General features: G+C 70.1%; 46 protein-coding genes. 29 read left to right on the forward strand and 17 right to left on the reverse strand.

Going from position 1 to position 57671, the window contains the following annotated elements; genetic code table 11:
• Nucleotides 1-23: 23 nt before the first annotated feature.
• The 3 genes from ACYVK3_RS00385 to ACYVK3_RS00395 form a co-directional block, all read right to left on the reverse strand.
• The gene (locus ACYVK3_RS00385; protein ID WP_460495255.1) at nt 24-713 is read right to left on the reverse strand and encodes a carbohydrate kinase family protein; all 690 of its coding nucleotides are present in this window, start codon (nt 711-713) and stop codon (nt 24-26) included.
• A 130-nt stretch (nt 714-843) separates the two neighbouring features.
• Entirely contained in the window at nt 844-1212 is a 369-nt protein-coding gene (gene erpA, locus ACYVK3_RS00390; protein WP_460495256.1) for a HesB/IscA family protein, read from the reverse strand.
• 144 nt (nt 1213-1356) lie between these two features.
• A complete protein-coding gene (locus tag ACYVK3_RS00395) occupies nt 1357-2457 on the reverse strand; it encodes a glycerate kinase family protein (protein ID WP_460495257.1) in 1101 nt (366 codons plus the stop codon).
• Between the two features lie 122 nt (nt 2458-2579).
• On the opposite strand from ACYVK3_RS00395, the gene nadA reads away from it, so the two are divergent.
• The 5 genes from nadA to ACYVK3_RS00420 all read left to right on the forward strand — a co-directional run bounded on the left by nadA (nt 2580) and on the right by ACYVK3_RS00420 (nt 8242).
• Nucleotides 2580-3746 (forward strand): quinolinate synthase, encoded by a 1167-nt coding sequence (gene nadA, locus ACYVK3_RS00400; RefSeq protein WP_460495258.1) that lies wholly within the window; start codon nt 2580-2582, stop codon nt 3744-3746.
• A 153-nt stretch (nt 3747-3899) separates the two neighbouring features.
• A complete protein-coding gene (gene murA / locus ACYVK3_RS00405) occupies nt 3900-5255 on the forward strand; it encodes a UDP-N-acetylglucosamine 1-carboxyvinyltransferase (RefSeq protein WP_460495589.1) in 1356 nt (451 codons plus the stop codon).
• Nucleotides 5256-5315: 60 nt separating this feature from the next.
• Nucleotides 5316-5969, forward strand: coding sequence for a DUF3043 domain-containing protein (locus ACYVK3_RS00410; RefSeq protein ID WP_460495259.1), 654 nt, complete (start codon nt 5316-5318; stop codon nt 5967-5969).
• Nucleotides 5970-6066: 97 nt separating this feature from the next.
• Nucleotides 6067-7170: a WG repeat-containing protein gene (locus ACYVK3_RS00415; RefSeq protein WP_460495260.1), complete on the forward strand. Its 1104-nt coding sequence runs from the start codon at nt 6067-6069 to the stop codon at nt 7168-7170.
• A 73-nt stretch (nt 7171-7243) separates the two neighbouring features.
• Nucleotides 7244-8242: an aldo/keto reductase family protein gene (locus ACYVK3_RS00420; RefSeq protein ID WP_460495261.1), complete on the forward strand. Its 999-nt coding sequence runs from the start codon at nt 7244-7246 to the stop codon at nt 8240-8242.
• Here the strand turns inward: ACYVK3_RS00420 and miaA are convergent.
• Entirely contained in the window at nt 8214-9155 is a 942-nt protein-coding gene (miaA, locus tag ACYVK3_RS00425; RefSeq protein WP_460495590.1) for a tRNA (adenosine(37)-N6)-dimethylallyltransferase MiaA, read from the reverse strand. The two genes, ACYVK3_RS00420 and miaA, sit on opposite strands and share 29 nt — an antisense overlap.
• 140 nt (nt 9156-9295) lie before the next feature.
• Between miaA and ACYVK3_RS00430 the strand changes: the two genes are divergently transcribed.
• The 7 genes from ACYVK3_RS00430 (at nt 9296) to ACYVK3_RS00460 (ending at nt 16612) form a co-directional block, all read left to right on the forward strand.
• Nucleotides 9296-10513 carry a DUF349 domain-containing protein gene (locus ACYVK3_RS00430; protein ID WP_460495262.1) on the forward strand — a complete coding sequence of 406 codons (1218 nt, stop codon included), beginning with the start codon at nt 9296-9298 and terminating at the stop codon, nt 10511-10513.
• Nucleotides 10514-10733: 220 nt separating this feature from the next.
• Nucleotides 10734-11477: a tyrosine-protein phosphatase gene (locus ACYVK3_RS00435; protein ID WP_460495263.1), complete on the forward strand. Its 744-nt coding sequence runs from the start codon at nt 10734-10736 to the stop codon at nt 11475-11477.
• Between the two features lie 150 nt (nt 11478-11627).
• On the forward strand, nt 11628-13346 hold the full coding sequence (locus ACYVK3_RS00440) for an ABC transporter ATP-binding protein (protein WP_460495264.1): 1719 nt from the start codon (nt 11628-11630) through the stop codon (nt 13344-13346).
• Nucleotides 13343-15202, forward strand: coding sequence for an ABC transporter ATP-binding protein (locus tag ACYVK3_RS00445; RefSeq protein ID WP_460495265.1), 1860 nt, complete (start codon nt 13343-13345; stop codon nt 15200-15202). The genes ACYVK3_RS00440 and ACYVK3_RS00445 overlap by 4 nt, the downstream gene beginning before the upstream one ends.
• A 98-nt stretch (nt 15203-15300) precedes the next feature.
• A complete protein-coding gene (locus tag ACYVK3_RS00450; protein WP_460495266.1) occupies nt 15301-15822 on the forward strand; it encodes a DUF1707 and DUF4190 domain-containing protein in 522 nt (173 codons plus the stop codon).
• 173 nt (nt 15823-15995) lie between these two features.
• Nucleotides 15996-16202, forward strand: a complete 207-nt coding sequence (locus tag ACYVK3_RS00455; protein WP_460495267.1) for a type II toxin-antitoxin system VapB family antitoxin — start codon at nt 15996-15998, stop codon at nt 16200-16202.
• Complete coding sequence (locus tag ACYVK3_RS00460) at nt 16193-16612, forward strand: PIN domain nuclease (protein WP_460495268.1); 420 nt, start codon at nt 16193-16195, stop codon at nt 16610-16612. Before ACYVK3_RS00455 ends, ACYVK3_RS00460 begins: the two co-directional genes overlap by 10 nt.
• A 78-nt stretch (nt 16613-16690) precedes the next feature.
• Here the strand turns inward: ACYVK3_RS00460 and ACYVK3_RS00465 are convergent, their stop codons facing one another.
• Together ACYVK3_RS00465 and miaB are read right to left on the reverse strand one after the other, a co-directional pair.
• Nucleotides 16691-17344, reverse strand: coding sequence for a class I SAM-dependent methyltransferase (locus ACYVK3_RS00465; protein ID WP_460495269.1), 654 nt, complete (start codon nt 17342-17344; stop codon nt 16691-16693).
• Between the two features lie 29 nt (nt 17345-17373).
• A complete protein-coding gene (gene miaB / locus ACYVK3_RS00470) occupies nt 17374-18861 on the reverse strand; it encodes a tRNA (N6-isopentenyl adenosine(37)-C2)-methylthiotransferase MiaB (protein WP_460495270.1) in 1488 nt (495 codons plus the stop codon).
• A 433-nt stretch (nt 18862-19294) separates the two neighbouring features.
• Here miaB and ACYVK3_RS00475 point away from each other — a divergent pair, with 433 nt between their 5' ends.
• The 7 genes from ACYVK3_RS00475 (at nt 19295) to ACYVK3_RS00505 (ending at nt 27546) form a co-directional block, all read left to right on the forward strand.
• Nucleotides 19295-20479: an ABC transporter substrate-binding protein gene (locus ACYVK3_RS00475; RefSeq protein ID WP_460495271.1), complete on the forward strand. Its 1185-nt coding sequence runs from the start codon at nt 19295-19297 to the stop codon at nt 20477-20479.
• A 40-nt stretch (nt 20480-20519) separates the two neighbouring features.
• Complete coding sequence (locus ACYVK3_RS00480; protein WP_460495272.1) at nt 20520-21398, forward strand: branched-chain amino acid ABC transporter permease; 879 nt, start codon at nt 20520-20522, stop codon at nt 21396-21398.
• Entirely contained in the window at nt 21398-23086 is a 1689-nt protein-coding gene (locus ACYVK3_RS00485; RefSeq protein WP_460495273.1) for a branched-chain amino acid ABC transporter ATP-binding protein/permease, read from the forward strand. Before ACYVK3_RS00480 ends, ACYVK3_RS00485 begins: the two co-directional genes overlap by 1 nt.
• Nucleotides 23079-23789, forward strand: coding sequence for an ABC transporter ATP-binding protein (locus tag ACYVK3_RS00490; protein WP_460495274.1), 711 nt, complete (start codon nt 23079-23081; stop codon nt 23787-23789). Before ACYVK3_RS00485 ends, ACYVK3_RS00490 begins: the two co-directional genes overlap by 8 nt.
• Nucleotides 23786-26311, forward strand: a complete 2526-nt coding sequence (locus ACYVK3_RS00495; RefSeq protein WP_460495275.1) for a sensor histidine kinase — start codon at nt 23786-23788, stop codon at nt 26309-26311. Before ACYVK3_RS00490 ends, ACYVK3_RS00495 begins: the two co-directional genes overlap by 4 nt.
• 14 nt (nt 26312-26325) lie before the next feature.
• Complete coding sequence (locus tag ACYVK3_RS00500; protein WP_460495276.1) at nt 26326-26730, forward strand: roadblock/LC7 domain-containing protein; 405 nt, start codon at nt 26326-26328, stop codon at nt 26728-26730.
• A 483-nt stretch (nt 26731-27213) separates the two neighbouring features.
• On the forward strand, nt 27214-27546 hold the full coding sequence (locus tag ACYVK3_RS00505; protein ID WP_460495591.1) for a YciI family protein: 333 nt from the start codon (nt 27214-27216) through the stop codon (nt 27544-27546).
• 210 nt (nt 27547-27756) lie between these two features.
• Here the strand turns inward: ACYVK3_RS00505 and ilvC are convergent, their stop codons facing one another.
• The 10 genes from ilvC to hemE all read right to left on the reverse strand — a co-directional run bounded on the left by ilvC (nt 27757) and on the right by hemE (nt 41391).
• A complete protein-coding gene (gene ilvC, locus ACYVK3_RS00510; RefSeq protein ID WP_460495277.1) occupies nt 27757-28767 on the reverse strand; it encodes an NADP-dependent ketol-acid reductoisomerase in 1011 nt (336 codons plus the stop codon).
• A 23-nt stretch (nt 28768-28790) separates the two neighbouring features.
• Nucleotides 28791-29309 carry an acetolactate synthase small subunit gene (gene ilvN / locus ACYVK3_RS00515; protein WP_460495278.1) on the reverse strand — a complete coding sequence of 173 codons (519 nt, stop codon included), beginning with the start codon at nt 29307-29309 and terminating at the stop codon, nt 28791-28793.
• Nucleotides 29309-31174 carry an acetolactate synthase large subunit gene (locus ACYVK3_RS00520; protein WP_460495279.1) on the reverse strand — a complete coding sequence of 622 codons (1866 nt, stop codon included), beginning with the start codon at nt 31172-31174 and terminating at the stop codon, nt 29309-29311. The genes ilvN and ACYVK3_RS00520 overlap by 1 nt, the downstream gene beginning before the upstream one ends.
• A 265-nt stretch (nt 31175-31439) precedes the next feature.
• Nucleotides 31440-34091: a putative bifunctional diguanylate cyclase/phosphodiesterase gene (locus tag ACYVK3_RS00525; RefSeq protein ID WP_460495280.1), complete on the reverse strand. Its 2652-nt coding sequence runs from the start codon at nt 34089-34091 to the stop codon at nt 31440-31442.
• Nucleotides 34092-34228: 137 nt separating this feature from the next.
• The gene (locus ACYVK3_RS00530; RefSeq protein ID WP_460495281.1) at nt 34229-35821 is read right to left on the reverse strand and encodes a hypothetical protein; all 1593 of its coding nucleotides are present in this window, start codon (nt 35819-35821) and stop codon (nt 34229-34231) included.
• A 107-nt stretch (nt 35822-35928) separates the two neighbouring features.
• The gene (gene ilvD / locus ACYVK3_RS00535) at nt 35929-37773 is read right to left on the reverse strand and encodes a dihydroxy-acid dehydratase (RefSeq protein WP_460495282.1); all 1845 of its coding nucleotides are present in this window, start codon (nt 37771-37773) and stop codon (nt 35929-35931) included.
• A gap of 66 nt (nt 37774-37839) precedes the next feature.
• Nucleotides 37840-38265, reverse strand: coding sequence for a S26 family signal peptidase (locus tag ACYVK3_RS00540; RefSeq protein ID WP_460495283.1), 426 nt, complete (start codon nt 38263-38265; stop codon nt 37840-37842).
• Between the two features lie 3 nt (nt 38266-38268).
• Nucleotides 38269-38982 (reverse strand): chlorite dismutase family protein, encoded by a 714-nt coding sequence (gene hemQ, locus ACYVK3_RS00545; protein WP_460495284.1) that lies wholly within the window; start codon nt 38980-38982, stop codon nt 38269-38271.
• Nucleotides 38983-38995: 13 nt separating this feature from the next.
• Nucleotides 38996-40354: a protoporphyrinogen/coproporphyrinogen oxidase gene (hemG, locus tag ACYVK3_RS00550; protein WP_460495285.1), complete on the reverse strand. Its 1359-nt coding sequence runs from the start codon at nt 40352-40354 to the stop codon at nt 38996-38998.
• Nucleotides 40351-41391: a uroporphyrinogen decarboxylase gene (gene hemE, locus ACYVK3_RS00555; RefSeq protein WP_460495286.1), complete on the reverse strand. Its 1041-nt coding sequence runs from the start codon at nt 41389-41391 to the stop codon at nt 40351-40353. Before hemE ends, hemG begins: the two co-directional genes overlap by 4 nt.
• A 256-nt stretch (nt 41392-41647) precedes the next feature.
• Between hemE and ACYVK3_RS00560 the strand changes: the two genes are divergently transcribed.
• The 8 genes from ACYVK3_RS00560 to ACYVK3_RS00595 all read left to right on the forward strand — a co-directional run bounded on the left by ACYVK3_RS00560 (nt 41648) and on the right by ACYVK3_RS00595 (nt 53484).
• Nucleotides 41648-42802: a ribonuclease D gene (locus ACYVK3_RS00560; protein WP_460495592.1), complete on the forward strand. Its 1155-nt coding sequence runs from the start codon at nt 41648-41650 to the stop codon at nt 42800-42802.
• Nucleotides 42803-43239: 437 nt separating this feature from the next.
• Nucleotides 43240-44355 carry a hypothetical protein gene (locus ACYVK3_RS00565; RefSeq protein WP_460495287.1) on the forward strand — a complete coding sequence of 372 codons (1116 nt, stop codon included), beginning with the start codon at nt 43240-43242 and terminating at the stop codon, nt 44353-44355.
• A complete protein-coding gene (locus ACYVK3_RS00570) occupies nt 44322-45311 on the forward strand; it encodes an HNH endonuclease signature motif containing protein (protein ID WP_460495593.1) in 990 nt (329 codons plus the stop codon). Before ACYVK3_RS00565 ends, ACYVK3_RS00570 begins: the two co-directional genes overlap by 34 nt.
• A gap of 100 nt (nt 45312-45411) precedes the next feature.
• Nucleotides 45412-45867 carry a GNAT family N-acetyltransferase gene (locus ACYVK3_RS00575; RefSeq protein WP_460495594.1) on the forward strand — a complete coding sequence of 152 codons (456 nt, stop codon included), beginning with the start codon at nt 45412-45414 and terminating at the stop codon, nt 45865-45867.
• A 246-nt stretch (nt 45868-46113) separates the two neighbouring features.
• The gene (locus ACYVK3_RS00580; protein ID WP_460495288.1) at nt 46114-47304 is read left to right on the forward strand and encodes a thiolase family protein; all 1191 of its coding nucleotides are present in this window, start codon (nt 46114-46116) and stop codon (nt 47302-47304) included.
• Nucleotides 47304-49388 (forward strand): fatty acid beta-oxidation multifunctional protein, encoded by a 2085-nt coding sequence (locus ACYVK3_RS00585; protein WP_460495289.1) that lies wholly within the window; start codon nt 47304-47306, stop codon nt 49386-49388. Before ACYVK3_RS00580 ends, ACYVK3_RS00585 begins: the two co-directional genes overlap by 1 nt.
• A 387-nt stretch (nt 49389-49775) precedes the next feature.
• Nucleotides 49776-50504: a hypothetical protein gene (locus ACYVK3_RS00590; protein WP_460495290.1), complete on the forward strand. Its 729-nt coding sequence runs from the start codon at nt 49776-49778 to the stop codon at nt 50502-50504.
• 439 nt (nt 50505-50943) lie between these two features.
• Nucleotides 50944-53484, forward strand: a complete 2541-nt coding sequence (locus ACYVK3_RS00595; RefSeq protein WP_460495291.1) for an SCO7613 C-terminal domain-containing membrane protein — start codon at nt 50944-50946, stop codon at nt 53482-53484.
• A gap of 85 nt (nt 53485-53569) precedes the next feature.
• Here ACYVK3_RS00595 and dxs read toward each other — a convergent pair whose 3' ends face one another.
• On the reverse strand, nt 53570-55480 hold the full coding sequence (gene dxs, locus ACYVK3_RS00600) for a 1-deoxy-D-xylulose-5-phosphate synthase (RefSeq protein ID WP_460495292.1): 1911 nt from the start codon (nt 55478-55480) through the stop codon (nt 53570-53572).
• Between the two features lie 164 nt (nt 55481-55644).
• On the opposite strand from dxs, the gene ACYVK3_RS00605 reads away from it, so the two are divergent.
• Together ACYVK3_RS00605 and ACYVK3_RS00610 are read left to right on the forward strand one after the other, a co-directional pair.
• Entirely contained in the window at nt 55645-56547 is a 903-nt protein-coding gene (locus ACYVK3_RS00605; RefSeq protein WP_460495293.1) for a hypothetical protein, read from the forward strand.
• A 57-nt stretch (nt 56548-56604) separates the two neighbouring features.
• Nucleotides 56605-57633 (forward strand): cation diffusion facilitator family transporter, encoded by a 1029-nt coding sequence (locus ACYVK3_RS00610; protein WP_460495294.1) that lies wholly within the window; start codon nt 56605-56607, stop codon nt 57631-57633.
• Nucleotides 57634-57671 lie beyond the last annotated feature (38 nt).

Genomic DNA, 57671 nt, shown 5'->3' on the forward strand with positions numbered 1-57671 from the left:
GGCGCGAGCGGATTGCTCCGGCGTCAGTCCGGGAGCAGGTAGGCCGAAGCCTCGGCGGCGCAGGCGGCGCCGTAGGACTCCTCCAGCCGGTGGACGAACTCGGCGGGGTTGACGGTGTAGCCGGTGGCGCCCACGGACTCGAAGGCGATCGCGGCGAGCTGGCTGCCGATCTCGGCGGCGCGGCGCAGCGGCATGCCCCAGCCGAGGCCGGCCAGGAGCCCGGCACGGAAGGCGTCGGAGACGCCCGAGGGGTCGATGACCTCGCGGGCACGGGCGAGCGGCACCCGCTGGCGGTCCATGTCATGGCCGACGATCTCGACGCCCTCGGCGTCGACGGTGGTCACCCTGACCCGCACGCGCTCGAGGATCTCGTCGTCGGCCAGCCCGGTGGTGCCCTGGAGGAACTGGTAGCCGTCCTCGCTGGTCACCAGGAACTTAGCGCCGGTGACGAACTCGGCGGCGTCGGCACCGTCAAGGGCGCCGGGATCGGCGCTGTACTCCAGTCCCAGATCGCGGCACTGCTCGGCGTAGGACAGCATGACCTTGGGGTCGTCGGCGCCGATGTGGATCAGGCCGAGCGTGCCCGAGCGCTCCATGACTTCGATGAGGTCGAATTCCGCGCTGCTGGGATCGAGGACGACGGACGGTTGGCCGAGCTGGCTCATCCCGTGGCCGATGACGGCAGCGGTGGAGCCGGTGACGGCGGTCTTCATGGAAGGACCTCGTTCGGTCGGAGGCGACCGGCGGTGCCGGCGCGGAATCGGAGGCGAACACGGCGAAGCCCGGCCGAGGGACACGCTATGGGGCGGTTTCGACCGGGCTGTCGGAGTCTCGCCAGAGACTTTAGTGGAACGAGTCGCCGCAGGCGCAAGAACCCTGGGCGTTCGGGTTGTCGATGGTGAAGCCCTGGGCGTCGATGCGGTCGGCGAAGTCGATGCTGGCACCGACGAGGTAGGGGACGCTCATGCGGTCCACGACGACCTCGAAGCCATCGTAGGTCTGCACGACGTCGCCATCGCGGTTGTCGGTGTCGAAGTACAGGCCATAGCGCAGGCCAGAGCAGCCGCCGGGGCTGACCTCGACGCGCAGGCGCAGGCCTTCTTCGCCTTCCTGCTCGATCAGGGCTTTGACCTTGGAGGCGGCGGCGTCGGTGAGCTTCACACCGGTGGCGGTGCTCTCCTTGACGTCCTCGGCCTGCTGAGTAGCGCTCACTTTGTGGCTCCCTCTGCTGTGTTGGGATCAACTGCTGCTGTGTTGGGATCAACTGCGTCGATCGGGTCTTCGACTGTTCAGCCGATCAGGTCCTCGACTGTTCAACAGTACCTAACGGCACTCGGCGATTCACTATTCCCGAGGTTACCCCCAGGCACGAGCCACCGACTCCGCCAGCGCGCGCAGGCCCTCCGCGGGCGCCTTCATGGCGTCCTCGACGCCGCCGAGCAGGTCGGCGACGGAATGGACACCGGCGAGGTCGGGGTGGGAGTCGAGATCGGACTTCCCGGCGAGCACGAGGCAGGGCTTGCCGTGGGCGGCCGCGCCACCGGCGACCTCTGCGGCGAGCTTGCCGCGCAGGCTCTGGGCGTCGAAGGAGCCCTCGCCTGTGATGACCAGGTCCGATGCGGCGACGGCCTCGTCGAGGCCGACGGCTTCGCAGGTGAGCTTCGCTCCGGAGGCGCGCTGGCCGCCGAGGAGGAACAGGGCCAGGCCCAGGCCGCCGGCGGCGCCCGCGCCGGGCCGGGAGGCCGCCCCGCGGGGACCGAGGTCACGTTCGGCGACCTCGGCGAAGGCGCTGAGCGCCGATTCGAGGAACGGCAGCTCGGCCTCGCGCGCGCCCTTCTGGGGCCCGAACATGTACGTCGCGCCGTGGGGGCCCAGGAGCGGGGAGTCGACGTCGGTGGCGGCGAGGAACTCGACGCCGCGGGTGCGCGGGTGGCCGTCGATCGAGGCGATCGCGCTCAGGGCGGCGCCGCCGTAGGGCAGGGCTTCGCCGGCGAGGTCGCGGCAGGTGTAGCCGAGGGCGGTGAGCATGCCGGCGCCGGCGTCGTTGGTGGCCGAGCCGCCGAGGCCGACGACGATGCGCCCGGCGCCGGTCTCGACGGCGTGGGCGATGAGCAGGCCGAGGCCGTAGGTGGTGGTGCGGCGCGGGTCGCGTTCGGCGGCTTCGAGCAGGTGGAGGCCGCAGGCGGCGGCGGATTCGATGTAGGCGGTGTCGCCGTCGCGGAGGTAGTCGGCGCTGATGCGGCGCGCGAGGGGGTCGCAGGTCTCGACGGTGTGCCGCTCGGCCGTGGGGATCGCGGCTTCGAGCACGTCGACGAAGCCGGGTCCGCCGTCGGCGAGGGGCAGTTCGGCGGTGTCGTCGTCGGGCCGGGCGTGTCCCCAGCCGTCGGCGATGGCCCTCGCCGCTTCGGCGGCGGTCAAGGTGCCGGCGAACTTGTCCGGAGCGATGAGAATGCGCACACCGAGAGCCTATCGAACCGGCCTTCCCGGTTGGTAACCGCTTACCGTGTCGGATCGGACTGTGAGGAAGGGGGCATACCGGTTCGTGCTGGCGATGCGCGAAACGTGCAAGAATTGTTCACATGACGGGCTTCAACGAACCTGCTCCCACCCAGACCGCGCTCCTGCTGCTCGGACGGGGCACCGACGCCGACTCCGAGCGCGGCGTGGACTGTCCCGGCGAGCTGCCCGAGCCCAGCGACCCCGACCTCGTCGAGCGCGCGCGGGCCGCCAAAGCGACGCTCGGCGGCAACGTCTTCATCCTCGGGCACCACTACCAGCGCGACGAGGTGATCCAGTTCGCCGACGTCACCGGCGACTCGTTCAAGCTCGCGCAGCAGGCCGCCGCCCGCCCCGACGCGGAGTACATCGTCTTCTGCGGCGTCCACTTCATGGCCGAGTCCGCCGACATCCTCACCGGCGAGCACCAGCGCGTCGTCCTCCCCGACCTCGCCGCCGGCTGCTCCATGGCCGACATGGCCACCGCCCCGCAGGTCGAGCAGTGCTGGGAAGACCTGCGGGCCGCCGGGATCGCCGAGACCACCGTCCCGATGACCTACATGAACTCCTCGGCCGCGATCAAGGGCTTCGTCGGTCGCGAAGGCGGCGTCGTGTGCACCTCCTCCAACGCCGAGCGGGCCCTGCGCTGGGCCTACGAGCGCGGCGACAAGGTTTTGTTCCTGCCCGACCAGCACCTGGGCCGCAACACCGTCGTCCGCGAGATGGGCTTCGGCCTCGAGGACTGCGTCCTCTACAACCCGCACAAGCCGAACGGCGGACTCACCGACGAGGAGCTGCGATCGGCCAAGATCATCCTGTGGAAGGGCCACTGCTCGGTCCACGGGCGCTTCACCCTCGAGTGCGTCAACGAGATGCGCGAGCGCAAGCCCGGCGTGAACATCCTGGTCCACCCCGAGTGCAAGCACGAGGTCGTCGACGCGGCCGACTACGTCGGCTCGACCGAGTACATCATCAAGACCCTCGACGCGGCCGAGCCCGGCAGCTCCTGGGCCGTGGGCACCGAGCTGAACCTGGTGCGGCGCTTGGCGAACGCCCACCCGGACAAGGAGATCTCGTTCCTCGACCGGACCGTCTGCTACTGCTCCACGATGAACCGCATCGACCTGCCGCACCTCGTCTGGGCCCTCGAAGAACTCGTGGCCGGTCGCGTGCCCAACCAGATCACCGTCGACGTCGAGACCGCGAAGCACGCCCGCGCCGCCCTCGACCGCATGCTCCAACTGCCCTGACCGCCCCGAATCGGTAAGGACGATCACCGTGGGTTACGTCCCCGCCTGGGCGTATTGCCGGTGAAGGTTCCGTTATCGTTGGGCGACGACCCCCGGTCTGATCCACCCATCTGAGGAGACCTGTTGAGCAGCACCGCGACCACTTCCGAAGACATGCTGATCATCCATGGCGGTACCCCCCTCGAAGGCGAAGTCACGGTCAGAGGCGCGAAGAACCTCGTCTCCAAGGCGATGGTGGCCGCCCTGCTCGGCACCTCCCCCTCCGTCCTGCGCGGCGTTCCGGAGATCCGCGATGTCGAGGTCGTCACCGGGCTCCTGCGCGTCCACGGTGTCGACGTCTCGCTCGACGGCGACACCCTCTACATGGACCCGACCTCCGTCGAATCGGCCGGCGTCGACCAGATCAACGTCCACGCGGGCACCAGCCGCATCCCGATCCTGCTGTGCGGGCCGCTCCTGCACCGCCTCGGCCGGGCCTTCATCCCCGACCTCGGCGGCTGCAACATCGGCGGGCGCCCCATCGACTTTCATCTCGACGCGCTCCGCAAGTTCGGCGCCGTCGTCGAGAAGGCCGCCGACGGCACGCACCTGTCGGCGCCCGACGGGCTCCACGGCATCCGCTACGAGCTCGAGTACCCCTCGGTCGGCGCCACCGAGCAGGTCCTGCTGACCGCCGTCATGGCCGAGGGCACCACCGAGCTGCGCAACGCCGCGATCGAGCCGGAGATCATCGACCTCATCTGCGTGCTGCAGAAGATGGGCGCGATCATCAAGGTCCACACCAACCGCGTCATCGAGATCGTCGGCGTCGGCGAGCTCAAGGGCTACACCCACCGGGCCGTGCCCGACCGCATCGAGGCCGCCTCGTGGGCCTCGGCGGCGCTGGCCACCGCGGGCAGCGTGTTCGTGCGCGGCGCCCGGCAGGTCGACATGATGACGTTCCTCAACGTCTTCCGCTCCATCGGCGGGGCCTACGAAGTCGACGACGACCCGCTCGAGGGCGGCATCCGCTTCTGGCACCCCGGCGGCCCGCTCAAGCCGGTCGCGCTGGAGACCGACGTGCACCCGGGGCTCATGACCGACTGGCAGCAGCCGATCGTGGTCGCCCTGACCCAGGCCGACGGCCTGTCGATCATGCACGAGACCGTCTACGAGAACCGCCTCGGCTACACCTCCGAGCTGCGCCAGATGGGCGCCAACATCGAGCTGTACTCCGAGTGCCTCGGCGGCACCCCCTGCCGCTGGGGGCGACGCAACTTCCTGCACTCGGCGGTCATCGCCGGACCCAGCAAGCTCCACGCCGCCGAGCTCCAGATCCCCGACCTGCGCGCCGGTTTCAGCCACCTCATCGCGGCCCTGGCCGCCGACGGCACCTCGCGGGTCTACGGCGTCGACCGCTACATCACCCGCGGCTACGAGAACTTCGAGGCGAAGCTCCAGGCCCTCGGCGCCAAGATCGAGCGCCCGGCTCCGAAGACGATGCCCTCGCCGACGCGTGCGGCCGCGTAAAACCTGCAAGTATGCTGGGAGTCAGCATGCCGTCGCGAATTTAGGAAGGGCGATCGTCCCGTGGGGAAGAAGTCCGTTGAGGCCGAGGCCACCGACACCGTCGAAGAGACGAGGCCGGCCGCCGCCACCGGCAAGAAGGGGAAGCCCACCCCGAAGCGCCCCAAGCAGGCCAAGGCCCGTCCCCCCGCGAATCCCCCGCTGACCTACAAGGAAGCCCGGAAGCGCGCGAAGTCCTCCAAGCTCAGCAAGGAGGAGAAGCGGCGGGCCAAGGACGACCTCCGGGCCGAGCGCGCCCGCATCGCCGAGGGCCAGTGGAAGGGCGACCCGCTCTTCGACAAGTACCACCTGCCGCGCGACCGCGGCCCCGAGCGGCTGCTCGTGCGCGACATCGTCGACTCGCGGCGCACCGTCGCTCAGTATTTCTTCGCGCTCACCATGGCGCTGCTGCTGGCGACCAACATCTTCCCGTACGCGATCGGCATCCTCATGATCGGGTGGATCGTCATGATGGTCGGCTTCGCCGTCGACTCGTACTTCCTGTGCCGCAAGGTGGGGCGCCTGGTCTGGAAGCGGTTCCCGAGCACGAAGCAGCGCAAGGCCGGCCTGTACTGGTACGCGATCCAGCGGGCGATCATGTTCCGCTCCATGCGCAACCCGCGCCCGCGCATGAGCTACAAGGCCACCGAGGAAGACCTCGGCCAAGTCGTCAGGTAAGACGCGCGGGCCGCGCCCGCAGCCCCCAGGACCCCGAGGCGATCTCACCACTCGCCTCGGGGTACTCGATGGCTTAATCTGAATGTCGTAACCCTCAGTGACCTTGAAAGTAGTCAACGTGGTGGATGTCGCGGCGGACTTGCGAGCCGGGCTGGTCCGAGCCCTCGGACCGCTCGACCGCGCCACCTTGCGTCACGCCATCGCCGACACCGTCGGCCTCCAGCACATCCGCGAGGAGGCCACCCAGCGCCTCGCCCGGCACCCCGCCGAGGCCGACCAGTCGCGCCTGCTCGGCGTCCGCGCCGTCATCATGCGCGTCCTCGGCGACTTCGACTCCGCCGAGACCGACGCCGCCGCCGCGGTCAAGTACGCCGAGGCCGTCGGCGCCGACCTCCTGCTCGCCCCCGCCCGCGCCCGCCTCGGGCAGGTCTACCGCGTCCAGGGCCGCTACGCCGAGGCCGACCAGCTGTTCGCGCTCGGCGAGGCCGGCGAGCTGCCGCGCACGCTCACCGGCGCCGTCCGCGCCTACGCGGCCCTGTCGTGCCTGTCCCAAGGCCGCGTCACCGAGAGCCTCATCCATCTCCAACGGGCCAGCGAGCAGAACCCGCACGGCTTCGTCATGCAGATCGTGGAGACCGCCCTCGACCTGGCCGAAGAGCTCGCCGCGAAGGGCGGCTTCGGGCCGCCGCCGCGCCCGTGGGCCGAGCGCGCCGGGCACCCGGCGCCCGAACGGTTCCAGGACCCGCAGACCGGCCGGTGGGGCTACCTGGGCCCGACCGGCCGGCCGGTCGTCCAGGCCGTGTTCAGCCAGGCCGGGGACTTCAGGGGCGGGGTCGCCGCGGTGTGCCAGGCCGACTGGGGCGCGATCGACAAGCAGGGCACCGTCGTCGTCCCCATGCTCTACAGCTCCCTGGACACGACCACCGTCGACGGCCGCACCGTCACCGGCTTCGTCGGCGGCGTCGCCGTCGCCTCCCAGCGGGGCCGCGCCGGGGTGGTCCACCGCTCGGGGCGCGTGGTCGTCCCTCCTCGCTACCAGCGCATCGCGGTCCACCCCGCCGGGTTCCTGGTCTCCATGGACGGCTACTCCTGGGGCACCCTCGGGCTCGACGGCGCCGAACTCGTCCCGCCCAGAGCGGACCGAGCCGAGGCCGCCCGGACCTTGGACGCGGCCGTCTCGATCGACGACGGACCGCTGTAAGGCCCCAGGCCCGGCAAACGCTTGTGACGTTCGTTTCTTTGACACTAGCCGAGCGGCTGGTAGGTTCTTGTCCATGGAGTTTCGTCATCTCGGCCGTTCCGGCCTCGTCATCTCAGAACTGACTTACGGCAACTGGATCACCCATGGCGGACAGGTCGAGGAGGACGCCGCTCTCGCCTGCGTCCAGGCCGCCCTCGACGAAGGCATCACCACCTTCGACACCGCCGACGTCTACGCCCACGGCGCGGCGGAAGAGGTCCTCGGACGCGCCCTCAAGAGCGAGCGCCGCGACGGCCTGGAGATCTTCACCAAGGTCTACTGGCCCATGGGCGAGGGCAAGAACGACCGCGGGCTGTCGGCCAAGCACATCAAGGAGTCCATCAACAACTCCCTGCGCCGCCTCCAGACCGACCGCGTCGAGCTCTACCAGGCCCACCGCTTCGACCACGAGACGCCGCTCGAGGAGACCATGCAGGCCTTCGCGGACGTCGTCCGCGCCGGCAAGGCCCACTACATCGGCGTCAGCGAGTGGACCGCCGACCAGATCCGCCAGGCGCACGCCCTCGCCAAGGACCTGGGCATCCAGCTCGTCTCCAGCCAGCCCCAGTACTCCGCGCTGTGGCGCGTCATCGAGGCCGAGGTCATCCCGGCGTGCGAGGAGCTGGGCATCGGCCAGATCGTGTGGTCCCCGCTGGCCCAGGGCGTCCTGACCGGCAAGTACAAGCCCGGCCAGGCCCCGCCCGAAGGCAGCCGCGGCGCCCACGAGAAGTTCGGCGGCTTCATGAAGAACTACCTGGAGAACGACGAGCTGCTCGAGCGCGTCCAGCAGCTGGAGCCGATCGCCGAAGAGGCCGGCCTGAACCTGCCGCAGCTCGCCCTGGCGTGGGTCCTCAAGAACCCGAACGTCTCGGCCGCGATCATCGGCGCCACCCGCCCCGAGCAGGTCAAGGACAACGTCAAGGCCGCCGGCGTCACGCTCGACGACGAGATCTACGCCAAGATCAACGAGCTGCTCGAGCCGGTCGCCGCGACCGACCCGAACCTCACGCGGAGCCCGAAGCCGCGACCCTGAGCACCCGCTCGACGAGCGCTGGATCGGCCGCATCGAACCATTCGATGCGGCCGTCCCTTTTGAACCAGGAACGCTGGCGGCGCACGAAGCGGCGCGTGCCCCGCACCGTGCGGCGGAACGCCTCCGCCTCGTCGTACTCTCCCGCCAGGAACGCGAGCACCTGCTGGTAGCCCAGTGCCCGCGAGGCCGTGCGGCCCTCGCGCAGGCCCGCGGCCTCCAGCTCGCGGACCTCGTCCACGAGCCCGGCGTCCCACATGGCCCGGACGCGGCGCTCGATGCGCTCGTCCAGCGCGGCGGTGTCGAGGTCGACGCCGATGCGCACCGCCGCGTAGTGGTCCTTCGGCTCGGGCAGCTTGGCGGTGAACGAGCCGGTGAGCTCGACGACCTCCAGGGCTCGCACCACGCGCCGCCCGTTGGAGGGCAGGACGACCTTCGCGGCGGCCGGGTCGACCTCCCGCAGCCGCTCCCACAGCGCCGCCGAGCCCGCTCGCTCCAGCTCGCCTTCCAGGCGGGCGCGGATCTCGGGGTCGGTCCCGGGGAAGTCCATCTCGTCCAGCGCGGCCTGCACGTACAGGCCCGAGCCGCCGACCAGCACCGGCGTCTTCCCTCGTGCGGCGATGTCCTCGATCGCGGCGCGGGCCATGGCCTGGTAGCGGACGACGTCGGCGGTCTCGGTCACGTCCAGGACGTCGAAGACGTGATGGGGGACGCCGCGCCGCTCCGCGTCGGTGATCTTGGCGGTGCCGATGTCCATCCCTCGGTACAGCTGCATCGAGTCGGCGTTGACTACCTCACCGGCAAGCGCTTCTGCCAGCGCGACCGAGAGCGAGGTCTTCCCGGCCGCGGTAGGGCCTACGACTGCGATCACCGTCGGTTGTAGGCTGGGGTGACTGACGCCGCTCACCAACTGAATGCCCCTTCGGTTCGGGAGGGCCGGCGGACTCGCCTGGCCCTTTGACCAGTGGACGGCCCCGGCTGGCAACCACCCGGCTACCACCGTAAGGTACGGGAAGTACGTCCCTTAGTTCGTGTGAAGGATTTGAGATTACCGCGATGAGTGACCTCGGAGACTGGACCCGCTTCGGCCGCATCGACGCCGATGGCACGGTCTACGTGAAAACCTCCTCCGGCGAGCGCGCGGTCGGCTCCTGGCAGGCCGGCTCCACCGACGAGGGGCTCGCGCACTTCGCGCGGAAATACGCCGACCTGGTGGTCGAAGTCGATCTCATCGCCGCGCGCCTGAATTCGGACTCGGCGGACGTGGAGCAGGCCGCGGCGCAGCTTCGCAAGCTCCGCGAGAGCCTGGACAGCGCCGCCGTCGTCGGAGACGTCGACGCGCTGGGCAACCGGCTCGACGAGCTGTCCAAGCACGCCGAAGAGCGCGTGGGCGAGTTCAAGGCCGCGAAGGACGCCGAGCGCGCCGAGGCCATCGCCGCCAAGGAGGCCCTGGTGGCCGAGGCGGAGGAACTCGCCAAGCGCGACAGCCATTGGAAGGCGTCGGGGCAGCGCTTCAGCGAGATGGTCGAGGAGTGGAAGTCGATCCACGGGGTCGATCGCAAGACCGACCAGAAGCTGTGGCGGAAGTTCTCGACCGCCCGCGACACGTTCACCCGGCATCGCGGGGCCTATTTCTCGCAGCTGGACGCCGAGCGCAAGGTGATCGCCGCGAAGAAGGAAGAGCTGATCGCCGAGGCCGAGGCGCTGTCGACCTCCACCGACTGGGGGCCGACGGCCGACCGGCTCAAGTCGCTCATGGCCGAGTGGAAGGAAGCCGGCAGGCTCGCGCCGGACGCCGAGCAGAAGGCCTGGAAGCGGTTCAGGGCCGCTCAGGACGTCTTCTTCAACGCCCGCTCCGAGGTCTTCTCGGCCCGTGACGCGGAGCTGGAGGCCAATCAGGCCGCCAAGGAGGAGCTGCTCGGGCGCGCCGAGTCGCTCGACGTCGCCGCCGACCCGAAGGCCGCCCAGGCCGCGTTCCGCGAGATCCAGGGCGCCTGGCACGACCTCGGCGCCGTCCCGCGCAAGAACCAGGCCAAGCTGCAGCGCCGGCTGCGCAACGTCGAAGACAAGCTGCGGGAGGCGCTGGACACCGCTTGGCGGAAGGTCCCGGTCGAGGAGAACCCGCTGCTGCTCCAGATGCGGCAGCAGGTCGCCGAGGCCGAGGAGAAGCTCGAGCGGGCCAAGGCCGACGGCAACCAGGGCCGCATCAAGAAGGCCGAGTCCGACCTGGCTTCGAAGCGGCAGTTCCTGGAGCTCGCGGAAGGCGCCAAGTAGCGCGGCCCGAAGCTCGCGGACGGCGCCAAACCGCACACAGCCCGAGGCTCGCGGAGGGCACGCCGGTGGTCGCCGAAGGCGAGCCGAGCGGGAGTTGGGCATTTGCCGTCGAAGCGGGATAATAGAGGAGCTACAGCGGCGTGGACTGTTCTGGTTCACGCCGTTTTCATCGTGAGGGACAATACTCACGGTGACACCCCGCCGACAGGAAGGCAGCCGTATGGCCTTGGAAACACTCCCCCAGCAATTCCTCCCCACGGAACAGGTCTTCAATCTCCGGGACCTCGGCGGCCTCGATGCCGCCGACGGCAAAAAGGTCAAGACCGGTCAGGTCTTCCGCTCCGACAACTTCGGCAAGGCGACCGCGGCCGACATCGACTACGTCGTGAAAGAACTGGGCGTCCGGCACGTCATCGACCTGCGCCGCCCGAACGAGCTGGAGCGGACCGGCCGCTTCCCCGAGCTCGACGGCGTCGACTTCCACCACTTCGAGGTGCTGCACATCCCGTGGGAGTCGGTCGAGCTGGGCGTGGACAAGGACTCCCCCCAAGAGCGGGTCGTCGAGTTCCTGCGGCACCGCTACTCGGGCATGCTCGAAGCCGGTTACAAGGCCGTGCGCGACTCGCTCGACGTGATCGCCCTCGGCGAGCCGGTGGTCTTCCACTGCATGGCCGGCAAGGACCGCACCGGGATCGTCGCGGCCGTGCTGTTGTCGCTGCTCGGCGTGGACGAGGTGGACATCGCCGCGGACTACGAGCTGTCGAACATAGGGATCGCGCGGTGGCGCGCCTGGCGGGACGCCAACGTCGGCAAGCCCAGCTCCGATCGCGGCCTGGGGACCCCGGCCGAGGCGATGCGCCAGACCATCGCCGAGATGAACGCGCGCTTCGGTTCCCTGGAGGCCTACGCCAGGGCCATCGGCTTCAAGGACGCCGAGCGGCTGCGCGAGCTGCTGCTCGAATAGTCACTTGCCGCTCGGCTAGAAAATGAGTTGCCCGCACTCACTCGGCCACCCTACGGTGGCTGGGTGGGTGCACAGCGGTCGAATACAGCGGCAGAGTCCGAACCAGACGATCCCCGGCCGAAGGGATCGGCGCTGGCGAACCTCTGGAGGATGAAGAAGTACCTGTACCCATACCGGTTCCGCCTCGGAGCGATATGGACGATGGTGCTCCTGAACATCGCCACCAACCTCTCGATCCCACCGCTGGTCGGCCGTGCCATCGACGGCCCCATCGCCGACGAGGACCTCGACGCGCTCTGGGGCGTCGTGGCGCTCATCGCCGTCATCGGCGCACTCGACGCGCTCCTGGTGCTCACCAGGCGCTACTTCCAGACCTCGACGGCCATGGCCATCGAGGCCGACATCCGCGACGGGCTCTACGAGCACCTCCAGCGGCTCCACACCGGCTTCCACGACCGCTGGCAGACCGGTCAGCTGCTCGCGCGCGTCACGGTCGATCTCGGCATGATCCGCCGCTTCTTCGCCGGCGGCCTCGTCTTCGCCATCACCGCGATCGGCATGGTCACGGTCATCCTCGGCCAGCTGTTCTGGATCGAATGGCGTCTGGCGCTCATCGTCGCCGCCTCGGCCGTGCCGCTGTTCCTCATCGGCCGCGGGTTCTTCCGCAACTACATGCCCGCCGCACGAGCGGAGCAGGACCAGTCCGGCGAGGTCTCCAGCGCCGCGGAGGAGTCCGCGCTCGGCATCCGCGCCATCAAGGCCCTCGGGCGCGGCCCGATCATGGCCGGGCGCTTCGACAACGAGGCGCGCGAGCTGCGCCGGCGCGCGGTCGCCAAGAGCATGATCGCCTCCAGGTCCTGGTCGGCGTTCAGCGCGATCGCCTCTGCCACGACCGGCTCGATCCTGGTGTTCGGCGCGATCATGGTCGCGAACGGGCAGCTCACCGAGGGACAGCTGACCGCGTTCATCATGCTGCAGATCGGGATGGTCTGGCCGATCGAGGCCGCCGGCTGGGTCATGGCCCACGGCAACGAGGCCGCCTCGGCCGCCGACCGCGTCTACGAGGTCTTCGACACCGAACCGGTCATCCGCGACCGCCCCGGCGCCCGCGCCGTCGACCGCTCCAGCCTCCGCGGCGAGCTCGCCTTCGAGGACGTCAAGTTCGCCTACGACGACGATGACCGCGAGATCCTGCGCGGCGTCGACCTGGCCGTCCGCCCCGGCGAGACCCTCGCGATCGCCGGCAAGACCGGCTCGGGCAAGACCACGCTCGTCTCGCTCCCCTCGCGCTTGCACGACCCGACCGGGGGGCGCATCACCCTCGACGGCACCGACATCCGCGACTTCCGGCTCGACGGCCTCCGACGCGTGGTCACGACCGCGTTCGAGGAGGCCACGCTGTTCTCCATGAGCGTGCGCGAGAACCTCGCGCTCGGCCGGCCGGACGCCGACGAACGCGACCTGGAAGAGGCGCTGCGCGTCGCACAGGCCGAATTCGTCCACGACCTGCCCTACGGGCTCGACACCCGCATCGGCGAGCAGGGCCTGTCGCTCTCCGGGGGCCAGCGCCAGCGGCTCGCCCTCGCCCGCGCCGTGGTCGTCAAGCCCGCCGTGCTCGTCCTCGACGATCCGCTCTCGGCGCTCGACGTCCACACCGAGGAGCTCGTCGAGCGGGCGCTGGCGCAGGTCCTGCGCGGCACCACCGCACTCGTGGTCGTGCACCGGCCCTCGACGGTGGCGTTGGCCGACCGGGTCGCGCTGCTCCACGAGGGGCGGATCGCGGCCGTGGGCGAGCACTCGACCCTGATGGAGTCCAGTCCCGATTACGTCGACGTCCTCTCCGCCGAGTCCGAGGAGGTGGCCGCATGACCGCCACTGAGCACCGCACCGACAAGCACGTCAAGTGGCGCGGGCGGGCCGAGGCCGCCGACGCCGACCGGACCAGCGCCGAGGTCGACGACGCCGACGCGATCCGGTCGCTGCGCTCGCGCAGCCGCTCGCTGCTGGGGTCGATGATGCGCCCCCACAAGCGGGGGCTGGCGTTCCTCGTCGGCATCCTCGTGGTGCAGAACTTCGCGAGCATGGCCACGCCGATCCTGGTCATGTACGGCATCGACAACGGCATCCCCGCGATCGCCGAACGCGACGACTACACGATCATGGTCGTCATCGGGGTCGTCTACGCGAGCTGCGCCGTGCTGGAGTACGTGTGCGTGCGGCTCTACATCGCGCAGTCGGCGAAGGTCGGCAACGCGATGCTGTACGCCCTGCGCAACCGGGTGTTCTGGAAGTTCCAGCGGCTGTCGATCGCCTTCCACGAGCGGTTCACGTCCGGGCGGGTGACGGCGCGGCAGAGCTCGGACATGGAGTCGATCCGGGAACTGACCGAGAACGGCGTCGACGACCTCGTGCTGGCCGGCATGAACGTCGTGACGATCACCGTGGTCATGCTCGTGATCGACCCGCTGCTGGCGGCGGTCTCGCTGATGACGTTCCCGCTGATGCTGATGCTCGCCAAGTGGTTCAGTCGCGTCTCGGCGATCGCCTACCGCAAGGCGCGCGAGACCGTGGCGGTCCTGATCGTCTACTTCGTGGAGTCGATGGGCGGCGTTCGCGCGGTGCAGGCCTACCGTCGCGAGGAGCGCGACAAGGAGATCTTCGCGCAGTTGAACGTCGACAACCGGGACGCGCAGGCCAAGGGCCACCAGCAGAACGCGATCATGTCCGGCGGGGTGCGCGGCATCGGCCACCTGGCGACGGTGGTGGTGCTCCTGTTCGGCGGCTGGCAGGTCATGCTCGGCAACACCGAGGTCGGCGTGCTCGCGGCGTTCCTGCTGTACATGAAGCGGTTCTTCGACCCGCTGAACGAGCTGGTGCAGTTCTACAACGTGCTCCAGTCGGCGACGGCGGCCCTGGAGAAGCTCTCGGGCGTCATGGACGAGGAGATCGAGGTGGCCGAGCCGGACGAGCCGCGCCCGATCGAGCGGCCGAGCGGCGAACTGCGCTTCGACGGCGTCGAGTTCTACTACCGGGAGGACCAGCGGGTGCTGCCGGGGCTGGACCTGCACGTCCCCGGCGGGCAGACCGTGGCGCTCGTGGGCGCGACGGGCGCCGGGAAGACGACGATCGCGAAGCTGGTGAGCCGCTTCTACGACCCGCGCGCGGGCGCGATCACGCTCGACGGCGTGGACCTGCGCGAGCTGTCCGAGCACGACCTGCGCGACAACGTCGTCATGATCACGCAGGAGAACTTCCTGTTCAACGGCACGATCGCCGAGAACATCGAGCTGGGCAAGCCGGGCTCGTCGCGCTCGCAGATCGTCGAGGCCGCGCAGGTGGTCGGGGCGCACGACTTCATCGAGGCGCTGCCGGAGGGCTACGACACGCACGTGCGCAAGCGCGGCGGCAGGCTCTCGGCGGGTCAGCGCCAGCTCGTGGTCTTCGCCCGGGCCTTCCTGGCCGACCCGCGCGTGCTGATCCTCGACGAGGCCACGTCCTCGCTCGACATCCCGTCGGAGCGGCTGGTGCAGCGCGCGCTGCGCACGATCCTGGCCGACCGGACGGCGATCATCATCGCGCACCGGCTCTCCACCGTCGAGATCGCCGACAGGGTGCTGGTGCTGAGCGGCGGACTCATCATCGAGGACGGGCCGCCGGAGGCCCTGATCGACTCGGGCGGCGAATACGCCGAGCTGCACCGCCAGTGGGAGGACAGCCTGGTGTGACCGTTCGGGGGAGCTACCGGCGTGTGTCCATTGCGTAACCTGGTACGGCCCGAGTCGGCCAGCACGGTGGTCCGGCCGCCCCTCTGACGGAGTGATGCATGAGCACCCCCGACCCGAACTACATGCGCGTGTCCGACCACGACCGGGAGCACGTCGTCGCCCAGCTGCGGGCCGCGCTCAACGCGGGCCGGATGTCCCTCGACGAGTTCGACCGGCGCTCCGGCGCGGCGTACGCCGCCTCGACGTACGGCGAGCTGAACCTGGTGCTGGCGGACCTGCCGGGGACCACGGCGCCGGAGCCGCCGTACCACTACCACCCGTACGGCCTCCAGACGCCGCCCGGATACGCGACGCCCGGGCACGCGCTGCCGCCGATGTACTACCAGGCGATGCCGCCGAGAGCGGAGAACGGCTTCGGCGTCGCCGGCCTGGTGCTGGGCATCGTGGGCATCTGCTGCTGCATCGCCGCGATCCTGGCCATCATCTTCGGCGCGATCGGGATGTCGAAGGCCAATCGAGGCGCCGCCACGAACAAAGGCATGGCGATCGCTGGGCTGACCCTCGGCATCATCGGGGCGGCCCTGAGCGTGATCCGGATACCGATGGGCTGGGTGTTCTGACGTGGGGCGTGTCCAGCTCGTCACCCACGCCCGAGGATATCGTCGATCCGGCATCGCAGATATCCGCCAGTATCGATGAACAATGTCTGGAACCCGACTGAAATGATCGCGACACGCGTTCTCGGCAGGTATGATCAGAGCTTGCGCATAGTTGCGTTGAGGAGGTGAAAACAATGTCACGAACAGTCATCAACCTCGACGACGATCTGGTCACGCAAGCTGCCGAGATCCTCGGAACTACGACCAAGGTCAGTACCGTCAACACCGCGCTCAAGGAGATCGTGAGCGCGCACCGCCGCCGAGAGTTTCTCGACTGGCTCGCCGGAGGCGGCCTCCCCGACCTAGGCGACGAGCAGCTGACGGAGCAGGCATGGCGGTAGCACAGTATCTCGTGGACAAGAGTGTTCTTGCTCGCCAGGCCAAGCCGAACGTGGCACAGCGACTTCTCGCCTTGTCAGATCGTGGCCTTCTGGGGCTCTGCGGTGTGACCGAGATGGAGATGATCTACAGCGCACGAAGTATCACCGAAGGCGACAGTCTCAGCGGCTGGTTCAAGGAGTTCGAGTGGTTGCCGACTCCAGACAGCGTGTGGAGTCGGGCGATCGAAGTACAGCTAGAACTGCTTTCCAAATCCTTGCACCGCACGGTGAAGATGCCTGATCTCATCATCGCATGCACCGCCGAGCGGCACGGTGTCACCGTCCTGCACTACGACCGGGACTACGAGAGGATCGCCGAGGTCACCGGTCAGTCCACCGAGTGGATCGTCCCCCCGGGCGAAGCGGATTGAATGCCGGCCGCCCGGGCACGGTCCCACTGAACCGGCCACGGGCGGCCCGGACAACGATCACATGACCGCCCCGCGCCATCAGCGGCGGGCGGTCACCAGATAGTAGTCGATCCAGCCGTTCTCATAGCAGCGCAGCCAGTTCCTTCCCCAGGAGTCGGCGTACTCGGACTGGGCCACCCAGCGGTCGAAATACGGCCACACGTGTTCACCGATCGAAGTCACTTCGACGTCCTCGAATCCGGCTTCGGCGAGCTGCTCGGCCAACTCCCCCACCGGGCGGATCACGTCGATGCCGCTCTCGACGGTCTCGATGAGCTGGGCGAACGGCGCGTCGCCCGGCCCGGTCGCGAAGAACGTCGCGGTGGCGAAGCGGCCTCCCGGGCGCAGTACCCGGTGAACCTCGCTCGCCGTCCCGGCGAGGTCGTCGACGTGCTGGAGCATCTCCACCGCGTAGACGCCGTCGGCGACGTTGTCCTCCTCGGGGATGTCGGTCACCGACCCCTTGCGGAACGAGAGTCGCCCGCTGAGCGTCTCCATCGCCTCGGCGTTGGCCTCCGCGGCGCGCTCCAGCTGCGCGTCGGAGCGGTCGACGCCCGCCACGCTCACACCGAACTCCTCGGCCACCAGCGCCGCGCCCACGCCGATGCCGCAGCCGAGTTCGAGCAGGCGGTCGCCCGGCACCGGCTCGAGGCCCGCGACGACCCGGCGGTACATCTCGTCATAACGACACATTCTGGCAGCCGGAGCCCGAAAGCGGAAGCTCAGTGGTCCCCGCAGGCGCAGCCGGCCGGTTCGGCCCGGACCGCGGCGGGCTTGCGTCCGATCGTCGGCATGCCGAGGCTCACGCCGGGGAGCGTGGGCCGCTGCCCGGCCTCGTAGGCGTCGCCGGCCTTCGTGCGGCGGTGCGTGAGGATCGCCGAGTCGGCCACCAGGTGGTGCGGCGCGCCGTAGGTGACCGTGGTGGTGATGACGTCGCCGGGTCGCACGCCCTCGACGTGGTCGAAGTGGACGAGCCGGCCGTCGCGGGCCCGGCCCGACATGCGGCCGGTGGCCTCGTCCTTGCGGCCGTCGCCGGCCGTCACGAGCACTTCGACCTCGGTGCCCTCGAGCTTGCGGTTCTCCTCCCAGGAGACGCGCTCCTGGAGCTCGACGAGGCGCTCGTAGCGCTCCTGGACGACGGCCTTCGGGATCTGGTGCTCCATCTCCGCCGCAGGGGTGCCGGGCCGGATCGAGTACTGGAAGGTGAAGGCGCTGGAGAAGCGGGAGGCCTCGACGACGTCGAGGGTCGCCTGGAAGTCCTCCTCGGTCTCACCGGGGAAGCCGACGATGATGTCGGTGGTGATGGCCGCGTCCGGCATCGCCTCGCGGACCTTGTCGATGATCTCCAGGAACTTCTTCGAGCGGTAGGAGCGGCGCATCTCCTTGAGGACCCGGTCCGAGCCCGACTGGAGCGGCATGTGCAGCTGGTGGCACACGTTCGGCGTCTCGGCCATCGCGGCGATGACGTCCTCGGTGAAGTTCTTCGGGTGCGGACTGGTGAAGCGGACCCGCTCCAGGCCGTCGATCTCGCCGCAGGCGCGCAGGAGCTTCCCGAACGCGAGCTTGTCGCCGAACTCGACGCCGTAGGTGTTGACGTTCTGGCCGAGCAGCGTCACTTCGGAGACGCCCTCCTCGACCAGCGCGCGGACCTCGGCGAGGATCTCGCCGGGGCGGCGGTCCTTCTCCTTGCCGCGCAGGGACGGGACGATGCAGAACGTGCAGGTGTTGTTGCAGCCCACGGAGATCGACACCCAGCCGGAGTAGGTGGACTCGCGTTTCGTCGGCAGTGTCGAAGGGAAGACCTCGAGCGATTCGAGGATCTCGACCTCGGCGGCCCTGTTGTGGCGAGCGCGTTCGAGCAGGGCCGGCAGCGAGCCGATGTTGTGGGTGCCGAAGACCGCGTCCACCCAGGGCGCGCGCTTGACGATCTCCCCGCGGTCCTTCTGGGCGAGGCAGCCGCCGACGGCGATCTGCATGTCGGGATTGGCGGTCTTCGCCGGGCGCAGGTGGCCGAGGTTGCCGTACAGCTTGTTGTCGGCGTTCTCGCGCACGGCGCAGGTGTTGAACACGACCAGGTCGGGCGCCTCCGCCTCGCCGGCGGGCGCGTATCCGGCCTCCTCGAGGAGGCCGCCGATCCGCTCGGAGTCGTGGACGTTCATCTGGCAGCCGAACGTCCGCACCTGGTAAGTCTTCACACCTTGCTGAGCCACTCCCCCAGGATAGCCACAGGGACTGCCGCACTCGAACGGCTCGGTGGGCGGGGTTGGCCACGTCCCATCGATCACGTCTCGCCAGTCACGACCAATAGACCCAACCCCATTGGACTCGTCTTATGCACACGAGCCCCAATGCCATATCGATCTGCAAGAACATACGCGGAGAAAAATGAACTTTCAAAGGTGACACGATTGTCTCATTTGATCGTTCAAATCCATTATCACAGTGGCTGGTGTGAACGCTCGTTGAAGGCGGTGTACTGGTGTATCGCCTTCTTGCATCGCCATTTCGCACCATCGAGATGTAGAGACTTGTGCCTGCTGTTCTGTACCGATAATGTGACTCCGTGCCGCTAGCGCGTCCCCCACCGCCCGCGTCGCGGGCATTTCCGCTGCGGTCCCCACCTTTCAGCCGTAAAGGAACCTCATGCGTTTGAACAGAACCTCCGGCGCCCTTATTGCCGCCGCCGCAATCCTGGCCTCGGCCGCCTGCGTGTCCGAGCAGTCCCCCGCCTCGACCGAGGCCGACGATGCTCTGGTAGGCACCGGCACCGGCCCCGAATGCGTCATCGATGAGACCGTCAAGATCGGCGCCGTCCTCAGTCTCACCGAAGGCGCCGCATTCGCCGGCGAATATCAGCAGCAGGGCATCGAAATGGCCTTCGACGAACTCAACGCCCAAGGCGGCGTCCAATACGAGGTCATCGTCGAAGACGACAAGACCAGCGTCGAGGACTCCGTGGCGGCCTTCGAGAAGGTCATCGACATCGACGAGGTCAGCGCCATCATCGGTCCCACCCTCTCCAACATGGCGTTCACCGCCTACACCGACGCGCAGAGCGCCGGCGTCCCCACCGTCGGCATCTCGACCACCGCCGAGGGCATCCCCGAGATCGGCGACTATATCTTCCGGGCCTCCCTGCCCGAAGAGGTCGCGCTCGCCGCGAGCATCCCGGCAGCCAAGAACACCCTCGGCATCCAGGAAGTCGCCGTGCTCCACGACAGCGCCGACGAGTTCACCGCCTCGGCGTACAACACCATGATGGACGTCCTCGCCGACGAGGGCGTCGAAGTGGTGGTCGACGAGAGCTTCGAGACGGCCGACACCGACTTCAGCGCCCAGCTCACCAAGGTCCAGGACACCGAAGTGGACGCCGTCATCCTCTCCGCGCTGCCGGCCGCGACCATCCCGCTCGTCACGCAGGCCCGCGACCTCGGCATCGAAGCGCCCATCGTCGGCGGCAACGCCTTCAACTCCCCCGTGCTGGTCTCCGGCCTCGGCGACGCGGCCGAAGGCCTCATCGTCGGCGGCGCCTGGAGCGCGGCGGCCGAGTCGACCGGCAACGCCGAATTCATCGCCGCCTTCACCGAGCGGTACGAACGCGCCCCCGACCAGTTCGCCGCCCAGGCCTACACGGCGGCCTACCTGATCAACGAGGCCGTCCGCGCCGACTGCGACGCCAACCGCGAGGCGATCAAGGACAACCTCGGCCAAACCCTGGAATTCGACTCCATCCTCGGGCCGATCTCGCTCGACGAGGGCGGCGAGGTCACCCAGGAGCCGTTCGTCCAGATCATCGAAAACGGCGAGTTCACCCTCCTCCAGGGCTGAGCCGCCCGACCGCCGCCGACCTCCGTCAGGGGAACCATCGATGGTGCAACAACTGGCCAACGGCGTTTTCGCCGGATCGATCTACGCGCTCTTCGCAATCGGATTCACGCTCGTGTTCGGGATCCTCCGCCAACTGAACCTCGCCCATGCCGCGATCTTCACGGCCGGCGCCTTCATCGGCATCGAACTCGTGGCGCGGTTCGACATCCCGGTGTGGCTGCTCCTCCCGGCCGTGGCCGTGGCCGGGGCACTCCTCGGGACGATCCTGGAGCGCCTCGCGTTCCGCCCGCTCGCGGGCCGCGACGACGAGCACTTCGCGGGGCTGATCTCCTCGATCGCCTTCGGCGGCGTGCTCATCGCACTCATCCACGCCCGCTACGGCACCGAGCCGCAGAGCTTCGGGCACGAGTACTTCCCGAACCGGCTCTACGAGATCGCCGGCATCCGCGTGACCCTGACGCAGATCGTGACGCTCGCGCTCGCGCTGGCGCTCATGCTCGGCCTCGCATGGCTCGTCTCATCGACATCGATGGGACGGGCCATGCGGGCCATCGCCGAGAACCCCACGGCCGCGAAGGTGCTCGGCGTCAACGTCGGGCTCGTGACCGCCGGGACGTACGCGCTGTCGTCCGCGCTCGGCTCGGTCGCCGGAACGCTGCTGGCGCTCAACCTCGGCCAGGCCGACCGCGGCCTGGGCGCCTCCGTGGAACTCGTCGGCTTCGCGGTCATCATCCTCGGCGGCCTCGGCTCCCTGTGGGGGGCCATGGCCGCCGGCCTCGTCCTCGGCCTGGCCGAGGCCATGACCGTCCACTGGTTCGACTCCACCTGGAAGGGCATGGTCGCCTTCGCCCTCCTGTTCGCGGTGCTCGTGCTACGGCCGCGCGGCCTGTTCAGCGCCGCCAAGGTCAGGGAGGTCTGATGCTCGCCGGCTACGACACCCTCATCACCACCATCGCGCTCGGCGCGATCCTGGCCTACTCCTTCCACGCGGTCCTCATGGCGGGGCAGCTGAGCCTCGGGCAGGCCGGCTTCGCCTCCCTCGCCGCGTACACCTCGACCCTGGTCGTGCCCGCCGAGCCCCTGCTCGGTTCGCTCTCGCCGGTCCTGATCGGGCTCCCCGTCGGGGCCGCGGTCGGCGCCGCCGCGGCCTTCCTCCTGGGGCTGCCGGTCCTGCGTCTGCGAGGGGTGTTCCTCGCGATCGCCACGATCGCCTTCGGCGAGATGGTGCGCGTGGTCATGACCAACTCGGCATGGACCGGCGGCGCGCTCGGCGTCCGCGTCGAGAAGTGGGTGACCGTCGACCTCGCGTGGATCGTCGTCGCGATCCTGGCCTATCTGTTCTGGCGGCTCGGCCCCTCCAGCGCCGGCCGCGCCTTCGCGGCCGTACGCGAGGACGAGCTGGCCGCCGGGTCGATGGGTGTCAACGTCGTCCGCACCCGCATGGCCTCCTTCGCCGCCTCCGGCGCGATCGGCGGGGTCTACGGCGTCATGTACGCCTACTTCTTCGGCCGCATCATCCCGTCCACGTTCGATTTCACGCTCGTGGTCGACGGCCTGGTCACCGCCGTCCTCGGCGGCTACCTGGTCTTCTTCGGACCGATCCTCGGCAGCGGCTTCCTCACCGCCGTCCCCGAAGCCCAGGAAGCGCTCGGACTGGAGGCCGGCTGGATCCACCCGCTGGTCACCGGTCTGCTCCTGCTCGCCGTGATCATCTTCCTGCCCGGCGGCCTGTCGAGTCTCGCCACGCGCGTGCGCCGCAGGCCGCGCCAGATCGGCGCCGACGAAGCCGGTGACCGGCTGCCGCCCCTGCCGGCGGCGGGCACCGAGATCGCGCGGCTGCGCGGCCTGAGCAAGCACTACGACGCTGTCCGCGCCGTCCACGGGATCGACCTCGAGATCCGCGCCGGCGAGATCCTCGGCGTCATCGGCCCCAACGGCGCGGGCAAGACCACCCTGATCAACATGATCAGCGGCCTCGAAACGCCCACCGGCGGCGAAGGCGACGTCCTCGGCATGCGACTCGGCCCGGCCGGCCGAGCCCACCGCTTCGCCCGCGCCGGCCTGAGCCGCACCTTCCAGCACTCCAAACTGTTCGACCGGCTCAGCGTCCTCGACAACGTCCTCGTCGGCGCCTACCCCGTCACCCGGTCGACCTACCTGCGCCGACTGCTGTGGCTGCCCTCGGCCCGCCGCGACGAACGGCGCGCGCTCGCGCTCGCCTGGAGTCAACTGCGGCGCGTCGGCCTCGCCGACCGGGCCCACCTGCGACCGGGTTCGCTGCCCTACGGCGACCAGCGGCGCCTCGAGATCGCCAGGGCGCTGGCGGCGCACCCGACACTGCTGATCCTCGACGAACCCGCCGCCGGCATGAACTTCGTCGAGGCCTCCGACCTCGCCCGGCTCATCCGCACGCTCGCCGACGACGGCATCGCCGTCCTGCTCATCGAACACAACATCCGCATGGTCCTCGACACCTGCACCCGCCTGGTGGTCATGAACTTCGGAGAAGTCATCGCCGCCGGCGAACCCCGCAAGGTGGCCGCCGACCCGAAGGTCGTCGAGGCCTACCTCGGCGCCCCCGAGACCGGGGAGAACGAATATGTCTGAGCCGATCCTGTCCATCGAATCCGCGCACGTCTCCTACGGCCGCGTCCACGCCGCCCGCGACGTCTCCATCGAAGTGCCCGAGGGCGGACTCGTCGCCCTCATCGGCGCCAACGGCGCAGGCAAGAGCTCGGTGCTCGCCGCGATCGCCGGACTGGTGCGGCCGAAGTCCGGGAAGGTCCGATTCGCGGGCCGCGACATCACCCACCGGGCCGTCCACCGACGCGTCGCCGACGGCCTGGTGCTCGTCCCCGAGGGACGCCAGATCCTCGGGTCCCTCACCGTCGCCGAGAACCTCCGCCTCGGCGCCCACGGCAGGCGCCGGCACGCCGCCGGGGAGTCCGAGATGTACGAGCTGTTCCCCGTGCTCGGGCAGCGGCGCTCGCTCGCGGCCGGATCGCTGTCCGGCGGCGAGCAGCAGATGCTCGCCATCGCCCGGGCCATGATCGCCCGGCCACGCGTGGTCCTGCTCGACGAGCCGTCGATGGGGCTGGCCCCCAAGGTCGTCGACGAAGTGTTCTCGGTGATCGAACGGATCCGCGCTGGCGGCACCACCATGATCCTCGTCGAGCAGAACGCCCGCAGGGCCCTGCGCGTGGCCGACACCGGATACGTCCTGGAGACCGGCGAGATCGTCCACTCCGGTGCCTCGTCCGAACTGCTCGCCGACCCCAGAGTGGTCAAAGCGTACTTGGGGGTCGAATGAGACCCGCGCCCGGTGAACCCCAAGCGGCCCCCGGAGCGGCCGGCCAGACCGCTCCCACGCCAGGCGCCGCGCAGCCTCGCCGCCGCTGGTGGTCGTCGATCCGAATCCGCACCAAACTCGCGATCATGCTGCTCGTCCCCGCGCTCACCCTCACCGGCATGGTGGGCGTGCGCCTGACCGAATCGGCCGCCGAGGCGCGCGTCGTCGGCGACACCGAGCACATGGCCGAACTCGTCGGCACCGTCAGCGAGGTCATCCAGGCCGTGCAGGCCGAACGCCTCTCGGCCGCGATGCTCGTCTTCCACGAGAACGCCGGGCTGGCCGACGCCGACACGCTCACCACCGGTTTCGAGGACGCCCAAGGCGCCTCGGAGGCCACCCTGAGCTCCCTCGACGCCGCCCGCACCGAACTCCACCAGCATCTCGACGGCGAGGTGCTGGCCCTGCTGGAGCGGGCCGACAAACCACTGGAACGGCTCGGCACGGCCCGCAGGGCCGTCCACAACGGCGCCGTCGACGAGGTGCACCTGACCGTGTACAACTCGATCGTCAACCGCCTCGCCGCCGTCCTCGACCGCGCCGTCGACATCGCCGGCAACGCCGACCTGAGCCGCGAGCTGCGCGCCGCCAGCCTCCTGCTCGACATCGACGAGCAGTCCGAACAGCTGCGCATCCTCGTCCTCGGCCTCGAGGACGGCAAACCGCTCGCGGGCAAGTACCGGCCGTTCATGAGCCTCACCACCGCGCGCGAAGAGGCCCTCGGCGAGTACCGCCGCATCACCGCACCGACCGACCCGGATGCCGCCGTGTTCAAGGTCGGCGGACTCGGCGCGGGCGAGAGCCGCCCGGCCAACCGGCTCGAAAGCCAGGTCGCCGGCTCGCGCTCCGACGACGCGCAGGAGATCGCCCACGGCGAGCTCATGGCCGCCTACGACGCCCGCCACGCGGCCACCGCCGCCCTCGTCGACCAGTCTCTGGCCGAAACCGAGGCACTGGCCTCCGGCATCCGCGACGCCGTGGTCGACCGCCTCCTCATCGAAAGCGCGATCACGGTCGCGACGCTGGCGATCGCGATCCTGATCGCGTTCGCCATCGGGCGCTCGGTCACCAGGGGCCTGAAGAACCTGTCGGGCTCCGCCCGGCGCATGGCCATGTTCGAGCTGCCGCGCGCCGTCAAGCACGTCGACGAACAGCAGGGACTCGGAGGGCTGACCCCCTCGGAGTTCGCCGCGCGCACCACTCCACCGCTGCAGACCAGCGGAAAAGACGAACTCGCCGAAGTCGGCGAGGCGTTCAACATCGTGCACCGCGAAGCGATCCGGATCTCGGCGCAGCAGGCGCTGCTGCGCTTCCACGTCGGCGCCATCTTCGTCCAGCTCGCCCGCCGCGGCCACTCGCTCACCGGCCGCCTGACCGCGGAACTCGACGAGGCCGAACGCAACGAACAGGACCCCGAGCGCCTGCAGCGGCTCTTCCGGCTCGACCACCTCATCGCGCTGATCGGCCGCACCAACGACAGCCTCCTGGTCCTCGGCGGCGCCTCGGCGGCGAAGGTCCGCACCACCGACGCGAAACTGTCGGACGTGCTGACCGCCGCGCAGAGCCGCATCGAGTACTACACCCGCATCGACCTCGCCTCCGACGACGGCGCCTGGGTCAAGGCGGACGCCGTCGACGACGTGGTGCAGCTGCTCGCCGAGCTCATGGACAACGCCACCCGCTACTCCGAGTCCTCCGCCGAGGTCATGGCGCGAGTTTTGACCGGCCGCGTGATCATCCAGATCCGCGACCACGGCATCGGCATCGACGCCGGGCGGCTCGAACACCTCAACGAGCGCCTGCTCCGGCCCACCCCGGTCGACCTGGAGGCGATGCAGGCCATGGGATTGACCGTGGTCGGACACCTCGCCCAGCGGCACGGCATCGAAGTGGAGCTGCGGCCCTCCATCGGCGGCGGCACGATCGCGGAGGTCGCCGTCCCGGGCAGCGTCCTCGTCTTCGGCGACGCCGAGCGGCGCCCGAGCGGACCGCCTGCCATCGCCGCTCACGCGGCGCCCGCCCCGGTGGACCCGCTCAACCAGCGGCGCAACGCACCGCTGTTCAACAAGGCCGACGACCACTCGCGGACCGCGTCGCCGCCGAACGGCGGGCACGTCCCGAACGCGAACGCGGTGCGAGGCGTGGCCGCGGTGGGGCCTCGCCAGGCCCGCGCCATCGACGCGCCCACCGAGTACCTCGGCAAACTCCCGCATCTCAGGTTCGACAGGCCGCAGGTCCACGCGGATCCGTCGCTGCGCGCCGGCCAGCCGCTCCCGAGGGAGGAACCGGAGATGCCGACGTACACCGAGGGCGGCCTCCCCAAGCGCCGTCCGATGTCCAAACTGGTCCCCGGAGCGGTGGCGCCCACATCCGAACGCTCCGGCGAGCCGATCCGCCGTGATCCGAAGACCATCGGCGCCACCTACTCGGCCTACGCTCGCGGCCTCACCGGCAGCCGAACCCCCACCACTCCCACGACCTAGCCGAAGGAGCCATCATGACGAGCCCCCAACTGGACTTTCTGCTCAACGACTTCGTCGGACGGGTGCCGCACGTGACGCACGTGATCGCGGTGGCCGCCGACGGGCTCTTGATCGCCTCGAACGACACCCTGCCGCGCGACGAGGCCGAGCGGTTGTCGGCGATCTCTTCTGGGCTGACGAGCCTGCTGGCGGGCGCCGCCCGATCGCTCCAGGCCGACCCGGTCATCAGCAACCTGACCGAGATGAACGGCGGGTACATGTTCTCCATGTCCGTCTCCAGCGGCGCGAGCCTGCTGGCACTGGCGGGCATCGGCTGCGACATCGGCCAGGTCGGCCACGAACTGGCCAACCTCATCAACCAGGTCGGGCCGGCGCTCACTCCCGCCGCGCGCCAGGTCGCCGCGGCCCGACAGCAGTAGCACGAGACCGCATCGAAGCCCCAGGTCCGGATCGGCTCTGGGGCTCATACGACGCGGCGAGGGCAAGGCCCCCGGCCGGTGTCGCGGTCGTCGATATATCGAGTCCGCCTGATCGTCATCGCCGGACGGGATCGAGTTCGTTCTCTCCGCGGGTGGGTATCCGAAGCTCCCATGGACGCCGATTTGCCGCATGCAGCCGGTGTCTTCGCGTACGCGAGCGGCCTCGCGCCGGCGGTCGCGCACGCCGCCGCTGGGAGTACGGCCACGCGGCACGGTGCGCGCTCCTGCTGGTCGGCCTCGTCTTCCTGCTGTTCGCCCGGTGAGACTTCGGCCGAGGCCATCGGCGGCGTTCGGGCCGTGCGGGCGCGCCGGCCGGCGGCAGTGGAGACCCCGTCGGCGAAGACGCGGGTCGAGTGGTTCCAGCCGACCGGGCTGTCGACGCGACCGCCCGGGATCAATGACGAGGACAAGGAGGAAGTCGCAATGGCGATGTTCATGACGATCGGCTACGGCGATCAAGCGGGATACGACCGGACCGACGCGTCCGTACGCGATGCGGCGCACGCTCACGATGCGCGCCTGCAAGCCGACGGCGCCTTGATGGGCACCGCCGGTGCCCCGGTGCAGGTCCGCAATCACGACGCAGCGGGGGTACGGACCACGAGCGGTGCTTACATGCGCTCGGAGCTTCCCATCGCCGGGTTCGCGCTCATCGAGGCGGCCGACATCGAGGAGGCGGCGCGGCTCGTCTCCCAGACGCCGTGCGCCGTGGCTCAAGGTGTCGTGGAGATCTGGCCGCTCGGCACGGCGTCCTGAGCGTGCCCGTTCGGCGGTTTCGGTGAGCTTCCGCCGCACTCGGCGCATCAGCGAGACGTCCGCCTCATCAGCCGGGCGGTCTATAGGGATGCAGTTTATACAACCAAACCCCTGGAAGCATCGGCACGAACGGTTTCGCGACATGCCCGCAGACGACGCGAAGGCCGGGAACCGCCATGCGATTCCCGGCCTCTTAAAAAGCCTTGCGGCTCAAGCGGTTTCGGTGATCTTCCGCTGCACCCACGGCATGAGGTCGCGCATCTTCTTGCCGACCTCTTCGAGCTCGTTGTCGGTCTGGACCTCTTGGAGCTTCTTGAAGTTCTCGCGCTTCTCCGACTCGGCGACCCATTCCTTCGCGAAGGTGCCGTCCTGGATCTCGCCCAGGACGCGCTTCATCTCGGCGCGGGTCTCGTCGGTGATGATCCGCGAGCCGCGCGAGACGCCGCCGTACTCGGCGGTGTCGGAGACGGAGTACCACATGTTCGTCAGCCCGCCCTCGTAGATCATGTCCACGATCAGCTTGAGCTCGTGCAGGCACTCGAAGTAGGCGGCCTCCGGCGCGTAGCCGGCCTCCACCAGGGTCTCGAATCCTGCGCGGATGAGCTCGGCGGTGCCGCCGCACAGGACGACCTGCTCGCCGAACAGGTCCGTCTCGGTCTCTTCCTTGAAGGTCGTCTTCAGCACGCCGGCGCGGGTGCCGCCGATGGCCTTGGCGTAGGCCAGCGCGACCTGGAGCGTGTCGCCGCTCGGGTCCTGCTCGACCGCGACCAGCGCCGGAACGCCCTTGCCGTCGACGAACTGGCGGCGGACCATGTGGCCGGGGCCCTTCGGGGCGACCATGGCGACGTTGACGTCGGCCGGCGGCTGGATCAGGTCGTAGCGGATGTTGAAGCCGTGGCCGAAGAACAGGCTCTGGTCCGCGCGCAGGTTCGGCGCGATCTCGCCGGCGTACAGCTTGGCCTGCACGGTGTCGGGGACCAGGATCATGATGATGTCGGCCCACTTGGCGGCCTCGGCCGGGGTGAGCACCTTCAGGCCCGCCTCCTCGGCCTTCGGACGCGACTTCGAGCCTTCCTGGAGCCCGATCACGACCTCGACACCGGAGTCGCGGAGGCTCAGCGAGTGGGCGTGGCCCTGCGAGCCGTAGCCGAGGACGGCCACCTTCTTGGACTGGATCAGCGCCAGGTCGGCGTCGTCGTCGTAGAACACTTCAGCGGACATGTGTTGATTTCTTCCTTACTTGACTAACTCGGCGAGACGTAGCGGGACAGCGAGGCCATCGATTTGGCCCCGCGCCCGAGCGCGACGGTCCCCGACTGGACGAGCTCCTTGATCCCGAACGGTTCGAGGACTTCGAGGAACGATTCGATCTTGTCGGAGTTCCCAGTGACCTCGAAGGTGACCGTGTCGGGTGTGACGTCGACGGACCGGGCCTTGAACAGGTTCGCGGCGGCGACGACCTGGCCGCGGGTGGCGGCCTCGGCGCGGACCTTCACGAGCAGCAGTTCCCGCTGCACGGAGGCGTCCGCTTCGAGCTCCACGATCTTGAGCACGTGGATGAGCTTGTTGAGCTGCTTGGTGACCTGTTCGAGCGAGCCCGCCTCGACGTCGACCACGATGGTGATGCGGCTGACGCCGGGGTGCTCGGTCTCGCCGACGGCGAGGGAGTCGATGTTGAACCCGCGCCTGGAGAACAGGGCGGCGACGCGGGCGAGGACGCCCGGCTTGTTCTCGACGAGGACGGACAGCGTGTGCTTGCTCATCAGATCTCTCCCTCGTCCTCGAAGTTCGGCCGCACGTCGCGGGCGTAGAGGATCTCGTCGTTGGAGACGCCGGCCGGGACCATCGGCCACACCATGGCGTCCGGGCCGACGACGAAGTCCACGACCACCGGCCGGTCGTTGATCGCGTTGGCCTGCTTGATGATGTCGTCGACTTCCTCGAGCGTCTCACAGCGCAGGCCCACGCAGCCGAGGGCCTCGGCGAGCTTGACGAAGTCCGGCACGCGCGGCGACTCCGCGCTGTGGTGGGTCGACAGGTCGGTGCTGGAGTAGCGCTTGTCGTAGAACAGCGTCTGCCACTGGCGGACCATGCCGAGGTTGCCGTTGTTGATGACGGCGACCTTGATCGGGATGCCCTCGATGGCGCAGGTGGCGAGCTCCTGGTTGGTCATCTGGAAGCAGCCGTCGCCGTCGATGGCCCAGACCATGCGGTCCATCTGGCCGAGCTTGGCGCCCATGGCCGCCGGGACGGCGAAGCCCATGGTGCCCAGGCCGCCGGAGTTGAGGAAGGTGCCGGGCCGCTCGTAGGAGATGAACTGGCTGGCCCACATCTGGTGCTGGCCGACGCCGGTGGTCCAGATGGTGTCCTCGTCGGCGAGCTTGCCGAGCCGGTCGATGACGTGCTGGGGGGCCAGCAGCTCCTCCGGGGCGTGGGGCTCGTAGCCGAGCGGGTAGCGCTCGCGCAGGTCGTCGAGGGTCTCCCACCAGGCCTTCAGGCGTTCGCGGCCGGGGTCGGCGTAGGCCTCGACCATGGCCTGGAGGGCGGCCTTGCAGTCGCCGACGATCGGGACGTCGGCCTCGCGGTTCTTGCCGATCTCGGCCGGGTCGATGTCGACGTGGACGACCTTGGCCTCGGGCGCGAAGGAGGACAGCTTGCCGGTGACGCGGTCGTCGAAGCGGGCGCCGAGGGCGATGAGGAGGTCGGACTTCTGGAGCGCGTGGACGGCGGGCACGGTGCCGTGCATGCCCGGCATGCCCAGGTGCTGCCGGTGGGAGTCGGGGAAGGCGCCGCGGGCCATGAGCGTGGTGACCACCGGGGCGCCGGTCAGCTCGGCGAGCTCCAGCAGCTCGGCGTGGGCGCCGGCCTTGATGACGCCGCCGCCGACGTACAGCACGGGGCGCTTGGCCTCGGCGATGAGCGAGGCGGCCTCGCGGATCTGCTTGCCGTGCGGCTGGGTGGTGGGCCGGTAGCCGGGCAGGTCCATGCGCGGGGGCCACACGAACGGGGACTTCGCGTTGAGGATGTCCTTGGGGATGTCGACCAGGACGGGGCCGGGGCGGCCGGTGGCGGCCACGTGGAAGGCCTCGGCCAGGACGCGCGGAATGTCGGCGGCGTCGCGGATCAGGTAGGAGTGCTTGGTGATGGGCATCGTGATGCCCTGGATGTCGGCTTCCTGGAACGCGTCGGTGCCGATCGCGGTGGAGGCGACCTGCCCGGTGATGGCGACCATCGGCACGGAGTCCATGTGGGCGTCGGCCAGCGGGGTCACGAGGTTGGTGGCGCCGGGGCCGGAGGTGGCGATGCAGACGCCGACCTTGCCGGTGGCCAGCGCGTAGCCGGAGGCGGCGTGCCCGGCGCCCTGTTCGTGGCGGACGAGGACGTGGCGCACCTTCACCGAGTCGAGGAGCGGGTCGTAGGCTGGGAGGATCGCGCCCCCCGGGATGCCGAAGACGGCCTCGACCTCAAGCTCCTCCAGAGCCCTGACGACCGCCTGCGCGCCGGTCAGGACGGGCGCGGCGGCGGACGGCGTGTGCTGCGGCGGGCCCGGCTTGGGGGCCTTCGGCCTGGCGGGCTGAGCTTTGGCAGCCTGCGGCCCTGGCTTCGGTGCCTTCACTGGTGTGCTCATGTCCTTCGTCCAATAGGGAGTATTTGGCTGACTGTTCGACACTTGGGACGTCGTTCCCCGGGCAGAAAAAATCGCCCGCGTGCTTAGACGCACGGGGCGAGCGCACCGTCAGGGAAACGACGGTGCGCTAGATAAGTACTACGACGAGCAGCCGCTCGGGGGCGGCTGTCTGGAAGTAGCTCTGCTGCGGCACGTTCCCAGCATGCATGATTCCGGCCCGTGAGTCAACTTTTCCCAGAGTGCGAGACGTCGCGGCGCGGCGCGCTCACTCGGACGCGATCGCCGGGAGGCTCTCGCTCAGCCACCGGGTCAGGTCGTCGGGCGGCATGGGCCGGGCGAGGAGGTAGCCCTGCACGAGCGGGGCCTCGGCCTTGATCATGGCCTCCAGTTGGGTGTCGGTCTCGACGCCTTCGGCGATGACCTCCATGCCGAGGCGCCGTCCGAGTTCGACGGTCACGGCGGCGAGGGGACCGACGCCGCCGTCGTCCTTGGCGACCAGGTCGCGGTCGATCTTGATGATGTCGACCGGGAGCCGGTCGAGCTGGCCCAGTGAGGAATAGCCGGAGCCGAAGTCGTCCAGGGCGATGCGAACGCCGGCGCCTCGGAGCGCTTTCAGTTGCGCCACCAGGGTGTTCATCTGGTGGGAGAAGTCGTGCTCGGTGACCTCGAGGACGAGCCGGGAGGGCAGGACGCCGGCGGCGATGAGCGCGGCGTTGACCTCGGTGGCGAACAGGTGCGTGTGGAGCTCCTTGACCGAGACGTTCACCGATATCCAGGCCTTGATGCCGGCCGAGTGCCACAGGGCGAGCTGCTCGGCGGCGCGGTTGACGGCCCACACAGCGAGGTCCTGGGTGAGGCCCGACTCGGTGGCGGCGGGGATGAACTCGCCGGGGCTCACGTGGCCCAGGCGCGGGTGGTGCCAGCGCAGCAGGGCCTCGGCGCCGACGATCGAGCGGTCCGCCAGTGCGAACACCGGCTGGTAGACCAGCCGCAGCTCGTCGCGGGCGATCGCGCCGCGCAGCTCCTGGGTGAGCTCGTTGCGGCGCCGGACCTTGCGGTCGAACTCGGCGTCGTAAGTCTCGTAGCGGTTCTTGCCGGCCTGCTTGGCGGCGCGCAGGGCGAGGTCGGCGTTGCGCAGGAGGATCTCGGGGTCGTCGAGGCCGTCGGAGGTGGTGGCGATGCCGACCGAGCCGGTGGTGAAGACGGTGGACTCGTCGTGGAACTCGTAGGGCTCGGAGAGCTTGGCGACGAGGTCGCGGGCCATGGAGACGGCCTCGGAGCGGCCGGCGCGCAAGAGGATCGCGAACTCGTCGCCGCCCAGGCGCGCACCGAGGTCGGTCGGCTGGAGGAGTTCCTTGATGCGCCGGGAGACCTCGACGAGCAGCTCGTCGCCGAAGTCGTGGCCGCGCGTGTCGTTGACGTTCTTGAAACCGTCGAGGTCGAGCAGGAGCAGCGCGGTCGTGTGCTCTTCGGCGGCGACGCCGTCCTCCAGTCCTTGGAGGAGGGCGCGGCGGTTGGCCAGGCCGGTGAGCGGGTCGGTGTAGGCCATGCGGGCCAGTTCGGTCTCGAGGCTGCGGCGCGCGCCGACGTCCTCGACGCGGGCGACGAGCCCGCGGACCTGGGGTTCGCCGCGCAGGTCGGTCACGACCGTCTCGGTGTAGCGCCAGCGGCGGGCCGAGTCGCGCACGCGCACGTTCAGCGAGACCTGGCCGGTGGCGTTGACGCCGTCGAGGAGCGCGCGGAGGTCTTCGGCGGCACCGCGCCGGTCGTCTGCGTGGACGAGGTCGAGGAAGGGCGCGCCGATGCAGTGGCCGGTCTCGGTGGCCGGGCGCCAGGCGGAGGACTCGGGGTGCCAGGTGACCGTGAGGCGCGGGTCGAGGACGAGGACGGTGTCGGAGGCGACGCCCACGATGGCCGACAGGCGCCGCTGGCGGTCGGCGGCCTCGCCGGTGACGCGGCGGACGTCGAGGTTGCTGAGCACCAGCCGTCCGCCGAGCGCGGCGGCGGCTCCGAGGGCGAGCAGCGCGGCGTCGAGCGGCAGGGGGCCGGAGGACGCGCCGTTGTGGAGGAACACGGCGGTGGCGAGGACGGCGGCCCCGCCCATGACGGTGTAGTGGAGGGAGGGGTAGTTGGGTTTGTCGATCGCGGGCTTCTGGCGCAGCGCGAGGTAGGTGACGCCGAGCAGGGCCGCCGTGGAGGCCACCCAGGCCACGGACCACCACAGGCTCGCGGTGTGCGGGCGCTGCCACTGCCAGGTCGCGAACAGGGCCATGCTGCTGGTGTGGACGGCCAGGACGGCCATGTAGGCGAAGGCGTGGCGGCGTCTCCAGCGGTTGAGTCGGAAGGTGGTGGTGAATCCGACGCCGAGGAGGATGATCCCGAGCATGCCCGGGACGACGATGGCGAGGTCCGAGGTGGTGATGTGGCCGCGGTGGGCCTGGAGCCAGGGTCGGGCGACGACGAGCCAGAACGCGAACAGCGCGCAGATGCCGACGAAGCTGCCGTCGACGAGGCGGCGCTGGACGGCCGCGCCGTCCCAGCGTTCGTCGGGCAGTCGCAGCAGGGCCAGGCCGAACAGGCCGAGCGCGGCGGTGAAGCCGAGGCCGGCGACGAAGGACGCGGCGCCGGATGGCAGCCAGCAGGAGGCGGCGACGGCCGCGGCGGTGGTCTGCACGCCGACGGCCATGAGCTGGTAGGAGATGCGGCGGGTGGGCGCCAGGTGGGCGGCGGTGCGCCACATGAGCAGTCCGGCGCAGGCCGCGCCGAGGCTGCCCAGACTCGCGGCGGTCGTCACGTGGAGTCCGTCGGGGGACGAGCGCAGGCCGGTGACGATGGCGGCCGCGAACACGGAGCACCACACTGCGGTGGCCGCGATCCACGACGTCAGGAGGCGCGCGCGGCGGGGTGATGGCGACATGCACAGAGCCCAATCCTAGGAAGCCTCGTGGGATACAGAATGCCCCATCCTCCGGCGCACGGAAACCTCGGCCCAGGGCAGGCGCGGCTTGCATGTGCATCCCCAGTAGACCGCCGCGACGGATTCATCGCGCGGAACTACGCTGCGTGAGAAGGAAGTCCGTATAAGCGGACCTTCAAGGCGTCCATGAGCTCATCGCGTGCGCGCTCGGCCTCGGCGGCGCGCTCGGCGCGCTCACGCTCGGCCTCGCGCACGAGGTCCTTCGCCCGGTCGAGCTCCGAGCGCAGGTCGGCGATCTGGCGGTCGCAGTGCTCGCGGTTCGTGACCTGCTTGGCCAGCGCGGCGTAGTGGTGCCACAGCAGCACGGCCGCGCCGGCGACGAACAGCACGGTCAGGATCCAGTGCAGGAAGACCAGCGACAGCAGCGCCGCGACGCCCAGGCCGCCGCAGGCGGCCGCGGTGAACGTCGTCGACGGCCCCTCCAGGTCGAAGCCCCGCTCGAGCCGCTGCCTGGCCGCCTCGAACTCGGCCTTGTCGTGGCCGTCGCGGTCGACGGTGACCTTCGCGCCGACGCGCTTGACGGTCCGCGTGATCGGCGCCCGCGACTCGGGCGGGGCGGCCAGGTGCTCGACGCGCGACCGCAGCAGCGGCGCGGCCAGCTCGAACGCGAGCGAGCGCAGGGCCGCGGGGCCCTCGGGGTCGAACAGGTCGCGGCGCAGCAGCTCGGCGACGGTCCCCTCCGGCGCCGCCCAGGTCGGCTCGGAGCGCTGGAGCCGGTCCTCGGGCAGGTGCAGCTCCTCCATCGCCCGCACCAGCGGCAGCTCGGCGGGGCTCGGCTCCTCGATGAGCTCCTGGAGGTACCGGCGCCACCGTTGGTCGGGTTCGGCGGCGGGGAGCGGGGGCGGCGCGGGCGCGGCGAGGTGGCCGGCCAGCGCCGCGAACGCCGCGGGCTTCGCCGGCGGCGCGCCTTCGACGGTGCCGAAGGCGAGGATCGCCTGGTCCCAGGCGCGCAGCTCGCTCTCGTCGAGCGTTCGAGGGTCGAACAGGGCCTTCAAGCGCTCGCCGAGATGCTCGACGGCGGTGCCGAACTCGCCTTGGGCGGCGTGCTCCCACAGCGCCCGCCATCCGGCCGCGACCTGTCCGGGCTCGGCCAGGCCGAGGTCGACCGGCTCGCCGAGCAGGCGCAGGACGGCGGCGTCGACGAACACCGGCTGCGCGAAGCACACGCCGACGGTGAGGTTGAACAGCTCGGCGCGGATCGGGTCGCGCTCGCGGGCGGTCTCGAGGCCGCTCTTGCGGTCGGTGAACGGGCTTCCCCCCTGCCGCGGAACACTGGCACGATCGCGCAGGACCAGCGGCAGCACGGCCATGGCGGCGGGCGGCATCCAGTAGCCGGGGACGTCCTCGACGTCGGGCACCGCGGTGGGCAGGCCGCCGGCCAGGGCCCGGAAGGTCTTCCGGATCTCCTTGCGCGCGGTGTACTCCTCGAACTCGAGGAGCTGGAAGCGCAGCTCGGTCCACTCCAGGACGGTGTCGACGCGGTCGGCCACCGAGCTGAGCCGGCTGTCGACGCGCTGAAGGTCGCCCTTGAGCTCGTTCTTGGTCTGCTGGATGTGGCGCTGCTGGGTGCGCCGCTGCGCGGCGAGCTCGGCGTCGATCTCGTTGATGGCCCGGGTCTGCGACCATTCCTGGCCGAACTCGGTCCAATTCCACTGGCTCACGCGGGTCATCGGGATCGCTCCGGGGGTGCGGTGTCTGGGCGGGCGTACTCATTGTGACCGGTGGACGCAAACAGCCGGGCCCTTGCGGGCCCGGCTGCGGTGCGGTGCGGTGCGGTCTAGTCGACCTTGCGGACGGCGCCGTCGCTGGCCGGAGTGGCCATCGAGGCGTAGGCGCGCAAGGCGGCGCTCACGGTGCGGTCGCGGGCGACCGGCGTGAACGGGTGCTCGCGCTTCTCTTGGGCCACGCGGCGTTCGGCCAGGGTCGCGTCGTCGACCTTGAGCTCGATGCGGCGGGCGGGGATGTCGATCTCGATGAGGTCGCCGTTCTCGACCAGGCCGATCATGCCGCCGCCGGCGGCCTCGGGGCTGATGTGCCCGATCGACAGGCCGGAGGTGCCGCCGGAGAAGCGGCCGTCGGTGATGAGCGCGCACTTGCGGCCCAGGCCGCGGCCCTTGAGGAACGAGGTCGGGTACAGCATCTCCTGCATGCCGGGGCCGCCCTTGGGGCCCTCGTAGCGGATGACGACGACCTCGCCTTCCTGGACGGTCTTGTCGAGGATGCCCTGGACGGCGTCCTCCTGCGACTCGAACACGCGGGCGGGGCCGGAGTGCGTCAGGTTCTCGTCGGGAACGCCGGCGGTCTTGACGACGCAGCCGTCCTCGGCGAGGTTGCCGAACAGGACGGCCAGGCCGCCGTCGGCGGTGTAGGCGTGCTCGACGGAGCGGATGCAGCCGGACTCGGCGTCGGTGTCCAGGCTGGCCCAGCGGTTCTCGGTGGAGAACGGCCGGGTCGTGCGGACGTTGCCGGGCGCGGCGTGGAACAGCTCGATGGCCTCGGGCGCGGGGTGCTCGGCGCGGATGTCCCACTTGCCGAGCCACTCGGCCAGGCTCGGGGAGTGGACGGAGTGGACGTTCTCGTGGAGCAGTCCGCCGCGGTAGAGCTCGCCGAGGATCGCGGGGATGCCGCCGGCCCGGTGGACGTCCTCCATGTGGTAGTCCGGCGAGTTCGGGGCGACCTTGGAGACGCACGGGACGCGCCTGGAGACCTCGTCGATGTCGGCCACCGAGAAGTCCAGCCCGGCCTCGCGGGCGGCCGCCAGCAGGTGCAGGACCGTGTTGGTGGACCCGCCCATGGCGACGTCGAGCGCCATGGCGTTCTCGAAGGCGTCCTGGGTGGCGATGCTGCGCGGCAGGACCGACTCGTCGTCGTGCTCGTAGTACTGCTTGCACAGGTCCATGACCACGCGCCCGGCCTCGGAGAAGAGGCTCTTGCGGGCGGCGTGGGTGGCGAGCGTGGAGCCGTTGCCCGGCAGCGACAGGCCGATGGCCTCGGTCAGGCAGTTCATCGAGTTCGCGGTGAACATGCCCGAGCAGGAGCCGCAGGTGGGGCAGGCGGCCTCCTCCATCTTCAGCAGATCGGCGTCGGAGACGTCGTCGTTCGCGGCGGCGACCATCGGGTCGATGAGGTCGAGCTTGCGGGTGACCACGCCGTCCTTGTCGACGGTCTTGCCGGCCTCCATCGGGCCGCCGGAGACGAAGACGACGGGGATGTTCAGGCGCAGGGCGGCCATGAGCATGCCCGGGGTGATCTTGTCGCAGTTCGAGATGCACACGAGCGCGTCGGCGCAGTGGGCGTTGGCCATGTACTCGACCGAGTCGGCGATGATCTCGCGGCTGGGCAGCGAGTAGAGCATGCCGCCGTGGCCCATGGCGATGCCGTCGTCGACGGCGATCGTGTGGAACTCGCGGGCGATCCCGCCGGCGGCGGTGATGGCCTCGGCGACGATGTCGCCCATGTCCTTGAGGTGGACGTGCCCCGGGACGAACTGGGTGTACGAGTTGGCCACGGCGATGATCGGTTTACCGAAGTCCGAGTCGGTCATGCCGGTGGCGCGCCACAGCGCGCGTGCGCCGGCCATCTGACGGCCGTGGGTGGAAGTGCGTGAACGTAGCGCTGGCATGGACCAAGTCTGCCACGTCCCATATGGCGGGATGAGGCGCCCGGTTCTTAGGATGTGCTCGCGGTTTCAGAACTTGCGGATCATGACGCCCGCGACGGCCTCGGCCGGGCAGGGTCCGTGGCGGCGCGAGTCCTCGCCCGCGGGGTTGTCGCTCAGGAGGAAGTAGTGGGCCGCCGGGACCTCGTCTTCGGTGCCGGGCATCGGATCGCCCGGGCCGGCCGCCACGCGCTTGACCCACCACGGGCCGCGCTTCGGGCGCTGCTCGGACCAGCCGAGCACGGGATCGGGCGCGGCGACCACGACGACCTGACCGACCTCGATCCGGCGGGTGCGCCGCGCCAGCACTTCGTCGCCCTCGCGCAGCGCCGGCTCCATGCTCGCGCCCTCGACGTTCACCAGCAGCCAGCGCCGCCGCAGCTGCCGCACGCTCTCGATCAAGAGCGCCACGGCGGCGACGAGCGCCAGGACACTGAGCCAGATGTTCGCCTCCACGGGTCAGGGCAGGTCGTTGACGAGCTCGGCGATCCCCCGGCGCCGGCCGGTGAAGAACGGGATCTCCTCGCGCACGTGCATCCGCGCGCGGGAGGCGCGCAGCTCGCGCATGAGGTCCACGATCCGGTGGAGCTCGTCGGCCTCGAACGCGAGGATCCACTCGTAGTCGCCCAGCCCGAAGCTCGGCACGGTGTTCGCCCGCACGTCCGGGTACCCGCGCGCCTGCATGCCGTGCTCGCGCAGCATGTCGCGGCGCTCCTCGTCCGGCAGCAGGTACCACTCGTAGGAGCGCACGAACGGGTACACGCACACATAGTTCCGCGGTGCCTCGTCGGACAGGAAGGCCGGGAGGTGACTGCGGTTGAACTCCGCGGGCCGGTGCACCGCCATGTTCGACCACACCGGCGCCAGGTGCCGCCCGAACGCGGTGCGCCGCAGCTCGGAATAGGCCTTCTGGAGCCGGTCTGAGGACTCGGAGTGCCACCACACCATCACGTCGGCGTCGGCGCGCATCCCCGTCAGGTCGTAGAGCCCGCGCACGGTGACGCCGCCGTCGGCGCAGTGCTTCTCGAAGAACGACTCGGTGTCGGCGACGAGGTCCTGGCGAATGGACGGGAACGGCTCGGCCACGCGGAACACCGACCACAGCGTGTACCGGATGGTCTCGTTGAGTTCCTTGATCCGCTGTGCGTTCGGGTTGTTCGTCTGCTCGGTCACGTTGCGGCCCTTTCTAGAGTGCGTCGGACGTCAACTGGTCGGCGATCTCGTCGGCCGCCGTCTGCCCGGAGGCGACGCACGCGGCGATGCCGACGCCGTCGACGGCGGCCCCCGCGATCGCGATGCCCCGGTGGCCGCGCAGCTGCTCGCGGGCCTCGGCCATGCGGGCGGTGTGGCCCGGCGCGTACTGCGGCAGCGAGCCGCCCCACCGGTCGACCCGCTGCGCGACCGGTTCGGGGACGCGCTCGCCGAGGTGATCGCCCAGTTCCCGCAGCGCGGTCTTGGCGAGGGTGGCGTCGTCGTGCTGCAGCAGCGCCTCCTCGCCGAGGCGTCCCATGGAAACGCGCAGGATGGTGCGGCGCTTGCCCAGATGGGGCCACTTCTTCGTGAGGAACGTGGCGGCCTTCACGGACTTGCCGCTGCCCGCGGGCGTCAGAAAACCCGAGCGTTCGGGCAGGTCGATGTGGTCGAACGCGAAGGCGGCCAAGACGACCGAGGCGTACGCGACGCCCGACAGCGCGGCGGCGGCCTGGGGTTCGACGCCGCGCAGCAGCCGCGCGGCCGGCGAGGCGGGGACGGCGAGGATGACCGCGTCGGCGCTCAGGCGCATCGGGTCCGGCACGGGACCGGCGACGGCCTCCCAGCCGTATGGGCTCTGGCGCAACTCACGCACCGTCATGCCCAGCCGCACGTCGGCGCGGGCGACGGCCGAAGTGGCGGTGACCAGCCTGCCGAGGCCGCCGTCGATCGTGGCGAACACGGGCTTGCCGGTCGAGGGCCGCTTCGCCTCGGCGACGGCGTCGCTGAGCCGCGAGTGGCGGTGCAGGGCCTCGGCGAGCTGCGGCATGACGGCGGTGACCGAAAGCCGGTCGACGTCGCCGGCGTAGACCCCGGCCAGCATGGGGGCGACGAGACGGTCGAGCACCTCGGAGCCGAACCGTGAACGCACCAGCTCCCCCACTGACATGTCGGCGCCGGGCTCCAGGATCGGCCCATGGGCGTCGTCGCTGCCCTTGACGTCGGCGATGTCCGCGACGTCGAGCGGATCGGCCGGGATGCCCATCATGGTGCCGGTCGGAAAGTCGCGCAGCCCCCCGTCCATGCTCAGCGCGGGCTTGAGGCCGACGGGAGTGACCAGGTCGCCGCCGAGGCCGACGGCCTCGGCGAGCTCGATGGCCTCGGGGCGGGCGGCCAGGAGCGACTCGGCGCCGGCCTCGATCGGGCGGCCGGCGAAGTCGACGGTATGGATCTTGCCACCCAGACGACCCGAGCGCTCGGCGATGACCACCTCGGCCTCCTCGCCGAGCCGCTCGCGCAGACGGTGGGCCGCCGCGAGTCCGGTGATGCCGCCGCCGACGATGAGGATCTTCATCGCCGGGTGGCCTCGTGCACGTGGTCGACCACGAGCTTGAGCTTCGCCGGGTCGGAGTCCGGAAGGACGCCGTGGCCGAGGTTGAAGATGTGCCCGCGCGCGGCGCGTCCGGCGCGCAGGACCTCGCCGGTGGCCGCGAGGAGCGGCTCGTCGTCGGCGAGGATCAGGGCCGGATCCAGATTGCCCTGGAGGGTCTTGCCGGGCAGGCGCGCGGCGGCGGCGTCGAGCGGGATGCGGAAGTCGACGCCGATGACCTCGGCGCCGGTCTCCGCCATCGCCTCGAGGAGGTGCCCCGTGCCCACCCCGAAGTGGATGCGCGGCACGGACTCGGCGACGCCCATGAGCGCGGCGGTGGAGTGCGGGAGCGCGAAGCGGCGGTAGTCGGCCTCCGAGAGCGCTCCTGCCCAGGAGTCGAACAACTGGACGGCGCTCGCGCCGGCCTCGACCTGGACGCGGAGGAACTCGCCGCAGATGGCCGCCAGCTTGGAGGCGATCGAGTGCCACACGTCCGGGCGCGAGTGCATGAGGGCCTTGGTCTTGGCGTGATCGCGCGAGGGCCCGCCCTCGATGAGATAGGAGGCGAGGGTGAACGGCGCGCCGGCGAAGCCGATGAGCGGCGTGTCGCCGAGCTCCTTGACCAGCAGGCCGATGGCCTCGGTGACATAGCCGACGTCGCACGGATCGAGGTTGCGCAGGCGGTCGGCGTCGGCCTCGGTGCGGAACGGCTCGGCGACCACGGGGCCGACGCCGGGGACGATCTCGATGTCCACACCGATGGCGGCGAGCGGCACGACGATGTCGGAGAAGAAGATGGCCGCGTCCGTGCCGTAGCGGCGGACCGGCTGCATGGTGATCTCGGTGACCAGCTCGGGGGTCCGGCAGGCCTCCAGCATGGTGGTGCTGGCCCGCGCCTCCTTGTACTCGGGGAGCGAGCGCCCCGCCTGGCGCATGAACCAGACCGGGACGCGGTCGGGCTCCTCGCCGCGGCAGGCCGCTAGGAACGGTGAGGTCGTCGGAGTTTCCGCAGCGGTTCGCACACGGCAATCTTGGCACGCCCCGGGGCGCCGCGCCCGCAGCGGCAAGTGCGATGTGGCGCGCACCGTCCCAAGGGGTGTGGCCCAATGGCTACTTGCGGGTAGAAGCGAATGGTGCTATAAGGCCACGTTCGGGTGTATATCGCTCGGCAGTCGGCCGGGCCAGTGGCACGACCAGCGCACATAGCCGTACCGTGAACAGGTGACCGATCCCCAGCCTGATCCAGAACCCGAACTCCTGACCGCGCCGCGCGAAGGAATGCCCTCGCTCATCCAGACCTCGACCGAACTGGCCAAGGCGGCCGAACGTCTCGAATCAGGCTCCGGTCCCATCGCCATCGACACCGAGCGCGCCTCAGGCTTCCGCTACTCGGGTCGCGCCTACCTCCTCCAGCTGCGCCGCGCCGGCGCCGGATCGCTGCTGATCGACCCCATCCCCATCGACGACCTCGAACCGCTGCGGGCGGCGCTGAGCGGCCCCGAATGGATCCTGCACGCCGCCAGCCAAGACCTGCCGTGCCTGGCCGAGCTCGACCTGCACCCCACGAAGCTGTTCGACACCGAGCTGGCCGCCAGGCTCTGCAACTTCGAGAAGGTCGGGCTCGCCTCGATCACCGAGCAGCTGCTGGGCTACCGGCTGGAGAAGCAGCACTCTGCCGCGGACTGGTCCTCGCGGCCGCTGCCCCACGATTGGCTCGTCTACGCCGCCCTCGACGTCGAACTGCTGCTGGAGCTGCGCGGGAAGCTCGCGGCGGAACTCACCGAGCAGGGGAAGAGCGCCTGGGCCGAGGCCGAGTTCGAACACGTGCGCACCGCCGGGCCGCCCAAGCCGCGCAAGGAGCCGTGGCGGCGCACGTCCGGAATACACAAGGTGCGCGGCGCCAAGGCGCTCGGGCGCGTGCGCGCCGTGTGGGAGGCCCGCGACGATCTGGCCCGCAGGCTCGACCGCGCGCCCGGGAAGGTCCTGCCGGACGCGGCCATCGTCGAGGCCGCCACGAACGACCCGACCGACTTCGCCGAGCTGATGAGCCTGCCGGGCTTCAGGCGTCGGGGCGGCAGGACGAACGCGCGGCTGTGGCTGGCGGCGCTGGCCGAGGCCAGGACGCTGTCGGGCAGCGAGCTGCCGTCGACGACGCCGCCGCAGGAAGGGCCGCCCGCGACGCATCGCTGGGCCGATCGGGACCCGGATGCGGCGGCGCGTCTGACGGCCGCGAGGGAAGTGGTGTCCCAAGTGGCAGGGAAGCACAACCTGCCGGCGGAGAACCTGATTACGCCGGCGATCGTGCGAGGCCTGGCCTGGGAGCCGCCGAAGAACGCCGGCGAGAAGCACATTCGGGAGACGCTGCTGGAGGCCGGAGCGAGGCCGTGGCAGGTGGACCTGCTGGCGGAGGGCCTGGCGGAGGCGCTGAGTTAGGGCCTTGTTATGGGGTCTTGCTCAAGGCCGTGCTGAAGGGTCGGTCGGGTTGCGCCTTTGCGCCTGTTCAGGGGTCGGTCGGGTTGCGCCTGGGGAGCCCGGCAATGGAACTTGTCAGGGTGGCGGGAACGGTGTGGCGGTTGATGGTTGCGCTGCGCTAAAGGCGTCAGCGACGAAGAGGTGAGTGCTTTGTGGAGGTTGGGTCGGCGGGCGTGCCGGTGGGGTGTGGGCGCGGGCCGTTTCGCGGCGGGCCGTGTGGTGTCCGGTTTGTCTTGCGGGGCAAGGCTTCTCGTGGTTCCGGGCGGCGGAAACGTGAGTGTTTTCCCACCCTAATGGGTGATGACAAAGCGTCTGTGACCTGGGAGAATAGAGGTATAGCACGAACCGGCGGAAACAGCAGGTTCGTACGAGACCTCAAGGATCGAGGGAGGTGTCAGATGGCCAAGGCGAGCATGAAGCCCAGCAGGACCGAGCGGAGCGAGCGCGCCAAGGTCATCCACACCACGCTCGATGACGCAGCAGCCACCATCAATGCCCTCCACGCTCGGGTCCTGTCCGAGGTCATCGAGGCGAAAGCCTGGAACATCCACCGCGACTGCGACGGCTTCTCCGCCCTGCGGGAGTGGCTGGTGTCGACCTTCGACTTCCACCTGCGCGTCGCTGCTGATCTGGCGGCGATCGCCCGCACCGCCGGGAAGTTCACCGTCCTCGCCGAGACCGCTACCTCCGCTGCGGCGCGGATCGACCGGGTCGCGGCAGCCGTGCGCCGCTTGGACGCGACCAAGGCCCTCCGCGTGTACGCGCGGACTCCCTACAAGGTGCCGGTGCCTTCCCCCTTCGATGCCGAGGTGTCGTGCCCGACGCCGGAGCACTTGATCGCGCAGTACTGCATCCACGCGACGGTGAAGGATGTGCACGCCCAGCTCGACGAGCTCCAAGCCGCCCTCGACTCGGGTGAGGAGCTGTTGGACGGGCTGGGGCAGCAGTCGTTGCAGCGGCTGGATCTGGTGGAGACCGAGAACGGCATGTTCGTCCTCTCGGGCCTGCTGTCTGCGGATACCGGGAAGCTGTTCGCCAAGCTCCTGACGACAGCGGTGCCGCCGCCGCGTCAGGACGAGGTCGACCAGGACGGGTGCCTGCCGCCTGCGGCGAACCGGCGTGCCGAGGCGTTCCATCAGGTGCTCGCGGCCCACGGGGCCGACCCGAACGCGGCCAAGCGGCACGGGCACACCGCCATCCTGCACCTGTCAGTCGACATCGACACCCTCGCCGGAAACGACACCGGACGCGTCCCGACCTGGAGGGCGACCCGATCAGCCTCGGGAAGGCCCGCCTGCTCGCCTGCGAGGGCCTGGTCATCCCCAACGTGTTCAACTACGCCACCGGCGAAGCGATCGAACTCGGCCGCGCACTCCGGCTCCCCAACAGCGCCCTGCGCAGGAAGCTGGAACTCGAGCAGCCCGGCGGGTGCGCCTGGAACGGCTGCCTCGCACCCGTCCAGTGGACCGAAGCCCACCACATCCGCCACTGGGCAAATGGTGGCCCGACAGTAGCCGAGAACCTGATCCTGCTGTGCCGGTTCCACCACGGCCGCATCCACACCCCCGGCTGGACCATCCAGAAAACCGGACCGGGCAAAGCCCTGATCGTCCACCACGACGGACACGAGGACACCGACCCCGACCTCCAATGCGGCTGCGCCGACTGGCGCACCGACACCGACCTGGACGCCGACTTCACCGACGACATCGCGAACGCCTTCCCCACCGGCCTGTACCCCGAAGAATGGTCGGAGACCCTGAAACCCGACCTCGAAGCGGCTGCCGAACAGGCCGACTTGGAGGACGCGCTGGCTGCCGCAAAAGCCGCCCGCGCGAAACTGCGAGCCCGCTTCACCACCCCGACACCCCGGCCTGAACCCGCGACCGAACCCGAACCGGCATCAGCACCGACACCCGAACCGGAACCGGAGCCGGGACAGGGATGCGAGACTTCCACACCACTGACTGAACCGAGGCGGACTCGCGACCTCGTCAGCGCCGCACCGGCACCGGACTACGGACCACCGCCGGTCTTAACCCGCCCGCTGCGGGAGGCCGTGGCGGGGAAGACACCTCATAGGTCGCCAGCTCGAAACCGGCAACGGCTTCGAGCACACCCCCATGCCCGCACCCCGAACCGGACCACCAGCCACCCCGCATCCGCCGCCCAGCCAGTCCCAATCCGACCCGGCACGGCACGGCACCACCGACCACCCCCGCGCCGACCAGCCAACGCCACCCCACCTGCCACCGCTTTTGTCGCCGCCATAGCGCAGAACGACCATCACACCCGCCCGTTCCCGCCAACGCCCCCGCTTCCATTGCCGGACTCAACAGGCAGCGCTGCACGACTACAGCAAGCAGCGCCCACCACAGCAGCAGACATCGATCGCCCTGCCACTCCACCATCGCCGCCTCGGTGCAGAGTGACCATTCGCCCGCCCGTGCGCGTGGTCCACAGCCGGTAGGCTTTTCGAACGCGCCGATGATCAGTTCGAGCCGAAACGGCCCAAGCGGAGGGACGTGGGACCTGTGAACTCGCCAGCCCCTATGGACCGGCAGACAACGCTGCGAATCGTCGTTGACGACTTGTCCGGTCCGCAGATCGCTCAGTTCCTCACTGAACACCTCCAGCAGATGCAGTCCATCACTCCGGTCGAGAGCAAGCACGCCCTCGCGCTCGACGAGCTCCGCGAGCCGGAGGTCACGTTCTGGTCGGTGTTGGACGGTGACACCGTGGTGGGCTGTGGCGCGATCAAGGCACTGGCCGCGGACCACGCCGAATTGAAGTCGATGCGCACCTCCCCACAGCGCAAGCGGAGTGGGATCGCGTCCCTGCTGATGGAGCACATCCTCACCGAGGCCAAGCGCATGGGTTTCGCCCGACTGAGCCTGGAAACCGGCTCCGCCGAGTTCTTCGTGCCCGCCCGGTCCCTCTATGAGAAGTTCGGCTTCGACTACTGCGATCCCTTCGCCGACTACCGGCCCGATCCGAACAGCGTGTTCATGACAAGACCGCTCTAACGGTCGCGGCCCGGAGCGACCCGGCGAGGCGAGGTTCATCGGCACCGCCTCTTGCGAGCGGGAACGTGCCGCGACCACCGGATGCTCGAATCGTCCGGATGTCGGCGACCTGCGGCGGTAAAGTCTGCGCGACGCGCCTAAGCCGATGTACGACTCGCAGGCTTCGCCATGGGTGGCGGCCGTGACATCAATCCTACTTGCGAGTAACATCGCCTGTGACGCCGCAAACCCAAAGGAGGGCACAGCGTGAACGACACCATCCGTGATGTCGTCTTCGTGGACGGAGTGAGAACTCCGTTCGGCAAGGCGGGCAAGCTCTATGACGAAACCCGCGCAGACGACATGATCATCCGCTGCATCAGGACGCTTCTGCGCCGCAACCCGGGGCTGCCGCCTGAGCGAGTCGACGAGGTGGCCCTCGCCGCCACCACGCAGATCGGCGACCAGGGACTCACGCTGGGCCGCTCGGCGGCGCTGCTGTCCGGTCTGCCCCGATCGGTGCCGGGCTTCTCCATCGACCGCATGTGCGCCGGAGCGATGACCGCGGTGACCACCGTGTCCTCCGCGATCGCCGCGCGCCAGTACGACGTCGCCATCGCCGGCGGCGTCGAGTCGATGAGCAACCACCCCATGGGCGAGGGTGTCGACCCGAACCCGCGCATCGTCGCCGAGAAGCTGGTCGACACCGACGCGCTCGTCATGGGCAACACCGCCGAGAACCTGCACGACCTGCACCCGGGCATCACCAAGGAACGCGCCGACGCCTTCGCCGTCGCGAGCCAGGAGCGCTACGCCGCCGCCGTCGACCGGCTCAAGGCCGACTTCGCCACCATGGCCGCCCGCTCCACCGACGAGGGCTGGACCGTCGCCACCGACGACCAGCTCCCGCGCCCGGGCACCGACATGGAGGCCCTGGCCAACCTGCGCACGCCGTTCCGCCCGCACGGCAAGGTCACCGCCGGCACCGCCGCGCCGCTGACCGACGGCGCCACGGCCTGCCTCGTCGCCGACGCCGAGACCGCCGCCGCGCTCGGCCTGCCGATCGCGATGAAGATGGTCGGCTTCGCCTTCGCCGGCGTCGACCCCGAGACCATGGGCACCGGCCCGATCCCCGCCACGGAGAAGGCGCTCGCCCGCGCCGGGCTCACCATCGACGACATCGGCCTGTTCGAGATCAACGAGGCCTTCGCCGTCCAGGTCCTGGCCTTCCTCGACCACTTCAAGATCGCCGACGACGACCCGCGCGTGAACCCGTGGGGCGGCGCCATCGCCATGGGCCACCCGCTGGCCGGCTCCGGGGTTCGGCTGATGACCCAGCTCGCCCGCGAGTTCGCCGAGCACCCCGAGGTGCGCTACGGCATCACCACCATGTGCGTCGGCCTCGGCCAGGGCGGCACGGTCATCTGGGAGAACCCGAACTTCGAGGGAGACAAGTAATGAGCAACTTCCCTGTCGAACTTCCCGAATTCCCCGACGAGGTCGTCACGGAGGCCCACGTCCGCTACATCGAGCCGCCCGGGCTCGGCGGGCGGGCCGCGCTCATCACGCTCGACAACGGCTACGACCACACCAAGCCCAGCTCGATGGGCCCCGGCGGCATGCAAAGCCTGTGGAACGCGCTCGACGAGGTGCTCGCCTCCGACGCCAAGTTCATCGCCGTCACCGGCAAGCCGTTCATCTTCCTGGCCGGCGCCGACATCAAAATGATGCCGCTGCTGGAGAACCGGGAGCAGGGCCTGGCGATGGCGCGTGCCGGCCACGTGCTCTACAAGCGGCTCAAGGACTCGTCGATCCCGACGTTCGCGTTCGTCAACGGCACGGCCCTGGGCGGCGGCATGGAGCTGGCGCTGCACTGCCACTACCGGACGGTCTCGGCCAGCGCCGTCGCGCTGGGCCTGCCCGAGGTCTCCATCGGTCTCATCCCCGGCTGGGGCGGCTCGCAGATCCTGCCGAACCTCATCGGCCCAGAGGCGGCCGCTCAGGTCATCATCGGCAACCCGCTCAACCAGAACAAGATGCTGCGCGGCCCGGACCTGACCAAGCTCGGCATCGCCGACGCGCAGTTCGAGGCCGCCGACTTCATCGAGGAGTCGGTCGCCTGGGCCACCGCCGTCGTCAACGGCGAGGTCAGCGTGGAGCGGCCCGAGATCGACCGCGGCGAGCACTGGCAGGCCGTCATGGCCGGGGTCCGCAAGATGGTCGACGAGAAGATCCACAACGCCTCCCCGGCGGCCATGAAGGCCCTCGACCTGCTCGAGCTGGCGCGCACCGCCAGCTTCGAGGAGGGCACCCTGGCCGAGGACGAGGCGCTCGCGGACCTGGAGATGGCCCCCGAGTTCAAGACGAGCCTGTATTCGTTCAACCTCGTGCGCAAGCTCGGCAAGCGCCCCGAGGGCGCCCCGAGTTCCGGTCTGGCCAAGGAGATCGGCAAGGTCGGTGTCGTCGGCGCCGGGCTCATGGCCGGGCAGATCGCGCTCATGTTCGCACGGCGCCTCGAGGTGCCGGTGGTCATGACCGACCTCGATGCCGAGCGAGCCGAGCGCGGCCTGGCCGCTGTGCGCGCCGAGATCGACAAGCTGGAGGCGAAGGGCCGGGCTTCGCGGCTCAAGGCCGCGAAGCTGCGGGCGCTCGTGTCGGCCAGCGCGGACAAGAGCGTCTACGCCGACTGCGACCTGGTCATCGAGGCCGTGTTCGAGGAGCTGAAGGTCAAGCAGGCGGTGTTCGGCGAGGTCGAGCAGATCGTCTCCGACGAGTGCCTGCTGGTCACGAACACCTCCGGGCTGTCGGTGACGGCGATGTCCTCGAAGCTGTCGCACCCCGAGCGCCTGGTCGGGATGCACTTCTTCAACCCGGTGGCGGTCATGCCGCTGGTGGAGGTCATCGCGACCGAGTCGACCGACGACGCGACCCTGGCGACGGCGTACGAGGTGGCGAAGAAACTGAAGAAGACCGCCATCGGCTCGGCCGACCGGCCCGCGTTCATCGTGAACCGGCTGCTGGGCCGGATGCTGGCCGAGGTCACCGGCGCGGTCGACGAGGGCACGCCGGTCGAGGTCGCCGACGTCGCGCTCGACGAGCTGGGGCTGCCGATGCGGCCGTTCGCGCTGCTGGAGCTGGTCGGCCTCCAGGTCGCCTGGCACCTGTGCGCGCACCTCAACGAGGACCTGGGCCCGCGCTTCCCGGTCTCGGACAACCTGCGCCGCCTCGCCGAGGCCGAGGCGGCGGTGTTCGATCCGGAGGCGAAGGGCAAGGGCCGGCTGACGGAGGCGGGCAGGGCGCTGCTCGAGTTCGGCGACAAGGCGTCGACGGCCGAGGAGGTCAAGCATCGGGTGCTGTCCGGTCTGGCCGAGGAGGCCCGGCTCATGCTCGACGAGGGCGTCGTCCCGGGGCCGCAGCAGATCGACCTGGCGATGATCCTCGGCGCGGGCTTCCCGTTCTGGCTGGGCGGGCTCACCCCGTATCTGGACAGGGCGGGGATTTCGACCGAGGTGTCCGGAAAACCGTTCGGCGCCATGGGCTGAGTGCCGACGGTCACTTTATCTTTCAGGCGAGTCCGGTTTAGTCCGTACGGCTAGGCCGGGCTCGTCCCGTGTACCGGTCTAGGGGCGCGGATATCGTAAATACCGGTCTTTTGCGGATATATCGCGTAATAGCAGCGGTATCCGGCAAACCTCTCGGTCGGAACAGCGCGGGACGGAATCGCTCCCATTCTTTGCATACTCTGCAGTAACCGCGTTTGACCTGCGACTTTCTGCCTCTACGGTTGCCCGGTGCGAATTCGCCAGACGATTGAAGGCGTGACCGGCTTCGCCCGGAGCGCCGCCCTCTCCGCCCGTACGCGACTGAAATCACTGATCACTGAGCTGACTCAGCAGGTCCTGAAGCGGTCTGCTCCGTTGGGAGCGGTGATGATCGCGTTGCTCGGGCTGCTCCGCGATTCCGCCGCCGCCGTTGCGGACAAGCTGGTGAGGCCGCTGGTCGCCAAGGTGGTCGAGCGGTTCGGCACGCGCATGACCGTGGTCGGCGCGGCCACCGCGGTCTTCATCGGATCCACCGGCGGCACCGCCTGGGCCGTCGCCAACTGGGATGAGCCGACGGCCGGCGAGTCGTCGAGCACCACCGCGCCAGCCCCGGCCGCGCCCGCCGAAGCGTCGGAGGACGACGAGGAAGCGGCGGCCGAACCGGCCGAGCCCGAGCCCGTCGAAGGCCTCAGCAAGCTGCAGATGGCCAACGCCATCGCCATCGTCGAGGCCGGCGAGGAGCAGGGCCTCGACCGCAATGCCTGGGCGATCGCACTCGCGACGGCGATGCAGGAGTCGAAGTTCAAGAACTACGCGAACGTCAACGTCGCCGAGTCCTACGACCACGACTACCAGGCCGAAGGTTCCGACCACGACTCGGTCGGCCTCTTCCAGCAGCGCCCCTCCACGGGCTGGGGCTCGGTCGAAGAGCTCATGGACCCGAAGACCTCGGCGTCCAAGTTCTACGGAACGCTCGAGAAGACCGACGGCTGGAAGGACATGTCCGTCACCGAGGCGGCCCAGGCCGTCCAGGTCTCGGCCTACCCCGACGCCTACGCGCAGTGGGAGGACCTCGCCTGGGAGATCGTCGAGTCCTACGAGTCGGCCCAGTCCTAACCCCGAAAGACCGCTCTTCCACCTCCCGATGGAACAGGCCCCGCAGCGCCGCTGCGGGGCCTGTTCCCGCTCCCACGCCTTGCGGGGGGCAACACAGGTCGTCAGGCAGGGCTCGTTTCGGCGACACGAGCACGATCACCAGCAACGGGCCGGCCGAGCGGGCCGCTTGCTCGACCGAGACGGCGGACGCGCCGTCGCGGGAGCACTCGAGGGCGGGCACGATCCACGCCCGAGGCGGCGTTGACGACCAGCCCGGCTCCGGCGGCCGACCGTTGAGAGGAACCCACGAAAAAACGGGGCTAACGGGCGAGCGGACCGCCGACGCGTTGTCGCACCTCGACAAAATGTGCCTGATATGTCTGTTTCACGGTTTGACACGCGTCGAATACTGACGGAGTGAGTGAGCGGCGAACGTTGACAACGTGAGGACACTGGCATCGTGACAACATTCAATTGCCCGCGCTGCGGACAGGCCAGCACGCCCGAGCGCTGTCCGTCCTGCGGGCGCGGGCCCGAGCCGCTCCTGGCCCGGCTCGCCGAACTCGACGCGGCCCTGCGCGTCCTTTCACCGCTCGCCCGCAGCCGCGGTGTCGTCGAAGCCGAACGCCACGAGGTGCTCGGCGAGCTCGGACGGCTCGCCGCCGCGCTGCGCGCCGCGGAGACGCCGCCGAGCACAGGGACGCAGTCCCCCGCCTCCCCATACGTCCCCACCGCATCCCAGACCCCGCCGATGCCTCCGCCGCCCGAGCCCGCCCGGGCGGAGCGCGGCGAGGTCGGGTCCAAGACCGTGCAGACCGTCCTGCTCGCGCTCGGCGGCCTGCTCGTGGCCGCCGCCATCATCATCTTCACCGCCGTCGCCTGGCGGCACCTCGGCGACACCGGGCGCCTGGCGATCCTCGGCTCCTTCACCGCGCTCATGCTGGCCATCCCGGTCGCCTTGGGCCGCTCCCGCCTCTCGGCCACCGCCGAGACCTTCGCGACCCTGGCCGCGCTCGCCATGTGGTGCTCGGCCCTGGCCGGGTACTACCAGTACCTGCCGCCCGGGGCCTCGCTCTCCGCCGAGGCCGTCGGCACCTGGACACTGCTCGTCCTCGCCGTGCTCGCGGCCTACCGCGCCGCGGTCACCGTGACCGCCGCCGGATGGGCCCTGCTCCCCTTGGCCGCCGTCGGTTCCGCGTTCGCCGCCACCGGAGAGGTCTTCAACGCCGCGCTCATCATGGGCGCCATCGCCGTCGTGCTCGCCTCCGCCTCCTCGGTCGTCGCCAACCGGCCCAGCGGCTACACCGGCTCGGACCTGTGGGCCTCACGGCTGCTCCTGTGCGGCGGCGTCCTCCTCGCCTTCCTCGCCGGACTCCGCCTGGCCTTCGGCCTCAGCGACGCGTGGGTGCCGCCGATAGCGGCCGCCGTCGCCGTGCTGGCCGCCGGCAACCTCCTGGCCACGCTGTACGCCCGCCGGGCCGACGCCTCGCTGACGACGATGCTCATGGCCTCGTCCGCCACGGCCTCCCTCATCGTCGCCGCCTGGGTCCTCGCCATCCGCTCCGGCGACCCCGCGCTCGCGATCCCCTCGCTCGCGCTGCTCGCGGCAGTCGCCGCCGTCCTGATCGAGGAGACCGACGATGCGAAAACGCCGACGACGCCGGCGAACCGGGTGTCGGCCGTCGCGCTCATCGCGACACTGGCCGGCTTCGCCATCGTCGCCGCGGGCGCCCCCGAGCTGACCGCCTACCTCGCCGCCTCGGTCCTCATCGGGCTCATCGCGCCGCTGTTCACCGACCCGCTGCGCACCTCCCTGCGCCACGCCGCCTACATCGGCAGCCTCGGCGTCGGGGCGGCCGGCGCGCTCATCGCGCTCTCGGGACTGCCCGTGGTGTTGTGGTACGCCGACGCCCCGCCGCTCCTCACCTGGGAGGTCCCGATCGTCCTGGTGCTGCTGGGCTCGACCGCGCCGCTGGTGCCGCGGCCGCGGCGCCTCGACCTCGTCGCCACCGCCCTCACCTTCGCGATCGTGGCCGCGGCGAGCCTGATGTGGCGCGAGGGGACCACCTCCGAGGCCCTCGCGGTCGCCGCGTTCGCGCTGACAGCCGTGATCGCCCTGATCCTCGCGCTCGGATCGCCGACGCTCTCCGGCCGGTGCACCGGCTGGTCGCTGCTGACGCTGTGGCTGCCGGTCACCGCCGGCGCGGCCCTCGCGAGCGGGGCGCTCGGCGACGACTCCATCCGAGCCGAGTTCGGGCTCGTCGTCGCGGCGGCGGCGATGCTCGTGACCGCCGCCGGCGCGCCTCGGCGCAGCCGGCCGGACCGGGTGCTCGCCGCGGTCCTCGCGCACGTCCTCGCGGGGTCGACCGTCGCCATGATGACCATCACCGAGTGGTTCGGCGCGCTCATAGGGAGCGAGCCCGGGAGCAAGCTGCTTCCCGCCGCGATCGGCGTCTACACGCTCGCGCTGGTGGGCGTGGCGCTGATGGCCCCGGTCAAGCAGTGGAGCTACGCCATCGCCGCGATGTGCACCGGCGCCTTCGGATGGTGGACGCTGATGGTCTCCTACGCGGTCGAGACCCTCGAATGGTTCACCGTGCCGCCCGCGCTGGCGCTGTCCGGGCTCGGCCTGTGGCGACTGCTGCGCCGCCCCGAGTCCGGCTCGTGGCCGATATTGGGCACGGCGATCGCGCTCGGCCTCGGCCCGAGCCTGCTGATGGCCCTCGCCGAGGACGACCTCGCCCGGCGCGTCGGGGTCGGCGCGGCGGCGGTCGCCGTCGTGGTCGCCGGGCTGGCGCGGCGCTGGCAGGCACCGCTCGTGCTCGGCTCGATCACGCTGCTGGCGTTGACCGCCAACGAGCTCTCGCTGGTGTGGCACGCGATTCCTGTGTGGATTCCGCCGGCGATCGGCGGGGCCGTCCTCATCGCCGCGGGAGCGACCTTCGAGCGGCGCCGCCGCGACCTGGGCCGACTGCGGGATGGATTGAAATCGATGCGTTAGCGAAGCAACCATGCGAAGGCCCACGGCGTCTTACTGACGCACCAGTTGCGCGGCGGTCCCACAAGGTCCGCCGCGCCGCTTTCTCTCAGGAGTCGGTTCTGCGATCCACTTCGGACTTGATGCGCTCGGCGATGGCCTCGCTCGTGAGGCCGAGCTCGGTGAGCAGTTCGCCTCTGGTGCCGTGCGGATGCCAGTCGCGGGCGACGCCGAAGTCCACCAGCGGCACGTCGTCGCCGCTGTCGCGCAGCGCCTGGGCGAGCGCGTCGCCGAAGCCGCCGGTGCGGATGCCGTCCTCCACAGTGGCCACGATCTTGTACTGGCCGGCGAGCTTCACGAGCGCGTCCGGCACCGGCGAGATCCAGCGCGGGTCCACCACGGTGGCGCCGACGCCATCGGCGGCGAGGAGCTCGGCCGCGCCGACGGCGATGCCGGCCAGCGAGCCGCAGGCCACGATGAGCAGTTCGGCCTCGTCGGACTCGACGAGGAAGTCCAGCCCTTCGCGGGCGTCGACCGCCTCCAGGTTCTCGGCGGGGATGGCGCCGGTCGGGAAGCGCAGCATGGTCGGGCCGTCGTCGACGGCGAGGGCCTCGGCGAACTCCTCGCGGAGGGTCGCCTCGTCGCGGGGCGCGGCGATGCGCAGACCGGGGACCACACGGAAGATCGAGGTGTCCCACACGCCGTAGTGGCTGGGCCCGTCGGGGCCGGTGATGCCCGCGCGGTCGAGGACGAACGTCACCGGGAGCCGGTGCATGGCCACGTCGAGGACCGTCTGGTCGAAGGCGCGGTTCATGAACGTCGAGTAGACGGCGACGACCGGGTGCATGCCGTTCATGGCCAGCCCCGCGGCGGAGGTGACGGCGTGCTGCTCGGCGATGCCGACGTCGAAGACGCGGTCGGGGAAGCGGCGCATGAGCCTGTCGACGCCGGTGGGTCCGGGCATGGCGGCGGTGATGGCGACCAGCTCGGGCCGGATGGAGGCCTGGGCGACGAGCTCCTCGGCGAACACGCTGGTCCAGCGGCGCTTGGAGGCGGCGACCGGTTCGCCGGTGATCGGATCGAAGGCGGCCGAGGGAGCGTGCATCTGCTCGGCCTCGTCGGCGCGGGCGGGCGCCCAGCCGCGGCCCTTCTCGGTGAGGGCGTGGACGATGACCGGGCCGCCGAAGCCCTTGGCGCGGTCCAGCGCCTCGCTGACCTCGTGGAGATCGTGGCCGTCGACGGGACCGACGTACTTGATGCCGAGGTCGGAGAACATGCCCTGCGGGGCGAGGGCGTCCTTGAGGCCGGTCTTGGCGGCGTGGAGGGCCGAGTAGGCGGCGCGGCCGACCATCGGGATCTTCTCGACGGCCTGCTTGATCTTCTCCAGGGCCGGCTCGTAGCCGGGGTTCAGGCGCAGCCCGGCGAGGCGCTTGGCGAGTCCGCCGACCGTGGGCGCGTAGGAGCGGCCGTTGTCGTTGACGACGATGACGAGCTTGAGGTCGTCGCGGGCCGCGATGTTGTTGAGCGCCTCCCAGCACATGCCGCCGGTGAGCGCGCCGTCGCCGACGACCGCGACGACGTGGCGGTCCGAGCCGTTGAGGGCGTGGGCCTTGGCGAGGCCATCGGCGTAGGACAGGGCCGTGGAGGCGTGGGAGTTCTCGACCAGGTCGTGCGGCGACTCGGCCTGGTTCGGGTAGCCGGCGAGCCCGCCGCGGCGGCGCAGCGCGCCGAAGCCGTCGGCCCGGCCGGTGAGGACCTTGTGGACGTACGACTGGTGGCCGGTGTCGAACACGACCTGGTCGTGCGGCGAGTCGAAGACCCGATGAATCGCCATGGTGAGCTCGACGACGCCGAGGTTGGGGCCGATGTGCCCGCCGGTCCTGGCGACCGCGTCGATGAGGAACTCGCGGATCTCGTCGGCCAGGCGCGGCAGCTCGGCCTCCTCCAGCGATTTGAAATCGGCCAGTCTGCCGATGGATGACAGCAGCGGGCCCATCTCGGGTTCGGCGTGTGAGCTCATAAGGCCGAAGTCTAGCCGCGCCGGAGGGGCCGCTCATAGTCCACGAGCGTCGCTGAGGTGGGTGGCATACGCCCCGGCGGCTGTCGGAAAACAGTCACTCCCCGAAAGGGACACGCCGGTTGAAAGTCCGGCACGGTCCGGCATCGGAGTGTGATCATCCCAACATGGACCTCATCGACCTGCATCAGAACACCGAGTGGCCGGCGCGCCTCGATCAGGTGTTGAGCTCCACGCCGGTCGACTGGGCCGGGCGGCGCAAGGCCGTCGAGGAGTCGACGAACCCCGGCCTGGCGCGGCTCCAGAAGATGTCGGCCGTGCCGCGGTTCGACCTGGACGCCGTCGAAGGCGAGGTCTACGAGGGAATCTTGGAGGAGGCCCTCGACTGCGCCGCGGCGGCGGGCGCGGCGTACACCGAGCTGCGGCTGCCGCAGGAGTCGATCGTGTACCCGGGCTTCATGTCGAGGTTCGAGGCGGCGCGGCAGGCCGTGGCCGAGCGCCACCCCGGTTTCGACGCGGGCGCGGTGCTCAGCCTGAACCTGTGGGAGCCGACGGTCAAGGAGATCTGCGACGCCTTCGGCGACGCGGCCGCGGCCGGGCTGGCGGGGATCGAGCTCGTCTACGTCCCCTATGCGGCCGAAGCGGATTGGACCCGCGGACGCGTCGTCGCCGAAGCCGCCCGGGAGGCCGGCCTGGGCGTGACGGTCCCGGCGGGGGCGTTCAACGCCTCGAACGTGGCCGCGCTCGCCGAGATCGAGGGCGTCGCCCGGATCGGGCACGCCGTGGGCGCCGCCGCCGACCCGGGCATCCTGCGGCTGCTGGCCGAACGCGGGGTGACGGTCGAGGCGTGCCTGACCTCCGCGGTCGTCCTCGGCATGGTCGCCTCGCTCGAAGCACACCCGCTGCCGCGGTTCCTGGAGGCGGGCGTGGCCGTGGTGCTGGGCACCGACTCGCCGATGCGGATGGGCACCGACATCGCCGCCGAGTACGCCAAGGCCGCCTCGCTCGGCCTGACCGGAACCGACCTGGAGGCCATCTCGGAACACGCCAAGGCCGCCAAGCTGCCATAGTCCGCGCCCCAATGCGGCGTCGGGCCCGGCCGCCCTCACGGAAGGGGACACCGGCACATGTCGGCGGAGGACAGCACGAAGGCGATCCTGGCGGCCCTCGGCGCCAATCTCGGGATCGCGGCCAGCAAATTCGTCGCGGCCGCGATCACCGGGTCGGCGTCGATGACGGCCGAGGGCGTCCACTCGGTCGCCGATTCGGCCAATCAGGCGCTGCTCCTGCTCGGCAAGCATCGCTCGAAGCGACAGGCGAACCGGGCGCACCCCTTCGGCTACGGGCGTGAGCGGTACATCTACTCGTTCCTGGTCGCGATCGTGCTGTTCACGCTCGGCGGGGTGTTCTCGCTCTTCGAGGGCTACGAGAAGCTCGCGAACCCGCACGAGGTGACCTCGCCGCTGGTGGCGCTCATCGTGCTGGTGGTCGCGATCGCGCTCGAATCGTTCTCGCTGCGCACGGCGGTCAGGCAGTCCAACGAGGTCCGCGGAACGCACTCATGGCCGCATTTCGTGCGCAACGCCAAGTCCCCCGAACTGCCCGTGGTGCTGCTGGAGGACACCGGCGCGCTCATCGGCCTGACCACGGCGCTGGCCGGGGTCGGCTTGACCACGCTCACCGGGGACCCGATGTGGGACGCGCTGGGGACCATCGTGATCGGCGTACTGCTGGTGTGCATCGCCATCGTGCTGGCGGTCGAGATCGAAAGCCTGCTCGTCGGCGAGTCGGCGACGCCGGAGGACATCGGCGCGATCGAGGCGGCGATCCTGTCCGGCGGCGACGTCACGCGGATCATCCACCTCAAGACCCTCCACCTCGGTCCCGACGAGCTGCTGGTCGCGGCCAAGATCGCGATCGATCCCGGCGCGAGCGGCGAGCGGATCGCCGCCGAGTTCAACGACGCCGAGTCCCGCATCCGCGAAGCCCTGCCGAGGGCGAAGCTGATCTACCTGGAACCGGACGTGTACCGCGCCGCGGCCGACTCCGGGCCCGGGCAAGGCCCGCAAGCGCGACACGACCATCGCGCAATACCGGAAACGCCAGAGCCGCGACAAGACCAGCGCGTACTACCCGAAACGCCAGAGCCGCAATAAAAGTGGAGAAATCGCGCCGGGCCCCCGGACACTTAGGT

The organism is Glycomyces tarimensis (assembly GCF_054776215.1).

Coding starts and splice junctions, on each gene's coding strand:
- ACYVK3_RS00445 (WP_460495265.1), top strand. CDS start 13,343: ATGACCGCCACTGAGCACCGCACCGACAAGCACGTCAAGTGGCGCGGG.
- ACYVK3_RS00500 (WP_460495276.1), top strand. CDS start 26,326: ATGACGAGCCCCCAACTGGACTTTCTGCTCAACGACTTCGTCGGACGG.
- ACYVK3_RS00525 (WP_460495280.1), bottom strand. CDS start 34,091: ATGTCGCCATCACCCCGCCGCGCGCGCCTCCTGACGTCGTGGATCGCG.
- ilvN (WP_460495278.1), bottom strand. CDS start 29,309: ATGAGCAAGCACACGCTGTCCGTCCTCGTCGAGAACAAGCCGGGCGTC.
- ACYVK3_RS00485 (WP_460495273.1), top strand. CDS start 21,398: ATGCTCGCCGGCTACGACACCCTCATCACCACCATCGCGCTCGGCGCG.
- ACYVK3_RS00465 (WP_460495269.1), bottom strand. CDS start 17,344: ATGTGTCGTTATGACGAGATGTACCGCCGGGTCGTCGCGGGCCTCGAG.
- ACYVK3_RS00435 (WP_460495263.1), top strand. CDS start 10,734: ATGGCCTTGGAAACACTCCCCCAGCAATTCCTCCCCACGGAACAGGTC.
- ACYVK3_RS00430 (WP_460495262.1), top strand. CDS start 9,296: ATGAGTGACCTCGGAGACTGGACCCGCTTCGGCCGCATCGACGCCGAT.
- ilvD (WP_460495282.1), bottom strand. CDS start 37,773: ATGCCAGCGCTACGTTCACGCACTTCCACCCACGGCCGTCAGATGGCC.
- nadA (WP_460495258.1), top strand. CDS start 2,580: ATGACGGGCTTCAACGAACCTGCTCCCACCCAGACCGCGCTCCTGCTG.
- dxs (WP_460495292.1), bottom strand. CDS start 55,480: ATGAGCTCACACGCCGAACCCGAGATGGGCCCGCTGCTGTCATCCATC.
- ACYVK3_RS00530 (WP_460495281.1), bottom strand. CDS start 35,821: ATGACCCGCGTGAGCCAGTGGAATTGGACCGAGTTCGGCCAGGAATGG.
- ACYVK3_RS00475 (WP_460495271.1), top strand. CDS start 19,295: ATGCGTTTGAACAGAACCTCCGGCGCCCTTATTGCCGCCGCCGCAATC.
- ACYVK3_RS00520 (WP_460495279.1), bottom strand. CDS start 31,174: ATGAGCACACCAGTGAAGGCACCGAAGCCAGGGCCGCAGGCTGCCAAA.
- ACYVK3_RS00585 (WP_460495289.1), top strand. CDS start 47,304: ATGAGCAACTTCCCTGTCGAACTTCCCGAATTCCCCGACGAGGTCGTC.
- ACYVK3_RS00590 (WP_460495290.1), top strand. CDS start 49,776: ATGATCGCGTTGCTCGGGCTGCTCCGCGATTCCGCCGCCGCCGTTGCG.
- ACYVK3_RS00505 (WP_460495591.1), top strand. CDS start 27,214: ATGGCGATGTTCATGACGATCGGCTACGGCGATCAAGCGGGATACGAC.
- ACYVK3_RS00385 (WP_460495255.1), bottom strand. CDS start 713: ATGAAGACCGCCGTCACCGGCTCCACCGCTGCCGTCATCGGCCACGGG.
- murA (WP_460495589.1), top strand. CDS start 3,900: ATGCTGATCATCCATGGCGGTACCCCCCTCGAAGGCGAAGTCACGGTC.
- ACYVK3_RS00460 (WP_460495268.1), top strand. CDS start 16,193: ATGGCGGTAGCACAGTATCTCGTGGACAAGAGTGTTCTTGCTCGCCAG.
- ACYVK3_RS00610 (WP_460495294.1), top strand. CDS start 56,605: ATGTCGGCGGAGGACAGCACGAAGGCGATCCTGGCGGCCCTCGGCGCC.
- ACYVK3_RS00440 (WP_460495264.1), top strand. CDS start 11,628: ATGAAGAAGTACCTGTACCCATACCGGTTCCGCCTCGGAGCGATATGG.
- ACYVK3_RS00455 (WP_460495267.1), top strand. CDS start 15,996: ATGTCACGAACAGTCATCAACCTCGACGACGATCTGGTCACGCAAGCT.
- ACYVK3_RS00420 (WP_460495261.1), top strand. CDS start 7,244: ATGGAGTTTCGTCATCTCGGCCGTTCCGGCCTCGTCATCTCAGAACTG.
- ACYVK3_RS00565 (WP_460495287.1), top strand. CDS start 43,240: ATGGCCAAGGCGAGCATGAAGCCCAGCAGGACCGAGCGGAGCGAGCGC.
- ACYVK3_RS00560 (WP_460495592.1), top strand. CDS start 41,648: ATGCCCTCGCTCATCCAGACCTCGACCGAACTGGCCAAGGCGGCCGAA.
- ACYVK3_RS00605 (WP_460495293.1), top strand. CDS start 55,645: ATGGACCTCATCGACCTGCATCAGAACACCGAGTGGCCGGCGCGCCTC.
- ilvC (WP_460495277.1), bottom strand. CDS start 28,767: ATGTCCGCTGAAGTGTTCTACGACGACGACGCCGACCTGGCGCTGATC.
- hemG (WP_460495285.1), bottom strand. CDS start 40,354: ATGAAGATCCTCATCGTCGGCGGCGGCATCACCGGACTCGCGGCGGCC.
- ACYVK3_RS00495 (WP_460495275.1), top strand. CDS start 23,786: ATGAGACCCGCGCCCGGTGAACCCCAAGCGGCCCCCGGAGCGGCCGGC.
- ACYVK3_RS00490 (WP_460495274.1), top strand. CDS start 23,079: ATGTCTGAGCCGATCCTGTCCATCGAATCCGCGCACGTCTCCTACGGC.
- ACYVK3_RS00480 (WP_460495272.1), top strand. CDS start 20,520: ATGGTGCAACAACTGGCCAACGGCGTTTTCGCCGGATCGATCTACGCG.
- ACYVK3_RS00450 (WP_460495266.1), top strand. CDS start 15,301: ATGAGCACCCCCGACCCGAACTACATGCGCGTGTCCGACCACGACCGG.